The sequence below is a fragment of the Variovorax sp. Soil_C_17 genome (assembly GCF_057657265.1).
The window spans coordinates 494,707-549,126 of the sequence record NZ_JBDGIT010000004.1 but is presented as its reverse complement, the minus strand read 5'-3'; the positions used below and the strand labels follow the sequence as shown (position 1 = coordinate 549,126).

The following is a 54,420-nucleotide window of genomic DNA, read 5'->3' as shown; positions in this document are numbered from 1 at the left end:
ATGTCCTTGAGCTCCATGCCCGCCCCACATTCACGAAATCAATCTGCACTATTGCCCACATTCTATTGATCGATGAGAGGGGAATCGCGATGATCCCGAGTACCCCACGACGCGCGACAGCACACAGGAGACGAGACATGGATGACGCAACGGCCGTCTTTCCCAAGCAGATCCATTGGGAAGGCCAGGGCACCAGCCGCATACCGTTCATGGCCTACACCGAGGCCGATCAGCATCGCCGGGAGCTCGAGCGCTTCTTCTACCGCGGCCACTGGTGCTACGTCGGCCTGGAGGCCGAAATCCCGGACGCCGGCGACTTCAAGCGCACCGTGATCGGCGAGCGTTCCGTGATCATGGTGCGCGATGCCGAGGGCCGCATCAACGTCATCGAGAACGTCTGCGCCCATCGCGGCATGCAGTTCTGCCGCGAGCGGCACGGCAACCGCAAGGACGGCGGCTTCACCTGCCCGTACCACCAGTGGAACTACACCCTGCAGGGCGACCTGCAGGGGGTGCCCTTCCGCCGCGGCGTCAAGCAGGACGGCAAGGTCAACGGCGGGATGCCGGCGGACTTCAAGACGGCCGAGCACGGCCTCAACAAGCTGAAGGTGGCGACGCGCGGCGGCGTGGTCTTCGCGTCCTTCGACCCGGAGGTCGAGTCGCTCGAGGACTTCATGGGCCCGGCGATCCTCGGCTACTTCGATCGCCTGTTCAACGGCCGCAAGCTGAAGATCCTCGGCTACAACCGACAGCGCATCCCCGGCAACTGGAAGCTGATGCAGGAGAACATCAAGGACCCCTACCACCCGGGCCTGCTGCACACCTGGTTCGTGACCTTCGGACTCTGGCGCGCGGACAACAAGTCGCAGCTGAAGATGGACCGGCACCATCGGCACGCCGCCATGATCTCGACCCGCGGCACGAGCGGCAAGGCCGACCAGGTCACGCAGGTCTCGAGCTTCAAGGAGAGCATGCAGCTCAACGACGACCGCTTCCTGGACATCGTGCCGGAGCCCTGGTGGGGCGGCCCCACCGCGGTGATGATGACGCTGTTCCCGAGCGTGATCTTCCAGCAGCAGGTCAACAGCGTCTCGACCCGGCACATCCAGCCGAGCGGCCCGGGCCACTTCGACTTCGTCTGGACGCACTTCGGCTTCGAGGACGACGACGAGGCCATGACGCAGCGGCGCCTGCGCCAGGCCAACCTCTTCGGACCCGCGGGCTTCGTGTCGGCGGACGACGGCGAGGTGATCGAGCTGTCGCAGAAGGGCTTCGAGCAGAAGCCTTTCCATCGCACGCTGGCCGAGCTGGGTGGGCGCGAGGTCGGCGACACCGATCACATGGTCACCGAAACGCTCATCCGCGGCATGTACGAGTACTGGCGCAAGGTCATGGAGGCTTGAACGATGGACTTCCAGGACTACTTCGAGCTGAACCAGCTCTACGCCAACTACGCCGGCGCGGTCAGCTCCGGCGAGTGGGAGCTCTGGCCGGAATTCTTCACCGACGACTGCACCTACCGGCTGCAGCCGCGCGAAAACTTCGAGCGGGGATTTCCGCTGGCCACGCTGTCCTTCGAGAGCAAGGGCATGCTGAAGGACCGGGTGTACGGCATCCGCGAGACGCTGTTCCACGACCCCTACTACCAGCGCAACGTCACCGGTGCGCCGGTGGTGCGCAAGGCCGAAGCGGGCCGCTACGAATGCGAGGCCAACTACGCGGTGTTTCGCACCAAGCTCTCCGAACTGTCCTCGGTCTTCAACGTCGGGCGGTACATCGATGTCGTCGTGCGTACCGGGCAGGGACTCAAGTTCGCCTCTCGCCTGGTCATCTACGACAGCGAGATGATCCCCAACTCCGTCATCTATCCGATCTGAGGACCGTCATGAGCGATGTGCAATGGACCGATGCCGCGCCGGTCGACGATGTTCCGGCGGACGACGTGATCGGCATCGTCGTGGACGGCCACGACGTGGCGCTGTACAGCGTCGACGGCGAGATCTTCGCGACCGACAACATCTGCACGCACGGGCATGCGCGCCTGTGCGAGGGCTTCCTCGAAGGCCACGAGATCGAGTGCCCCCTGCACCAGGGCAGGTTCGACGTGCGCACCGGGCAGCCGAGCTGCGCGCCGGTGACCGAGGCGATCAAGTCGTATCCGGTCAGGATCGAAGCCGGCCGCGTGTTCCTCGCGCTGGACTGACCCCCTCTTCCTCAACGGCAACACCCGCGACCGCATCAGGTGTCGCCGCCGCATGCCCATCTAGAAATTCAGGAGACATCGATGCGCCAGATAGACGTGCACGCGCTTGCCGACAAGGCGCGCTTCAACCGCTTCCACGGCCTGGTGCTGTTCTGGAGCGCGCTGATCATCATCTTCGACGGCTACGACCTCGCGGTGGTCGGCATCGCCCTGCCGGCCATCATGCAGAGCATGAACGTCGCCCCCGCGAATGCGGGACTGATGGTGAGCTCGGCGCTGTTCGGCATGATGTTCGGCAACATCATCCTCGGGACGGTGGCCGACAGGATCGGAAGGCGCTGGGCCGTGGTGATCTGCGTCGCGCTGTTCAGCGTCTTCACGGCCGCCGCCGGGTTGACCAACGACCCGGTGGTGTTCAGCATCTTCCGCTTCATCGCAGGCATCGGCATCGGCGGCGTGATGCCCAACGTCGTGGCCCAGATGACCGAGTACTCGCCGCTGCGCATCCGCAGCATGATGGTCACGCTGATGTTCAGCGGCTACTCCGTCGGCGGCATGCTGGCGGCGCTGGTGGGCAAGGGCATGATCGAGCGCCTCGGCTGGCCCTCCGTCTTCATCGTGGCCGGCCTGCCGGTCCTGCTCATCCCTTTCATCTTCCGCTCCTTTCCCGAGTCCATGCCCTTTCTCATCAGGAAAGGACGCCTCGAGGAACTGCGGGACATCGCCTCGCGCCTGGAGCCGGGCTACAAGCCCGAAGCGAGCGACCGGTTTGCGGTGCCCCTGGAAGACAGGGCGGACAGCGCGCCGATCCGGCACCTCTTCCATGAAGGCCGCGGCTTCAGCACCTTCATGTTCTGGCTCTCCTTCCTGATGTGCCTCTTCATGGTGTACGCGCTCAGTTCGTGGCTCACCAAGCTGATGGCGAGCGCGGGCTACAGCCTGGGGTCGGCCTTGACCTTCGTGCTGGTGCTGAACTTCGGCGCCATGATCGGCGCGATCGGCGGCGGATGGCTGTCCGATCGCTTCCCCATCAAGCGCGTGCTGATCGGGATGTATGTGCTGGCCGCGATGTCCATCACGCTGCTGGGGCAGCCGCTGCCGACGCCCGTGCTGTTCCTCATGGTGGGCCTCGCCGGTGCGACGACCATCGGCACGCAGATCGTGAACCTGGCCTACGTTGGTCAGTTCTATCCGATGGCAGTGCGCAGCACGGGCATCGGCTGGGCCTTGGGCGTCGGGCGCATCGGTGCCTTGCTCGCGCCGATCGTGATCGGTACCCTGGTGGGCATGGCGCTTCCCCTGCAGCAGAACTTCGTCGCCATCGCCATCCCGGCCGTGATCGCCGCGCTGGCCACCCTCTTCATCGACCACCGCCGCTCGGCATCGTCGCCCCATGAGGATGGAGACGCGACGCTCGCGGGCGCGGTGCCCGCCAAATGAACACCGAAACCATCGTCATCGTGGGTGCCGGCCAGGCGGGCGGCTGGGCCGCACAGACGCTGCGCAGCGAAGGATTCAAGGGCAGGATCGTCCTCATCGGCGACGAGCCGCATCGCCCCTACGAGCGGCCGCCGCTGTCCAAGGCGGTGCTCGCGGGCGACGCGCATGCGGACAGCACGAGCCTGGTGAAGCCCGAAGCCTTCGACCTTCTCGGCATCGACTGGCGGCCGAAGGTCACCGCCACCCGCATCGACAGGGCGGCCAGGCTGCTTCACCTGACGCAGGGCGAGCCGTTGCATTACGACAAGCTGATCCTGTGCAGCGGCGGCCGGGCGCGCCGGCTGGATGTTCCGGGCGCGGACCTGCCCGGCGTCCACATGCTGCGCAGCATCGAGGATGCGGCGGCGCTGGGCGCGGCCCTGTCGGCCGGCAAGCACCTGCTGATCGTGGGCGGTGGGTGGATCGGTCTCGAGGTGGCCGCGACGGCGCGCAAGAAGGGCATGCAGGTGACGGTGGTCGAGGCCATGCCCCGGCTGTGCGAGCGCACCGTTCCGCCGCTGATCTCCGACTATTTGCTGCGGCTGCATCGCGCGCACGGCGTCGAGGTCGTGCTCGGCACCGGCGTCCGGCAGTTCGCACGCCTGCCCGCAGGGCGCTTGTGCGCCACGCTCGGCGACGGACGCGAGATCGCCTGCGATGCGGTGCTCGTCGGCATCGGCCTGGTCGCCAACGACGAGCTCGCGCGCGAAGCCGGGGTGGCATGCGAGGGCGGCGTGCTGGTCGACGCGCAGTGCCGCTCGTCCGACGCCGACATCCTGGCCGCCGGCGACGTCGCAGCCTGGCATTGCGAATGGGCCGGGCGCCGGATGCGGCTCGAGTCCTGGCAGAACGCCCAGGAACAAGGGATCGCCGCGGCCCGCGCCGCGCTCGGCATCGCGGTGAACCACCAGCCGCTGCCCTGGTTCTGGTCGGACCAGTACGACATCAACCTGCAGATCTTCGGCATGCCTGCGCCTTCGCACCGGATCGTGGTGCGGGGCGATCCGGACACCCACAGTTTCGTCGTCTTCTTCCTCGACGAGGACAAGGTCGTCGCGGCACTGGGGCCCAACTCCGCCAAGGACCTGCGCTTCGCCCGGCGCCTCATCGAGCGCCGCAGCAGCGTCGACCCGGAACGGCTCGCGGATCGCCAGGTGCCGCTCGCCAAACTTTGACGCCGGCTCGCAACGAACTGCCGGCAAGACCACATCAACCCACGCGGGTCTCCGGGAGCTTCGCGATCGCCTTGATTTCGAACTGGAAGCCGTAGAGCCACGTCACGCCGATGCCCGTCAGCGTCGGGTGCGGCGCGTCGCCCCAATACTCCGGCACCACCTTCCAGATCGTTTCGAAGGTCGATTCGGGATCGACCACAAAGACGGTCACGTCGACCACGTCGTCGAACGTGCAGCCTGCAGCCGCCAGGATCGCGTTGAGATTGTCGAATGCGAGCCGGACCTGCGCCTCCAGTTCGGGCTCGGGCGAACCGTCCGGGCGGCTGCCGACCTGCCCCGAAACGAACAGGAAGCCGTTGGATCGGATCGCCGGCGAATAGCGATTCTTCTCGTAGAGCGCCTGGCGGCCGACCGGAAAAACGACGTCACGCTTGGCCATGGAATTCCTTTTCATGCAGGGGCCGGCGTCCGACCCGGTGTTGACGATGCAGGGACTTTAGGAACGCTCGGCTTCGGGATCAACGAGCAAGGCGAACAATCACAATTTGCAGAACCCAAACAATCCTCGAGGCATCTGGAGAAGAGATGGACCGTTTCGATGCGATGCAGGCATTCGCCCGCGTGGTGGAAGCACGCAGCTTCACCAAGGCGGCGGATACGCTTCACATGAGCAAGACCAGCGTGACGCAGCTGGTGCAGCAGCTGGAAGCGCGGCTGCGCGTCAAGCTGCTCAACCGGACCACGCGCAAGGTCAACGTCACCGCCGATGGCGCGGCCTACTACGAGCGCGTGGTGCGTCTGCTGGCCGACATGGACGATGCCGAGACCAGCCTCTCGAGCGCATCGGCGTCGCCCAGAGGCCGGTTGCGGGTGGATGTGCCCAGCCCGCTGGCGCGCATGATCCTGGTGCCGGCATTGCCGGCCTTCCACGCGCGCCACCCGGACATCCAGCTCCACATGGGCGTGAGCGATCGCATGGTGGACCTGATCGGCGAGAACGTGGACTGCGTCGTGCGCGGCGGCGAGCTCACCGACGCCTCGCTGATGGCACGCCGCGTGGGCGACCTGCAGCTCGGCGTCTACGCGGCGCCGAGCTACCTGGCGCAAGCCGGCACCCCGACGCATCCATGGGAGCTGGAGGACACGCACCACCGCATCGTGGGCTTCCTGGGGTCGCGCACCGGCAAGGTCTTTCCATACCTCATGCAGCGCCACGGCGAGCGCATCGAAGGGCAAGGCCGCTACGCGTTCGCCGTCGATGACGGCAATGCCTATCTCGCGGCGGGCCTGGCCGGCCTGGGCATCCTCTGGCTGCCGGACTACATGGCCAAGCCGCACCTGACGTGCGGCGAGCTGGTGCCGCTGTTCGAGGGCTGGCGCCTCGATCCGATGCCGCTGTACGTGGCGTTTGCGCCGAACCGGCATGTGAGCGCCAAGCTGCGCGTGTTCATCGATTGGGTGGCCGAGCTGATGGCGCGGCACGCGCCTGTCGTCGTGCGGCGCGATGCGTGACGCCCCAGGCCAAAACGTGACAGGGACGACGCACTTCGCCTTGCGGCCTGGCTATCGCGCAACGCACGGCATCGCTCGACCTCGGATCGATGCCAGGACGATCAGGCGATCGTCATCAGACTGGCGTTGCCTCCTGCCGCCGCGCTGTTCGTGCTGACGGCGCGCTCGATCACCAAGGCCTCCAGCGGCAGTTCACCGCTGTCGGCGGCGAAGCGGCGAAGGCTGACGATGGGACCGTCGCGCTCGGCCAGGCGAGCCGACGCGGCCAGCAGGTCGTCCCGGCTGCCCTGGTGGAGAGCAACGTCGAATTCCACGCCGGGCGCCGCCCAGTCGCTGGCCAGCGCAATCGCCTCCTGCACGTCCAGCGGCAAGCTCGCGTGCAGGGCCCGTGTCCCGGGCCGCGACGGCCAGATCGCGCGGCAGCCCACGGCCAGCGCGCCGGCCGATTGCAGGAGCAGCGAATCGTCGGACTCGGCCAGGCACAAGGCCGCTTCGCGCGGGTGCAGCGAGTAGATGTTGCGTTCGCCCGTCGGGCCCGCCAGCAGCCGGGCGCTGCGAGGGCCGATCATCCGGGCCAGCCGCTGGCACTGCGCGGCGGCGCGACCATCGCGGTGCCGGGCCATCCACGACACGAGCGAGTCGAATGCGGGCGAAGGGGGTGCAGCGGCGCTCTCGGCCGAGGACCCCGGCAGGCCGAGCTCGACCGCACGCGCAAGCACGTCCTGCGGGCGCGCCGCAAGCAGCCGGTACATGTACAGCGGGCCGCCCGCCTTGGGCCCGGTACCGGACAGGCCCTCGCCGCCGAAAGGCTGCACGCCGACGACGGCGCCGACCATGTTGCGGTTGACGTAGACATTGCCGACGCGGGCGTGGGACAGCACCTTGTCGATGGTCTCGTCGATGCGGCTGTGCAGGCCCAGGGTCAGGCCGTAGCCGGTGGCATTGATCTGCGCCATCAGCGCCTCGAGCTCGCGGCGCTGGTAGCGCACCACGTGCAGCACAGGCCCGAAGACCTCGCGCTCGAGTTCCGAGATGCTCTCCAGTTCGATCAGCGTGGGCACGACGTAGGTGCCTGCCTCGATGGCGTCGTGCGCGCAACGGCCCAGGCGATGCACACGCCGGCCGCGTCCCTGCATCGCCTCGACGTGTGCCTCGATGGTGTCGCGGGCGCCCGCGTCGATCACCGGGCCCACATCCGTGCGCAGCGAAGCCGGGTTGCCCACGGTGGCCTCGGCCATCGCGCCGCGCAGCATGTGCAGCAGGCGGTCCGCCACGTCGTCCTGGACGCACAGGACCCGCAGCGCCGAGCAGCGCTGCCCCGCGCTGTCGAAGGCGGAGCCGACCACGTCGGCGACGACCTGTTCGAGCAGCGCCGACGAGTCGACGATCATCGCGTTCTGTCCGCCGGTCTCGGCGATCAGCGGCACCGGCGCGCCGGTGGGGCCGAGGCGCCCGGCCAGCGTGCGCTGCAGCAGCCGCGCGACCTCGGTCGAGCCGGTGAACATGACGGCCTGCACGCGCGCATCGGCGACCAGGCGCGCGCCGACGGTGGAGCCCCGCCCCGGAACCAACTGCACGGCGGCCGCCGGCACGCCGCCTTCGTGCAGAAGTCGGACCGCCTCCGCGGCAATCAGCGAAGTCTGTTCCGCAGGCTTGGCAAGCACCGGGTTCCCGGCCGCGAGCGCCGCAGAGACCTGGCCGACGAAGATGGCCAGCGGGAAGTTCCACGGGCTGATGCAGACCACCGGCCCCAGCGCCCGATGGGTGCTGCTGTCGAAATCGGCGCGGGCCTGGGCCGCATAGAAGCGCAGGAAATCGATCGCCTCGCGCACCTCGGCCACGCCATTGGCGCAGGTCTTGCCGGCCTCGCGCGCCAGCAGGCCGAGCAGTTGCGGCAGGCGCGCCTGCAGCAGGTCCGCCGCGCGCTCCAGCGCGCTCGCCCGCTGTGCCGCCGGCGTGCCGGCCCAGACCGGGGCGAATTCCGTCGCCGCGTGCAAGGCGGCCTCGATCTCCTCCTCGCCTGCCGCGCGAACCTGGCCCACCACGTCACGATGATCGGCCGGGTTGAGCGCCTGCTTCCAGGCCGTCGCCTGCGATGCGGGCGGCTGCGCCAGCAAGGGCTCGGCTGTCCATGCCAGATCCGCACCCTGAACCAGGACGGATTGCAGATCGCGCAGCGTCTGCTCGTTCGAAAGATCGATGCCCTGCGAATTGCGCCGCGCCTGGCCATAGAGCGCTGCGGGGTGTGCGATGGCCGGATGCGGCCGCCCCGGATCGCCCTCCTCCTTTGCCATGCGCTCGACCACGGCCACGGGGTCCTCCACCAGCGATGCGATGGAGATCGTGGGATCGGCGATGCGGTTGACGAAGGAGGTGTTGGCGCCGTTCTCCAGCAGCCGGCGCACCAGGTAGGCCAGCAGCGTCTCGTGCGTTCCCACGGGCGCGTAGATGCGGCAGGGTCGCCCGAGCTTGCCGTCCTCAGGGCGGCCGACCACCTGCTCGTACAGCGGCTCGCCCATGCCATGCAGGCACTGGAACTCGTACTGGCCGGGCCGGTAGGAGGCGGGCTGGGCGAGCGTGTAGATCGCCGCCATGGTGTGGGCGTTGTGCGTGGCGAACTGCGGATAGATCTCCGCCGGCGCCGCCAGCAGTTGGCGGGCGCAGGCCAGGTACGAGACATCGGTGTAGACCTTGCGCGTGTAGACGGGAAAGCCGTCCTGCCCGTCGACCTGGGCACGCTTGATCTCGCTGTCCCAGTAGGCGCCCTTGACCAGCCGGACCATCAAGCGATGGCGGCTGCGCCGGGCCAGGTCGATCAGGTAGTCGATCACATGCGGGCAGCGCTTCTGGTACGCCTGGACCACGAAGCCGATGCCGGACCAGCCGGCCAGCGCAGGCTCGAAGCACAGCTTTTCCAGCAGGTCCAGCGAGAGCTCGAGCCGGTCCGCTTCCTCGGCGTCGATGTTCAAGCCGATGTCGTGGCGGCGGGCCAGCAGCGCCAGGCCGCGCAGCACCGGATAGAGCTCGTCCATGACCCGGCCGTACTGCGCGCGGCTGTAGCGCGGGTGCAGCGCGGACAGCTTGATGGAGATGCCGGGACCCTCGTACACGCCGCGCCCGTCGGAGGCCTTGCCGATGGCATGGATCGCCTGCTCGTAGGACTGGCGGTAGCGGTCCGCGTCCTCGGCCGTCATGGCGGCCTCGCCCAGCATGTCGTAGGAGTAGCGGAAGCCCTGGGCCTCGAGCTGGCGCGCGTGCTCCAGGGCGCCCTGGATGGTCTCGCCGGTGACGAACTGCTCGCCCATCATCCGCATGGCCATGTCCACGCCCTTGCGGATCATCGGCTCGCCGCCCTTGGCGATCAGGCGCGAGAGCAGCGCCGACATCGACGATTCGCTGTGGGTCGACACCAGCTTGCCGGTCAGCAGCAGCCCCCAGGTCGCGGCGTTGACGAAGAGCGAGGGACTGCGGCCCGCGTGTTCCTGCCAGTGCCCGCGCGCGATCTTGTCGCGGATGAGCGCATCGCGGGTGGCGGTGTCGGGAATGCGCAGCAGGGCTTCGGCCAGGCACATCAAGGCCACGCCTTCCTGCGAGGACAGCGCGTATTCCTGCAAAAGGCCTTGCACCAGACCCGCACGCCCGGCGGAGTTCTTGCGCTCGCGCAGGCGCTGTGCGATCTGCAGCGCGAGCGCGTTGGCGCGGCTGCCGGTGTCGGCGTCCATCCGGGCCTGGGGCAGCAGCCCCGACAAGGCCTCAGGCTCGGGCAAGCGGTAAGCGCGCGAAATGCGCCGGCGAAGTTCGGAGGGTTCCGGGGGGCCTTCGGCAAAGCCGCCGAAGAGCGTGGCGGGGTCGATCGGTGTGCGCGTGGTCATGAGAGCTGGCTGCCTTGACTGGTGATATTGCGCATAATGCTCGTCTCACTTGCGAATTTCTGTTCTAAATTTGACCTAAATGCAGGATAAATCACTAGACCATGCCGCCGAGCTGCTGGGCCTGGATCGGCTGGACCTGCGCATCCTGTCGGCGCTGCAGGCGGATGGGCGCATCGCCAACCTGAAGCTGGCCGAAGCCATCGGCCTGTCGCCCACGGCCGTGCTGGCGCGGGTACAGCGCCTCACGCGCGACGGGTACATCCTGGGCTACGAGGCGCGCTTGAATCCCTTGAAGCTGGGCGCGGGCATGCTGGTGTTCGTGGAGGTCCTGCTCGACCGGACGACACCCAATGTCTTCGACGCGTTCAAGGCCGCGGTGCAGGTGCGGCCGGAGATCATGGAGTGCCACATGGTGGCCGGCGGCTTCGACTACCTGCTCAAGACCCGCAGCGCGGACATGAACGACTACCGGAACTTCGCGGGCACGGTGCTGTGGCAACTGCCGGGTGTGCGCGAAACGCGCACCTACGCGGTCATGGAAGAGGTCAAGAACTCCGCGCGGCTGGCACTGCCCGGCGTGTGACCTGCGGCTTGCCACACGAGCCATCCGCCAATCCGGCGCCTTTCCTGCCCGCGCGTTTCGCATCGGCGCGCAGTGATCCGACGCTTCGCGGTTGCACACGCGATGCCTCTCGAGTACAAGCTCCCCCACGACCGTGACGCCGGCGACCCGCCGGCCGCACGCGCCGCGGAGGCTCGACATGAACTCGGCAATGCAGCAACGGCGGCGCATCTTTCTCGGCGGCGGTCTCGCGGCATGCGGGCTGCTCGGGCTCGGCGGATGCGGCGGCGGCGGGAGCAGCGCAGGCCTGGCGGCCGAGCTCGCGCTTGCAGCGGAGCAGGCCAAGCTGCGGGCCGCCCTCGACCAGCTCGACGGGCTGGCCACCGCGTTGATGAAGCAGACCGGCGTACCGGGCCTGGCCGTCGCGGTGGTGCAGGGCGATCAGACGGTCTACGCGAAAGGCTTCGGAACGCGGGTCGCCGGAACGAACGCGCCGGTCGATGCCGACACGGTGTTCCAGCTGGCCTCGATGTCCAAGTCGCTGGGGGCCACGGTGGTGGCGCACCAGGTCGGGCTGGGGGCGGTGGCGTGGGACACCCCGGTGCGCAGGCACCTGCCGTGGTTCGAGCTCTCCGACCGCGTCGTGAGCGAACAGCTCACGATCGGCGACCTCTACGCGCATCGCTGCGGCTTGCCGGACCATGCCGGCGACCGGCTCGAGGACATGGGCTACGACCAGCAGCAGGTGCTGCAGCGCCTGCGCCATCTGCCGCTCGACAGCTTCCGCAAGTCCTACCACTACACCAACTTCGGGCTCACCGCGGCCGCTGCCGCGGTGGCCACGGCCTCCGGCACCGACTGGGCGACGCTGTCGGAGCAAACCCTCTACGGACCGCTGGGCATGCGCCGGACGAGTTCGCGCTTCGCCGATTTCCAGACGCGGAGCAACCGCGTGGTCGGGCACATGAAGATCGACGGCGCCTGGGTGCCGGGACCGGTGCGCATGCCCGACGCGCAGGCGCCTGCCGCGAGCATCAGCGCGTCGGTCAACGACGTGGCGCGATGGCTGTCGATGATGCTGGGCCGGGGACTCTTCCAGGGCACGCGCATCGTCGACGCCGCCGCGCTGGATTCCGCGGTGTCGCCGCAGGCCCTGAGCTCGCCGGCCAGCGGGGAACGGCCGGCGGGCCACTACGGCTACGGCTTCAACGTCGGCACCACGGCGGCCGGCCTGTCCTCCTTCGGCCACTCCGGCGGCTTTCTGCTGGGAACGGGGACGGCCTTCATGGTGGTGCCCGCAACCAACGTCGGCATCGTGGCGCTGACCAACGCGTCGCCGATCGGCGTCCCTGAGATCCTGGGGCAACAGTTCTTCGACCTGCTGCAGTTCGGCGCGATCCAGCGGCCCTGGGCGCAGATCATCATGCCGGCCTTCGAGGCGATGTCCGCCCCCGAGGGCTCGCTCATCGGCGCGGCACAGCCCAAGCCTGCCAGGCCGCCGCAGCCCCTGTCGGCGTATGCAGGGCGCTACGACAACGCGTACCACGGCCCGCTGCAGGTGGTCCTGCAATCAGGCGGGCTGGCGCTGGTGCTGGGGGCCGCGCCCCTGCGGCTGCCGCTCGCGCACTGGGATGGCGACGTCTTCACCTTCACGCTCTTCAACGAAAACGCCGCGCCGGGCACCCTCTCGAAGGCCAGCTTCATAGGCAACCGCGTGACACTGGAGTACTACGACCACGAGCAGCTCGGGACCTTCGTGCGCGCCGGGACATGAGCGTTGAAGCGGCGAGCGATCGGCGCGTTCCCGCGCGAACGCCCCCGTGGGAAGCCGTGCGGGCCATGCGGTTCGCGCGTGGCGCGTCCGTCTTCATTCCTTTGCCGCTGGCGGCAGCAGGCAGTCGCGCAGGAGCGCTGCGCATTCGCCGGCCGCGTCCAGCGGCCAATGGACCGTGACCGTCGCGCCCTCGCGCATCAGCTCGATGCGGATGTGGCGCGCGCAAGCCGGGTCGCCGCGACTGGAGAGCGAGGCCAGCAGGCGCGGCCACCAGCCCCGGGGCGCGGGCGGCCGCTGAACGAGTTCGCTCACCCTGGCGCCGTGCAACGGTCCCGGCATGGCTTGCGGCGCGGCACCGACCTCCGAGCTTGGTAGCGGCTCGGGCGCGATGGATGGCGCCGGCAGCTCGGCCGGCGGCGCGATCCGCTTCGACAGGTTCCGGCCGAACTCGTCCCACATGCGGTCGGCCTTGGTCTTCATCACGCTCAGGCCGAAGCTGCCCAGGCGCCCCAGCACATCCACCTTGACCTTCACGCGCAGCTCGGTGCCGCCATCGGCCTGCTCGGCGAGGAACATCTCGCTCTGCTGGCGCAGCGAACTGGCGACCGAGGCGTCCTCGCCCGTGCCCTCGCAGCGCAGGTAGAGTGGCGCGCGCTGCTCCAGGATGGTGGTCTTGAGCCTGAACTTCGCGCTCACGAAGGCGATCTTCACCGCGATCAGGGCCTTGTATTCGGTGGGGCTCAGCACCTCGACCGATTGCATGCCGGGAATGCAGGCGCCCATCACTTCGGGGTCCAGCAGCAGTTCCCACACCCGCGCGGGCGGCGCGGCGATGGTCAGGGTTTTTTCAATGTCCATTCAGTTTCTCCGCGGCGTCCAGAACGGACTCCACAATCTGGGTGTAGCCGGTGCAGCGGCAAAGGTTGCCGTTGAGGCCCTCGCGCACCTCGTGCTGCGTGGGTTGCGGGTGCTTCGCCAGCAGCGCGCACGAGGCCATCAGGAAACCCGGTGTGCAGTAGCCGCACTGCAGCCCCCCGCAACGCATGAAGGCATCCTGCAAGGGATGCAGGCGCTCGCCTTGCGCCAGGCCTTCGACGGTGGTGATCGCGCAGCCGTGCGCCTGCACGGCCAACGACAGGCAGGACTTCACCACCTCGCCATCGACCAGCACCGAGCAGGCGCCGCAGACGCCGGTCTCGCAGCCGCGCTTGGTGCCGGTCAGGTGCAGGTCATCGCGCAGGAAATCACTCAGCAGCCGGCGCGCGGGGACTTCCGCCTCGTGCTCTGCTCCGTTGACGGTCACGTTGATGTTGTGTTGGCTCATGTTGTTTCTCCCGACAGGCCGAAGAGGCCGGCGATCGTTCGCCGGCAGACCACCCGCACCATCTCGCGGCGGAATTCGACGGACCCGCGCGTGTCCGAGATCGGCGCGATGTCGGCCGCGACGATGTCGGCGGCCTCTGCGGCCACGCTGTCCGTGACGATCCTGCCGCGCAGGAATTCCTCGGCGCGCGTGACGCGGCCCGGGATGGCCACGGAGGCGCCCACGACCAGGCGCGCCTCGCGGCACAGCGCGCCGTCGCGGCGCGTCATCAGCGACACGTTCGCGAGCGGCCGATGCTCCGCCGCCGTGCGCAGGAAGCGCGTGTACCCGCCGCCGGCGTCGGCCTGCGGCGCCGGAACACGGATCTCCACCAGCAGTTCGTCCGGCTCCAGCGCGGTCACGTAGTAGTCCACCAGAAACTCCTCGACGGAAAGCACCCGCTGGCCGCACGCGCTGGCCAGGACCAGCTGCGCGCCGTGCGCCATCAGGCAGCCCGGCGGGTCGGTGGCGGGGTCCGCATAGCAAAGGTTGCCGCCCAGCGTGCCCTGGTTGCGCACCTGTGGATTGGCGACCTGCGCCGCCATGGCCGCGAGCACCGGGTAGTGCCGCTGGACGAGCTCGCAGCGCGCCAGCTCGGCATGCTTCACCAACGCGCCGATGCGCAGGCCCTCGCGCGGATCGAAGTCGATGCCGCGCAGCCCTTCGATCTGCAGGGCCGAGATCACGTGGGTCGGCGCCGCCATGCGCTGGCGCATCGCCAGCAGCAAGGCGGTGCCGCCGGCCATCACGCGGCACTCGTCGCCCAGGTCGGCCAGCATGCGGCTGGCCTCGAACAAGGAGCGCGGCTGCAGGAACTCGAACTCACGCATGGCGGGACTCCTCGCGCTGCCGCAAGGCCGCGAGCACCTTCTCGGGCGTGATCGGCAAGTCCCGGATGCGAACGCCGACCGCGTCGAACACGGCGTTGGCGATGGCGGCCGGACCTGGAAGGATCGCCGTTTCGCTGGCGCCCTTGGCGCCGTAGGGGCCGTTGGGATCGTTCGACTCGACGATGCCGCTGCGCAGCATGGGCAGCGCGTCGGGCGAGGGCATGGTGTAGTCCGCGAAGTTGCCGTTGACGATGCGGCCCGCGTCCAGCTGCAACTGCTCGTACAGCGTCCAGCCGACGGCCTGGGCGGCCGCGCCGTTGCTCTGGCCGTGCACCGCCTGGGGGTTGAGCGCCTTGCCGCAGTCGTCGGACACGAAGCTGTCGAGGAGCGTGACCTGGCCGGTCTCGGTGTCGACCTCGACCTCGACGGCCTGCGCCGCGAAGGAGTACGCCGGCGCGATGTTGCCCATGAGGGTGGTCTTGTCGAACATGTCGGTCCTGGCATCCCAGCTTCCGCTGACCTGGATGCCTTCGCCGCCGTGGCGCCAGAGGTGCGCGCGCGCCAGTTCGGCCAGCGTCAGGCTGCGCTCGGGCGCGTCCGCCGCGCACACGGCGCCACCAGCGCATGCCAGTGCCTCGGCAGGCAGCTGCAGCATCGACGCGGCCTGGTCGAGCAGCTTGGCGCGCGCGGCGCGCGCCGCCACGATGGCCGCGTTGCCGGCCGCCATGGTGACGCGCGACGCGAGCGAGCCGATGCACCACGGCGAGCTGTCGGTATCGGGTGCGACCACGTGGACGTGTTCGAGCGGGATGTCGAGCTCGTGTGCCACGACCTGCGACAACATGGTCATGGCCCCCTGGCCCATGTCCGCCTCGCTGCTGTGCAGGACGACGCGGCCGTCCTCGTTGATCTTCAGCATGACGGTGGAGCCGTCCCAGTCGCCGATGGTGCGGTTGCCGCTCACGTGCATGGCCGCGGCCAGGCCCAGGCCGCGGCGCTTCGCGCCAAGGCCGGCCTTGCGGCTGCGCCTGGCGCTCCAGCCGATCGCGTCCGCACACTGCCCGAGGCACTCGACCAGTCCGGTGCTGCCGATCTTCCAGCCGTGCACCGAGGTCGCGCCGCGCTCGATCGCGTTGAGCCTGTGAAGGTCCAGCGGATCGAGGTCCAGCTGGTGGGCCATGGCGTCGATATGGCTGTTGAGTGCGAACAGCATCTGCGTGCCGCCGAAGCCGCGGAAGGCGCCGTGCGGCGGCGTGTGCGTGTAGACCAGCGTGGCGTGCGAGCGCACGTTGCCGTTGCGGTGCATGTTGTCGCTGCGCATCGCGCTGACATGCATGACCTCGGCCGAGAGGCCGCTGTAAGCGCCGCAGTCGGCCACGATGCACACGTCCTTGGCAAGGATGCGCCCTTCCCGGTCCATGCCGAGCTTGAGCGTGATGCGCTCGGGCACGCTGGTGGCGCAGGCGAGGAAGTCCTCCAGCCGGTTGTTGACCAGCCGCACCGGTCTGCCGGTGCGCAGCGCCAGCAGGCCGGCGATCAGGCTGTTGGCGTCCTCGATGATCTTGCCGCCGAAGCCGCCGCCCGTGGTCGCCTGGATGACGCGCACCCGGGAGACCGGCAGTTCCAGCACGGCGGCCAGGCGGGCACGGACCAGGAAGGCGGACTGCGTCGAGGTCCACACCTGCAGCCGGCCGTCGGCGTCGATCGACGCCACCGAAGCCATCGGCTCCATGTAGCCGGGATACTGCGAGTGCGTGGTGTAGGTGGCCTCGTGAACCAGGTGGGCGCGCGCGAAGGCCGCGTCGACATCGCCGCGCTCGAAGCGGATCTGGTGCGCGATGTTGGCGTCGCGACCGGGATGAACGAGGGGCGCCTGCGCCTGCAGCGCCTGCTCGGGCGTGAGGATCGCGGGCAGCTCCTCGTACTCGATCTCGATCAGGTCGAGCGCGTCGCGCGCGATCTCTTCGCTGGTCGCCGCGACGGCCGCGACTTCCTCGCCGGCAAACCGCACCACGTCGCGCGCCAGGGTGAGCCGCTCCTTGTGATGCACGCCCCAAGGCACCTGCGGCCCGTCGGCACCCGTCACCACCGCCTTCACGCCCGGGAGCGCGAGCGCCTGCGTGGCGTCGATGCGCACGATGCGGGCATGCGGGTGGGGGCTGCGCAGCACCTTCCCGTGCAGCATGCCGGCGAGCTTGATGTCGCCTGCGTACTGCGCTCGCCCCAGCACCTTGGAGCGGGCATTGACCTGGGGCACCGACCTGCCCAGCGTGGATGCATTCATGGCAGCCGCCTCAGTCGGCCGTGATGGCCAGTTCCTTGATCAGCTTTCCCATCACCTGGTATTCGGTGGCATTGGTCTTCGCCAGCACCTCGGGCGCGCCGCCCACCGGCAGGGCGCCGAAGGTCGCGAGCTTGCTCACGACCTCGGGCGACTTGATGATCTCGTTCAGGTGGCCGTTGAGCAGCCGCACGACATCCGGCGGCGTGCCCTTGGGGGCGAAGAATCCGTTCCAGGCGCCGACCACGACGTCCTTGAAGCCCAGTTCGGTGAGCGTGGGGACGTCGGGTGCGAGCGGCGAGCGCGTGGCGTCGCCGATGGCCAGCGGGAGCAGCCGCTTCTGCTGGGTGTACTGGCTCACGACCCCGAGCGTGACCCAGGCCGTGTCAACGTGGCCGGCCACCACGTCGTTGACCGAGGGCGCGACGCCGCGGTAGGGCACGTGCGTGAACTTCACGCCGGCTGCGCGGTTGAGCCATTCGCCGACGATGTGCATCGGCGAGCCGGCGCCGGGCGTGGCATAGGTGAGCGACTTTCCGGAGCGGGCGAGCCCGACCAGCGCGGGGACCGACTTCGCGCCCACACCCGGATGCGCCACCAGCACCAGCGGCTGGGTGGCGATCTGGATGACCGGTTCGAAGCCGTGGAGCACGTCGTAGCTCGACGAGGGCGACAGCCTCAGGACCATCGGCGCGGTCGTGAACGGGTTGGGCGTGAACAGCAGCGTGTGGCCGTCGGGCGTGGCCCGGCCGGCGAAGGAGTTGCCGAGCGTGCCGCCCGCGCCGGGCTTGTTGTCCACGATCACCGCCTGGTTCAGGCGCTGCGACAGGCGCTCGCCCAGCATGCGAGCGATCGAGTCGGTGTCGCTGCCGGGCGGGTAGGACACGACGATGGAGATCGGCTTGGCAGGATAGGTCGGCTGGGCGTGCGCCGGTGCGAAGGCGAGGCCGCAGGCCAGCGCGAGGGCGCCGAGCGCCAGCTGTCGTCGATGGGGATGCATTGTTTGTCTCCTGGGCACGAGCCCTCAGGGAATGAATGAATGGAAGGAAGAGCGCGAGGGAAATTCTGCGATTCGCCTCGCGAGGCGGCCAGATAGAATTTCACTCCGTGAACCAATCCAGCCGCGATTCCTTTCGCAGTGCAGGGCCTGCACCCGGCGTGAAGTCGATCACCGCGCTACGCCGCGGACTCGATGTCCTGTGGTCCATCCAGCAGTCCTCCGCCGTTACCTTGGCGGACCTGCACCGCCAGACCTCGCTCTCGAAGGCCACGCTGCTGCGGATCCTGAGAACCCTGCAGGAGGCCGGCTGGATCGAGCGCAACGAAATCGAGAACCGCTATGTGCCGGCGGCCAGCGCCGGAGAGTCCGGGCTGGCCGTGGAATGGCGCGCGCGCCTGTCTGCGCTGGCGACGCAGCCGCGCGAGCAGTTGCAACGGCGCGTGCCCTGGCCGATCGATCTCGCCGTGCTCGACGGGCTGGCGATGCTCATCCTCGACACCCACCGGCCGATGAACGGCCTCGCGGTGAACTACCGGGTCCTCGGTTTTCGTCCGCGGCTGCTGCTGTCGTCGCTGGGGCGCTGCTATCTCGCCTTCTGCCCCGATGCGGAGCGTCGCCGCCTGCTGGAGGCGCTTGCACGTTCACCGTACGAAGTCGACCGCGCCGCGCTGAAGTCCCATGGGGCCCGCGACTGGGCCGCGCGCTACCGTGCCCAGGGCTACGCCTCGCGCGACCCCAGCCCCACGAGCATGGATTCGCCGGAGCGATTCGGCGCGATCTCGGTGCCCATCCAGGTCGACGATGCGGTGGTGGGCTGCATCAGCTGCGCCTGGCTGCCGGCCGTTGCCACCGAGCAGGACGTGGTGACGCGCCATCTCGACGATCTGAAGGCCGCCGCGCATTCGATCCGCAACCGGCTGGTGGCCGCGAAGTTTCCGCCCGTACCGCCGCGCTGAGCGCTTGCCGGCGTATCCCTAGTGGCGCGTTCCCCTCTGCGCTGCGGGTCTGCCCTGCCCCGCAGCGTCTTTCAGGCACGCCTCGACCCACGCGCGAATGTTGGCCTGCGAGGCGAGCGGAAGGCCGAACATCATCCGATAGACGATGGGCGCGACCACGCGGTCCATGAGCGTCTCCACCTCGGGCACCGGCTCGCCGCGCGCCTGGCCGCGCTCCACGACCGCGCCGAGCTGGCTCATCGCGAACTGCGCGCAAGGGCAGAGATCGCCCATGGCCTCCGCGCCCCTGGCGGAAACGACGTCGCGCACCATCGCACGCCCGAGCTCGGACGACATCTCGTCGCGGAACTGTTCGGCCCAGGCCAACAGGTCGCCCTCGATCGTGCCGGTGTCGAGCGGATCGCTGTCGGGTTTCAGGCGCTCGACGGCGACGTCGGCGAGCAAGTCCGCCAGGTCGCCCCAGCGCCTGTAGATCGTCGAAGGCGTGACGCCTGCGCGCGCCGCGATCATGGGCACGGTGAGGGCGGCGCGACCCTGCTCGTCCAGCAGCTGACGCGTCGCCTTGTGGACAGCGCCCTGGACACGTGCACTGCGTCCGCCGGGCCGGGGAATGGGGAGTGAGCTCATGAGACCATTTTAAAGCAAAGGATTTGCGTTAAGTATCGAATGGCCTCACAATCCGCAAACGCAATTTTTTTGCTTTTATGCAGTTGAAGGAGCTCCCATGCAGCCAGTCACGACCGCTCGCCCAGCCCTTGCCGCAAGCTGGCCGCACACGCGCCTGAGTCACGGCCGCGCGCTGTGGCTCAAGGCGTCCCTGCTGGTGAGCTTCCTGGCGGCGTCGACCGCCCCTTCGCCGCTGTATGCGCTCTACCGTGAAGCGTGGGGCTTTTCCGCGCTGACGCTGACGGTGGTCTTCTCGAGCTATGCGTTCGCCCTGCTCGCGGCACTGCTGGTGTTCGGCAGCCTGTCCGACCACCGCGGCCGGCGCGAGGTCATCCTTGCAGCGCTGGTCCTGGAGTTCGCAGCGACGCTGCTGTTCTGGCGCGCGGACTCGGTGGCGTGGCTGTTGTCGGCACGCGTCCTGCAGGGCATTGCCACCGGCATCGCGACCGGTGCGCTCAGCGCCGGCTTGCTCGATCTTCACCGCGAGCGCGGACCGCTCGTCAACGGCGTGGCGCCGATGGTCGGCATGGCGGCCGGCGCCTTCGGAACCAGCGTGCTGGTGCAGTTCGGCCCCGCGCCGACGCGCCTGGTGTTCGACTTGCTGATGCTCGTCTTTGCACTGCAGATGCTCGCCGTGCTGTACCTGCCGGAAACGGTGGAGCGCCGGCCCGGCGCCTGGCGCTCGCTCTGGCCCCGTATCGCGATTCCGCAGCAGGCTCGCGCGGTGCTGTGGCAGGTGCTGCCGGTCAACACGGCGCAATGGGCGCTCGGCGGCTTCTATCTCTCCCTCGGGCCGACCCTGGCGAAGATCGTCACCGGCAACGATGCGCCGATGGTGGGCGGCGTGCTGATCTCCGCATTGGTCCTCAGCAGTGCCGTCGCACTCCTGGCCGTGCGGCAGTGGCCGCCGCGCAGGGCGCTCGCCCTCGGTGCCGCTGCGCTGGCGCTGGGCCTGGCCGTCAGCCTTGCCGGGATCCTGCTGCACTCCACCGCCGCGTTCTTCATCGGCGCCGCGATCGCGGGCCTGGGCTTCGGCTCAGCCTTCAGCGGATCGTTGCGCAGCCTGGTGTCGCTGGCGCAACCGCAGGAGCGCGCCTCGCTGATGGCCGGCTTCTATGTGTTGAGCTACCTGGCTTTCAGCGTGCCGGCGATCGCGGCGGGGCTGAGCACGGGGCTTGTCGGACTGCCTGCCACGGCGCTGGGCCTGGGCGCCGTCTTGACGCTCATGGCCTCGGCGGCCTTGCTGATGATGGGCCGGCGAGTCACAGCCGCCGAATAGAGCGAGGGTCCGCCCGGCCCGGACTTCCGATGAGCGGCTGGGCATCGTTCAAGCGCCCGCCTTGATCGCCTCCGAGGACAGATCGACCGTGGGCCTGGCGCCCGCCGGCGTGGGTGGGCTCGAGCGCGCGCTCTCTGCGCTCTCTGCGCTCTCTGCGCCCTCTGCGCGCAATGCGTTCGGGTCGGTGCGCAGCTGCTGGGCGAGGTCGCGGAGTTCTTGAAGACGGTCTTCGTCCGGTTCGGGATAGGCCAGTCGCCAATCGGCCACCAGCTGCAAGACCTCGGGATCATCCAGCGCGCTCAAGCCTTGAAGCAGTTCCGACTGTTCGGCGGTGCGCCTGGCCTGCAGTTGCGCGCTGCGGTAGCTTTCCAGGCCCAGCAGAAAACATGCCGCGAAGACAAAAGCGATCAGGATTTTCAGCATGCCCCTTCCTCTACCCCGTGTGTGTCGTTTCCAAGCGATTGTGTCCTCGCGCCTCGGCATTCCCTGAGGTCATGCGGCGGAGCCGGCCTGTATCTCCATCGCGGCCTGGACGATCGGCCGCGCCCATTCGGGGATGGACTCCAGTACTTGCGTGTCGTCCTGGGCCGGGTAGCTCACTCGCCCCTCGATCATCTCGAGGACGAGCACCGGGTCCGGGATGTCCTGGCCGGGGGCGGCCTCGGTGCTGTTGTCGAAGACCTGCAGGCGGGACAGCTGCGGCATCAGCCGGATCAGGTTGATGCGGGAGCCCACCCAGCGCTCGCGGATCTTGTCCTGCGGGATGTCGTGGCCGCCGTTGGCAACACGCGCGCGCACGCGCTGGATGTGCATTTCCGGCGACCGCAGTCCGCAGAACAGCATCACGACGTCGTGCGTGGCCGCGGCCTCGGCAAGCAACGCCGGAATGGTCCTGCCGCCCAGCGTGGTCTCGAACGCGTAGTTCGTCCCGTTGGCGATCGCGGCCTCGAGCTGCGAGCGCCCGTACGTCCAGGCCCGGGCATTGGCTTCTTCGGCGGGCAGGCCCAGCTGCGACGCCAGTTCGCGTGCAAAGCTGTCAGGGTTGAACCACGCCAGGCCGTGCTCGGCCAGCATGGCGCCGCCCACCGAGCTCTTGCCGGCCCCATTGACGCCGGCCAGGACAAAGACGAAGGGCCGGGCCGCGGCGGCCGCAGGCATCAGAACGAGGCACCCGCCTTGGGTGGCCGGGCGAGCTTGCCTCGGGATTCGAACAGCGCCCTCGTCCGCTGCCGAGCGCCGGGCTCCTGCAGCACCGCCAGGCGGGCGTCGAAGCGGCCTGCCAAGTCGTCGAGGATCGATTGCTCGCGTGCCTTGATCGCCTCCAGGTCGCAGGTCAATTGCTGGTAGGTGGCGGCGTCGAGCAGCACCATTTCTACCGCCGAATGATTGGTGATCGCGACGCTGCCCGTTTGTCGCACCTGGCGCACGACCTCGCCCCACTTGTTCTTGACTTGGGACGCGTTCTGCCGCGGCAGGTCATCCAAGCTGAGCAGTTCGGGGATCATGGTGGCGGCTCCTGAGGTCAGGCAGCCATTATGGCAAAAATGGCCGGGCGCCGCTATTTTTAGAGCGGTGTGGCCAATTTGGCCCTGCGTCGCCAAGCCGCTGGGCAGCAGCTTTCCGTTGGCACGGCCGGCACCTTGCCGTCGCCGTCGCCTAGCCCGCAGCGCCCAAGCCGATCGGCGCAGGCACCGCGTTGACGATGCGCGTGAAGAGCTCTTTGTATTCCGCATCGGGCTCGCATCCGGTCAGCGGGTCCCGGTTCGTGCCGAAAGCCTTGTCGAGCTCGGCCCAGTCCTCTTCGGTCAGCACCCGTTCGGCCAGGGGCAGGATCTCCCGCTCTTCCATGGCCATGTGCGCGAGATAGAAGTCGACGTAGTGATCGACGGCCTGCTCGAAGGCCTTGCGCCGCGACTCGCCCATCATCTCGAAGGCAAGCAGGGCATGCTCCACGTTCCGGATCCGGCGCTCCCCGCGCGCATGATCGTCATCCAGTCGATCAAGCAGCTCGCGCGACAGCGGAGTTCGTGCGCGCAGCTTCGGAAAGAGCAGTTCGGTTTCCTTTCGGTGGTGCCGCTTTTCTGGAAACTCGTCGACATAGAACAGCATCGCGCGCAGTGCTCCGAAGTCGGGCAGCGTGCCCTGGCGACGATGCTGTGCCAGCAGCAGGATGATGGAGCGCAGCATGGCCGAGAGGGCCGAGTGCTCGTCGCGGATGATTCTGATCGTGGAATGCGTCATGCAGGTCCCCTTTGGAAAGGCTCTAGGCTCTCACGGCGGACCTGCGGCGACCTTGTTGCAGATCAAGGCAGTGCTTGGCCGCGAGCTGTGATCTTCAGCACCGCCACAGGTCCAAGCGTTCAACGCACCAGAAGGACCGGCACGGTGCACCGTGCCAGCACTTTCGTGGCGACCGAGCCGAGCACCAGATTCTTCAGAGCGCCGACGCCGTGCGATCCCATGATCACCAGATCGAAATTGCCGGCTTCCGCATACGAGGCGATCTCATCGGCGGGATGGCCCACCTTGTGGACGAAGGTCGCCTCGATGCCCTGTTCGCGCATGAAAGCCTGGATCGGCTCCAGCACGACGCGGGCATCGTCTTCGTAGTAGCCATGCACCATCTCGGGCCCCGCGAACGCAGCCGCGCGGTGCGGCACCGGCAGAACCACGTAGAGGACCGTACAGGCCTGAGCCGTGCCGAGGAAGTCCTTGTGCGTCGCCAGGTAGGACAGCATGCGCTTCGTGTAGTCGCTGCCATCGACCGCGAGAAGGGTCTTCATGATTTGTCTTTCGTTCAGATGAGGTTTCGGGTGCCCGATGTTCGCCGCCGGCTCGTCGGTCTCTCTTGCGCCAGATCAAATCGCGCGCAGTGGGGGTGCCGATACTGGCCGTATCTCAACTCAGCGGCAGGAGCAGGCGATGTATCAGCGAATCCTCGTTCCCATCGACGGCAGCGAGACCTCGAAACGCGGTCTCGAGGAGGCCATTCGACTTGCCAAGCTGACGCACGGAAAGCTGCGGCTCTTTCATGTCATCGACGAACTCTCGTTCGCCCTCGCAATGGATGCCTACGCGGGCTATGCCGGCGACTGGCTCGACGTGCTCCGCGAGAACGGCAAGCGCATCCTCGATGAAGCCAGGGCCACCGCCCAGGCCGCCGGCGTCGAGGCCGAGGCCGAGCTCTGCGACAGCTTTTCGGGGTCGGTCCACCAAATGGTGAATGCCGAAGCGGCCAAGTGGCCCGCGGACCTGATCGTTATCGGCACGCACGGTCGCCGCGGAGTCGGCCGCGTCGTCATGGGCAGCAGCGCGGAACACGTCCTGCGATATGCCTCGGTGCCGGTCCTGCTGGTGCGGGCGCCGGAAGCCGCGACCCAGGCCGAAGCGGCGGCGACGGCAACGGCGACGCACGTCAGCCTGCCCACGGGTGCCCTGGCCTTCGAGTAGCGCACCCTGCCCCCGGCGTGCGGCTCGCTTCAGTGCGAGCGCGCGAGCCAGCGGGCGCCGAGCGAGGCCACATCCACGGGATCATCCGTCGCGACGTCCAGCGCGAAGGCGCACTCGTCCTGGCCGAGCGGCTCGTGGGTGGCGAGCTGCCGCTCGAGCACGGCCAGGGTCGCCTCGGACGCATCGCTGCCCTCGGCATCGCGTGCCGCCACGCGGCGGCGCAGCTGGGCCTCGGCAGCGCGGCAACGGAGGATCGAGAACGGCACGCGCAGCTCGGCCGCCAGGGCGCGGAACGCCAGCCGTTCGTCCCGGCGCAGAAAGGCGGCATCGACGATCACGGGATATCCGGCTTGCAGGGCCGTGCGCGCGCACTCGGCCAGCCGCGCGAAAGTGCCTCGGGTCGCTTCCTGGCTGTAGATCTCGGCCTGGCGATCGGCTGAACGCTGCTGCGCCCCCAGCCCGAAAAGACGCTTGCGCTCGACATCCGAGCGGATGCGGATCGCACCCGCGGGGGCCAGAAGCGCGGCAGCCATGGTCGACTTCCCCGATCCGGACAATCCGTGCGTGATCATCAGACGTGGCGTGCCGCCCGCGGTGCGCGCAAGTTGGGCTGCGCAGGCGAGGTAGTCCGGCTCGCCGGGCAGGCAGGCGTCCGCGCCGGTCCGCTCGCGCAGGCGGCAGACCAGTGCCCGCACCATCGCCCTGTACACCTCGTAGAAGCGCAGAACCGGCACGCCGGCGTAGTCGCCGCTGTGCTGAAGATACGCATCCAGAAAACGGAACCCGAGATCCGCTCGGCCATGCGCCTTCAGGTCCATGGTGAGAAAGGCGACGTCGCTCATGACGTCGATCCAGCGCAACATGGGATCGAATTCGATGCAGTCGAAGGCCGTCAGCCGGCCCTCGAGCAGCACCACATTGGCCAAGTGGAGATCGCCATGGCATTCGCGCACTGCGCCGTGCCGCTGCCGTTGCAGCCATGCCGTGCGCAAGGCCTTCTTCTGCTCGAACACCCAGGCCTGCAGGTCACGCGGGTACCGCGCGCCACCACCGGCTCGCAGACGGGCCAATGCATCGACGACCGGGCGGCCGACCTGGGCCGGGGCGCCGAATGGGGAGTCCGGCTCGGCCCGCTGCGCTTCGTCATGAAACACGGCCAGACGCTGCGCGAACTGCTCGAGCTGCCCCTCCTGCAAGCGTCCTGCCGGCAACAGGCTGCACAGCAGGGCTTCCTCGGGAAACCGGCGCATGCAGACGGCGAAGTCGATGGGCTCGCCGTCGCCGAGCTGCGGCGCCTGCGTCGTGCCGCCAATGGGAACGACGCCGACATAGAGCGAGGGCGCGAGCCGCCGATTGAGGCGCACCTCCTCCTCGCAGAAATGCTTGCGCGCCGCCAGCGACCGGAAGTCGACGAAGCCCAGGGCAACGGGCTTTTTCAGCTTGTAGACCAGCGTCGACGTCAGCAGCAGCCAGGAGATGTGGGTCTCCACCAGCGAGACGGGCTGGCCCGTGTCCGAGCGAAGGCGCTCGTGCAACGCCGTCACCAGCGTGCGATCCACGGCAACGGCGGCCGGTCTGTGCAGCTTCATGTCGACAGTGTGCGTGATGGCGACCGGCCGTTCCAGGTGCCGAGGACAAAGGGGTCAGACCGGCTTGCACTCATTTGCGCTCGCCCCTCGCCGCTTGCGCGGACCCGTGTGCCGATCGGCGCAGCCACTTCTCCGCCTCGACCGTCGCGAAGACCACGGCCGCGCATGCCAGGCACAGCGCCAGCTCGCCGGGTGCCAGGGCCTCGGTGCGAAACACCTTCTGCAGCGGCGGAACATAGATCACCGCCAGCTGAAGCACGAAGGTCGAGAGCACGGCACCGGCCAAGGGCCAGTTGCTGCCGATTCCCAGCGTGAAGAGCGATTCGCGCTCCGAACGGATGGCCAGCACATAGGCCATCTGCGAGAGCGTGAGAACCGTGAACACCATGGTCTGCCAATGCATCCCCGTCCTCAGGGCCCAGGCCTGAATGCCCAGGCACATCGCCGCGATGAGGAGACCGACCCACAGCACGTGCTGCCAGAGGCCGCCGGCGAACAGGCTTTCTCCGGGCGGGCGCGGCGGCCGCTGCATCACGCCCCGTTCGGCCGGCTCCACGGCGAGCGCCAGGCCCGGCAGTCCGTCGGTGACCAGGTTCACCCACAGGATATGCAGGGGCAGCAGCGGAATCGGCAGGCCCATGAGCGGCGCAAGCACCAGGGTCCAGGTCTCCGCCGAATTGCCGGTGATGGCGTAGCGGACGAACTTGCGGACGTTGTCGAAGATGCGCCGGCCTTCCCGCACCGCAGCCACGATGCTGGCGAAGTTGTCGTCGAGCAGCACCAGGCTCGCCGCTTCGCGCGCGACATCGGTCCCGCCGCGGCCCATGGCCACGCCGATGTCGGCCTGCTTGAGCGCCGGCGCGTCGTTGACGCCGTCCCCCGTCATCGCGACGAACCGGCCCTGGGACTGCAGCGCACGCACGATGCGGATCTTCTGGGCCGGGTCGACCCGGGCGTACACGCGCACATCGCCGGCCAGCCGTTGCAGTGCGATGTCGTCCAGCGCAGCGAGTTGCGGGCCGGTCAGGACCGTCGAGCCGGCCTCGGCGATGCCGAGTTCGCGCGCGATCGCCAGCGCGGTCGCCGGATGGTCGCCCGTGATCATCACCGGCGTGATGCCGGCGCTTCGGCAGTCCGCGACGGCGGCCTTCGCCTCGGGCCGCGGCGGGTCCGCCAGCCCGACGAGCCCGAGCAAGGCCAGGTCGGCTTCGACCGCCTCCGAAGGCTGCCCGCTCGGGTCCTGCGCAAAGGAACGCCGGGCCAGTGCGAGGACGCGCAGGCCCTGCTCGGCCATCGCCGCTGCCACGCCCAGGGCCTGAGCCACGTCGAGCGGGGCTTCCTGCTGCCCCGCCGCAACGCGGGTGCAGCGCGGCAGCAAGGTCTCCGGCGCGCCCTTGACGACAACAACCCAGCCTTGGCCCTCCCGGTGCAAGGTGCTCATCCGCTTGCGCGCGGAGTCGAATGGCCATTCGTACAGACGAGGCTGCGCGGAGCGCACGGCACGGGGGTCCGCGCCGCCGGCCTGGGCCGCTTCGACCAGCGCCGTCTCGGTCGGCTCGCCCACCCACGCGCCGCTGGCGTCCGCAGCGGCGTCATTGCACAGCACGGCCGCGGCCCACAGTGCCTGCGGCGTCCCGCCGCCCGGATACTCGACGGCCTGGACCCGCATGCGGTTCTGCGTCAAGGTACCGGTCTTGTCCGAGCAGATCACGCTGACCGATCCCAGCGTCTCCACCGAGGGCAGGCGCCGCACCAGCGCGTTCACCTTCACCATGCGGCGAGCGCCCAGGGCGAGCAGGACGGTCACGACTGCGGGCAGCGCCTCAGGAATCGCCGCCACCGCCAGGCTGACGGCCGTGAGCGCCATCAGCAGCACCGGCTCGCCACTCAGAACGCCAACGCCGAAAAGCAGCCCGCAGATGCACAGAACCACGAGCGACAGGCGCCTGCCGAAATCAGCCAGGCGCAGTTGCAAGGGGGTGCTTCGCGCACCGGTGTCCCGCAACAAGCCGGCGATGCGCCCCAGTTCGGTCCTCGAGCCCGTGGCGACCACCAGGCCTTCCGCACGGCCGTGGCTGACCAGCGTTCCCTTGAAGGCCATGTTGAGCCGGTCGCCGACCGGATGGTCGCCCGCGGGAAGGTGTGCGATGTGCTTCTCCACCGCGACGGACTCCCCGGTCAGCATGGACTCGTCCACGCGCAATTGCGCCGCCTCGTGCAGCCGCAGGTCGGCGGGCACGAGATTGCCTGCCTCCAGCAGCACCACGTCGCCCGGCACCAGGTGCGCCGGATCGACGGCCAGCGAGCAGCCATCGCGCCGCACGGTCGCATGGGCGCCGGCCAGCCGCTTCAAAGCGACGAGCGCCCGCTCCGCGCGCCACTCCTGCGCGAGGCCGATTGCCGCGTTGAGCAGCACGATGACCGCGATGGCCACGGTGTCCGCCACATCTCCGATGAAACCCGAAAGCAGCGCAGCCGCGATCAGCACGAGCACCATGAAGTCGCTCAGCTGGTCCCACACCCGCCGCGTCAGGCTGCGCGGGGCCGCCTCGGGCAGCCGGTTTTCGCCGTAGAGACCCTGCCGATGTTTCGCCTGCTCGGAAGTCAGGCCGCGCTGCGGGTCGACCTCCAGCCGGGCTGCAAGCGCCTTCGCGGGGTGCAGATGCGCTTCGGCGGCCAGCAGGGCCCCATCAGGCCCGACGAGGTCCGCGGGCCGACCCTGTCTCACGCTTCGGCGGCGACCGGCGGCGCCGCCGTACCGCTGGCTTGTCCGACGCGCTCGTGGGCATTCACGAGCAGCACGGGGACCGGCGCCATGCGCAGCACCTGCTCGGCATCGCTGCCCAACAATGCGCGCGCAACACCGTGGCGGCCGTGCGTCCCGATCACGATGAGGTCGGCCTTCCAGGTCCCTGCCTGCTCGACCACGATCTCCGAGACGCGGCCCGCGAGCGAGGTGAAGAGCACGCTTTCCGCCTCGATGCCGGCAGACTGCGCGCGCTCCCTCCCCTGTTGGAGGATCTGCCTGCCTGCTCGCGCCATCAGTGGCACCACATCGCCGCTGTAGGTGGCGAAGGTCTCGAAGCCGGTCACGTATTTCAGCTCGTCCACCACGTGGACGAGCCGGAGCCTTGCGCCGGTGAGCTTGGCAAGGCGAATCGCCTCGTCCAGGCCTCGCAGCGCGGTGGCGCTGCCGTCGATGGGGACAAGAATGCGTTGGTACATGGCTGGCTCCTCGAATCAGGAAAGAATCGGCTGCCAGTGTCGACCCCTGGACGCGCGCCGGGCTTGACGGGCATCAATGCAAACGCCGCTGCGGCTGCCCAATGCGGGTTCGGGCCGGATGAGCCGCTGCGTTCATTGATCCAGCGCAAGAAGCTCCGCTGCGCCATGGGGGACCATCGGCGCATCGACAGAGCGGAGAGCGCGATGAGCAAGGTGTTGGTGGTCGTCTATTCCTATACGCGCACTTCCCGCCGGGTGGCGCGGCTGCTGAGCCAGCAGCAAGGCTGGCAGTTGGGCGAAATCACGGAGGTCCGGCCGCGCAGCGGCGTCCTGGGCGCGCTGCGCTGCCGGCTCGACTCCCTGCTGCGACGGTGCCCGGAAATTCGCTACCACGGGCCGTCGCCCCGGCAGTTCGATGCCGTGGTGCTGGTATCGCCCATCTGGGCGCAGCGGCTCGCCGGCCCCATGCGCAGCTTCGTGGCGCAGCGGCGCGATGACCTGCCCGACGTGGCCGTGGTGTCGGTCATGGGCGATCACGGCGCGCCCAAGGCTGTGGCCGAGATCGGCCGCATCCTCGGTCGTGCGCCTTTCTCGAGCACCGCGTTCACGACGCGCGAGGTCGACGACCTCGGCTTCGCCGTGCGCCTGCAGCCCTTGGGCAAGGCCCTGGGCAGCGCGAGGCAACCGCAAGCGGTCGCGCGCCCCGCCGTCCTGTCGCCTCAACCCGCATGATGTGCGGCATCGGACCCGACCTGAATCCGGGAGCGACGGACCACCATGCAGAAGCTGCCTTGGACCGCACGCTGCACGCCCAGCTGGCCGAACTGACGAAAGGCATTTCTCCCGCGGCGCTGATGCAGGCCTGGTCGGACTGGGCCATCCACTTGGCGGCGCAGCCCGCCCTGGGTGCGCAGCTGCTGATCGCCCGCCCGCTGATGCGAGCGACGAAAGCCGCGCTCCAGGCGCTTCAGCCCGTGCCTTCCCATGGCCCCGAGACCTCCGATCCGCACGAAGACGACCCCCGCCTCGCCGATCCGCTCTGGGACGCATGGCCGTTCAGCGTCTACAGGCAGGCGTTCCGTGCCGGCGGGCAGTGGCTGCGGGAAATGACCGAAGGCGTGCCCGGCGTCGAGCGCCATCACGAGCAGGTCGTGTCGTTCTCGGCCCGGCAACTGCACGCGATGTGCTCGCCGGCGAACTCGCCCGCCACGCATCCGCTGGTGCTGCAGCGAACGCTCGTCTCCGGCGGAACGAACCTGTTGCAAGGCGCGTGCAACTGGATCGAGGACGTCCAGCGCAGCCGTGACCACCTGCCGCCCAAAGGCGCCGAGGCCTTCCTGCCCGGACGCGAGGTGGCGCTCACGCCCGGCAAGGTCGTCCTGCGCAATCACCTGATGGAGCTGATCCAGTACGCGCCCACGACGGCCACGGTCCACCCCGAGCCGGTGCTCATGGTCAGCGCGTGGATCATGAAGTACTACATCCTCGACCTGTCGCCGCGCAATTCGCTGATCCGCTACCTGGTCGACCAGGGCCACACCGTCTTCGCCATCTCGTGGAAGAACCCGGATGCGGAAGACCGCGACCTCGGCATGAACGACTACCTGGCGCAGGGGCTGATGGCCAGCCTCGATGCCGTTTCGGACATCGCGGGCGGGCAGCGCGTGCATGCACTGGGCTATTGCCTGGGCGGGACGCTGCTCGCCATCGGGGCGGCGGCGATGGCGCGCGACCATGACGATCGCCTGGCCACGGTCACCTTGCTGGCTGCGCAGACCGACTTCACCGAGCCGGGCGAGCTCGGCCTCTTCATGGACGAAAGCCAGCTCTGTTTCATCGAAGACATGATGGCCCGGCAAGGCTTCCTGAGGGCGGATCAGATGGCCGGCGCCTTCAACATCCTGCGTGCCGTCGACCGCATCTGGTCGCCCATGGTGCAGAACTACCTGCTCGGCGAGCGTGCGCCGTTCACCGACCTGATGGCGTGGAACGCCGATGGCACGCGCATGCCCTACCGCATGCATGCGGACTATCTGCGCAGCCTGTTCCACGACAACGAACTGGCGCGCGGGCGCTATTGCGTGAACGGACAACCGGTCTCCCTGCGCGACATCGAAGTGCCGATGTTCGCCGTGGGAACCTGGACGGACAATGTCGCGCCCTGGCGCTCGGTGTACAAGCTGAACCTGCTTTGCGACACCGAGATCTGCTTCGTTCTGACGGACGGCGGCCACAACGGCGGCATCCTCAGCGAGCCGGGACACGCGCATCGCCACTACCGCATCCTGCAGCGCGCCGGGGATGCCGCCTATATGCCGCCCGATGCCTACGTGGCACGTGCCGAGCGGGTCGAAGGCTCGTGGTGGCCTGCACTGCAGCGCTGGCTGGCAGACCGCTCCGGGCCTCGTCGCAAGCCACCCCGCATGGGCCATGCCCAGCGGGGCTACCTGCCGATCTGCGACGCGCCGGGCACCTATGTCCTGGTGCGATGAACGCGCCATGCAGGTCCTTGATCCAGCGCAATGCCTTGGCCCGGTGCGCTTCCTACAGTGCCGTCAGGGCCGACCGGCTCGCGAAAGGTCTCTCATGAAATCCGATGTCCCACCGACAACCGACGTCCACAAGCTGCGCTTGGAGGCCTGAGCCATGCGCGTCGCCTTGGTCACCGGCGGAACCGCCGGCATCGGAGCAGCCACCGCCGAAGCCCTGCAGGCCGCCGGCTATCGGGTCGCCGTCAACTACGGCACCAACGAGGCGGTCGCACAGGCCTTTTCCAGCCGCACGGGCATCCCCGCCTTCGCCTGGAACGTGGCCGACCCGGTTGCATGCCGCGAAGGCGCGGCCCGCGTGCAAGCCGAGATCGGGCCAATCGAGGTTCTCATAAACAATGCCGGGATCACGCGCGACGCCATGCTGCACAAGATGAGCTTCGAGCAATGGCGCGAAGTGCTCGAGGTCAACCTGGGCGGGTGCTTCAACATGTGCCGCGCCGTGATCGAGGGCATGCGCGAGCGGCGCTTCGGACGCATCGTCAACATGGGCTCCGTCAACGGGCTCTCGGGCCAGGCGGGGCAGTGCAACTACGCCGCAACCAAGGCCGGCCTCATCGGCTTCACCAAGTCGCTTGCGCTCGAGGGTGCCTCGCGCAACATCACCGTCAACCTGGTCGCGCCCGGATACACCGAAACGGCCATGGTCGGTGCAGTGCCTCCGGACGTGCTGGCTCAAATCCTCAAGTCGGTCCCTGCGGGCCGGCTGGCGACGCCGGGCGAGATCGCCCGCGGCGTCGTCTTTCTCGTCGCGGACGAAGCCGCCTTCATCACCGGCATCACGCTGCCGATCAACGGCGGCAAGTACATGGCCTGAGGTCGTGATACGCCTGACGGACGAGGCGTCGCAGCAAACCACAAAGAAGGGCTCCACATGAAACACCTCACCACCGCCGATCGCGAGGCACTGGCCGCTCGGCTCCAGGGCATCAAGCACAGCGTCCTGGAAGAACTTCGCGGGACTGCCGCCGACGGGACCTCACGAGATCCTCAGGACCACGAGGTTCGCAGCCACGCCGACGAGGCCGAGGCGTTCCGGCTCGAAGGCCTGCACTGCGCCGAGATCGAGATCGACCGCGCCAGGCTCAAGGACGTCGAAGAGGCGCAACAGCGCATGGCCGAAGGCCGCTACGGCATCTGCGCCGATTGCGGCGAGGATATTCCGCGCGAACGACTGGTGGCGCAACCTGTCGCCGTCCGCTGCGCTGCATGCCAGGCCGCGTTCGAGGCCGGGCGCCGCCGCTGAGGCCGGCGCTCAGCGTCGAGCGGCCCGCCGCGGCCCGCACTGCAGGCCATTCCCACGGGCATTCTGGATTTGTCCACGACGGGCTAACATTGCCCGGGTGACTACTCCTACCCATCTCGCCGTACTCGACGATGAAATCGAGATCACCACCCTGCTGGCGGGCTATCTGCAGGGACATGGGTTCCGCGTCAGCCAGCTGCATTCCGGCGGATCGCTTCTGGAACTCATGGCCAGCGACGCACCGGCGCTCGTCCTGCTGGACCTGGGCCTGCCCGGCGAGGACGGCTTTGCCATCGCGCGCCAGTTGCGCGAACACTGGCGCTGCGGGCTGGTGATCGTCACCGGCCGCGGGGATGCGGTCGACAAGGTGGTCGGCCTGGAGGTCGGGGCCGACGACTATGTAACAAAACCTTTCGATCTGCGCGAACTGCTGGCGCGGATCAAGGCTGTGCTGCGCCGGCTCGCTCCGTCAGAAGCCGGAGAGGCCAGGCCGGACGCCGAAGCGGCGACGCACCTGCTGCGCTTTGCCGAGTGGGAACTGGACACGGCCGCGCGCCGCCTGCTGGACCCGAACGGCAGGGAGGTGGCGCTCACCACGGGCGAATTCGACCTGCTCAACACCCTGGCCACTCACCCGGGCCGCGTGCTGTCGCGCGACTTCCTTCTCGAGGCCACCCGGGGCCGCGACGGCGGCCCTTTCGACCGCACCATCGATGTCCAGATCGGGCGCCTGCGCCGCAAACTGGAAGACGACCCCAACCATCCCCAGATCATCAAGTCGGTCCGTGGGGCAGGCTACATGCTGGTTCCCAAGGTCGAGACGGGGAGAGGCTGAGTCATGGCCCGCCCCAACGCTCCGGGTGTCGACGACGGCGCGGTGTTCCGTTCCCTCTTCGCCGCGTACCCGGATGCACTGCTGCTGGTCGATCTGCAGGGTGTCATCGTTCTGGCAAACCCGGCTGCGCTCGAACTGTTCGGCTATTCGGCCGACGAACTGGTCGGCCTGACGGTCGACGCGCTGGTGCCCGACGCCATCCGGCCGCGCCACGCCGCGTATCGCAAGGCCTACGCCGACCAGCCGCGCACGCGGCCGATGGGCATGCAGATGGACCTGGTGGCCAAGCGGCGCGACGGCAGCGAAGTCAGGGTCGAGATCGCCCTGAGCCCCTTGAAGGACCACGACCCCCCCTACGTGGTCGCCGCGATCCGCGGGGTCGACGCCTACCCGCGCGTGAAGCAGGCCCTGGAGCGGGCGCGCTATGCGGAATGCCTGGCGCAGTTCGGGCGCCTTGCCGTGGATGCGCGCGAGTCGCAGCGACTGCTCGAACTCGTTCCGGCCATCGCCGCCGAAGCCTTGCAGGTCGAGATGGCGAGCATCCTCCTGCTCGAGCCGAGCGGGCTCGAGTTCCGCGTCGCGGCCGGCGTGGGCCTCGTGCCCGAGGAGGCGATCGGCCATCGGCTGCCCAACGAGCCCGGCCTGCCCTCGGGCACCGTCGTGGCCGAAGGCAAGCCGGTGCTGGTGAACGGCGATGCGCAGGATCGGCGTTTCGAGGTCCCGCCGCTCTATGCCCGGGCCGGCATGGTGTGCGAACTCTCCGTTCCCCTGGCGGACCGCGGCCGCATCATCGGAACCCTGGTCGTTCGCTCCCGAACGTCACGGCGCTTCGGGGAGGACGAGATCCGCTTCCTGGACTCCCTGTCCAGCATGCTGGCCACCGTCCTGCAGCGCACGAGCAGCGAAGAAGCGCTCAACCATGCGCAGCGCCTGGAGAGCGTCGGCCAGCTGACCGGCGGCGTCGCGCACGACTTCAACAACCTGCTCACGGTCATCTCGGGCAACCTGCAGGTGCTGGAGGACACGCCTGCCTACGCCGGCGACCCCTTTGTCCAGCAGCTGGTCGGCGCCGCGGCACGCGCCACCCGGCGCGGTGCGGAACTGACGGGCAAGCTGCTCGCGTTTTCCCGACGGCAGGTGCTGCAGCCCACCGTGGTCGACACCACCGCGCTGCTGAATTCGCTGACCGACATGCTGCGTCGCACGCTGGACCAGCGCATCGTCATCACGCTGGATGCCGAGGACGTGCTTTGCATGGCGGACCCGGGGCAGCTGGAATCCGCCCTGTTGAACGTGGCGATCAATGCCCGCGACGCCATGCCCCAGGGCGGCAAGCTCAGCTTCACTTGCCGCGCGATGGCGCGGCTGCCGATGGAACTCGACGTCGAACCCGGGCCGGGCGAAGCGACGGGCTACGTGGCGATCTCGATCGCCGACACCGGCGAAGGCATGTCCGAGGCCGTGAAGGAACGTGCCTTCGAACCCTTCTTCACCACCAAGGAAAGCGGCCGCGGCACGGGGCTCGGCCTGTCCACCGTCTACGGCTTCGCCAGGCAGTCGCATGGCGCCGTCGCACTCCGCAGCGCGCCCGGTGCCGGCACCACGATCACGTTGTATCTGCCGCGCATCGACGCAGGCGCCGACGACGAATACGAGGCCAACGAGCCGCAGAGCGTGCCGCCCGGGCTGCGCGTGCTGCTGGTCGAGGACGATCCCGAGGTTCGTAGCGTGGTGCAGAAGTTTCTCGCCTCGATGGGTTGCGAGGTCGTCGCCTGCACCCGCGCCGAGGAAGCCTTGGACGTGCTCGCCTCCGATGCGGGCATCGGGCTTCTGCTCACCGACATCCTGCTGGGCACCGGCATGCGCGGCACCGCGCTGGCGGCGGCGGCGCAAACGCGCCGGCCCGGCCTTCCTGTGTTGCTGATGTCGGGCTATTCGAGCGGACTGCTGGCCGAGCCCCAGCCCTGGGAGCTGCTGCGCAAGCCCTACACGCGTGCCGAACTCGAGCGTGCCATGGCGAAGGTCCTGAACGCGGCTCAGTGAAGGGCGGCCGCCGCCATCGGCGGCGCCGTCAGGTGCTGGATGAAGCTGGTCAGCGCCTCCACCTTCGGGATGCGGATGTCGCGCCGACCCTTCTCGATGAAGTGGATCACGTCGCAACGCGCCAGCCTGGACAGCGCGCGGCTTACGGACTCCAGGGTCATGCCGAGGTAGTTGCCGATCTCGGCGCGGGTCATGTGCAGGGTGATCTGGTCGGTGCGCAGGCCGCGCTGCGCGAGCGCCTCGGTCCAGTAGCGCAGGAAGCCGGCCACGCGCGCGTCGGCGGGCAGGTTGCACAGCGAGAGCAGGCAGTCGTGGTCGCGCACGAGTTCGCGGCTCATGGCCTCGTGCAGTGCAGTCAGCAGGGCCGGGGCGCCGAGGGCGGCCTTGAGCAGGGCGTCGTAGCGGATGGCCCAGACTTCGCCGGTGTCCATCGCGACCGCATCGCAGCCGTGGTGTCCTTGCGCAATGCCGTCGAGGCCCAGCCAGTCGCCCTTGAAATGCAGGCCGACCACCTGCTCCCGTCCCTCGTCGGACAGGTTGACCATCTTGAAGAAGCCCGAATTGACGACGTAGAGGCACCCGAATGCCTGCCCTGCCTGGTAGACCGAGTCGCCGGCACGCACGATCCGTCGCTGGATCGGCAGGGTGTCCTGCAGAAGCCGCAGCATGTCCGCGATGCGTTGGACGCCCGACGGCGCAGACTTGGGAAGGCGGATCGTTTCAGTCATTTCTTTGCCCCTGGTGGATCGATAGGGGGAGCTTAGAAAGCCACTGCAACACGAGCGCCAATGCGATGAAGGCTTCGGTAACACTGGGTGAATGCTTGGTGTCAGGACGGTATCGGCGCTCGCGACATGACGAATTGTTGATGTCGCTCAAGGCCCGGATCCCGGAAGGTCCTACCTTCGCGTTGTGACATTCAGCATCTCCAAATCCCCTCGCCTCGACCCGCCGGCCACGGCGAACATCCTGGCGACCCTGGCCGCGGCCGAGCGCCTGCGCGCACTTGCACGCGCCGGCACCGCCGGCCAGCCCTTGCGCGGAAAGAACCTGGCGCTGCTGCTCGGGCCAACGCCCTGCGCCGGCATCGCGACGCTGCGACGCGCCGCGCAGGACCTGGGCGCGCGCGTGGCCGAGGTCAGGTTCACCGAGCCGACCACGCCGGCATCGGGACGGGACGATGTTCGGGTCCTGGCGCGGATGCTGGGCCGCATGTACGACGCTGTCGATTGCGAGGCACTGGCACCGGCGACGGCGCGCCGGATCGAGCAGGACGCCGGCGTGCCGGTGTACCACGGCCTGTGCCTGGACGAGCATCCGGCCCGCGCCCTGGCGGATCTCATGACCCTGCGCGAGCATCGATCGCCCCCCGGCGCGTCGATCCTGTTTCTCGGCGATCCGAAGGCACCCCACGGCAGCCATTTCGTTTCGGCCGCCCGCTGCGCCGGCTTCGACGTGCTTGTCGGGAGCGAGCAGCCCGCATCGAACGACGCGACCTTCCTGGTCGACGCCAGGCACTCCGCGGGCTGGTCACTGCTGGCATCGGGGCAACCGGTCGACGAGGCCCAGCGCACGGAGAACCACCGCTTCGCGATGCAGGCCGTGCTGTTGGACACCCTCGTCAAGACTTGACCGACAGGGCGTAGCACCCTGTTCGGCGAACGGCGCTCAGCCGCACCAGATCCGTATCTGCCGGCTCAGGTCCATCCAGACGGCCTGCAGCGCCACCACGGCGAGCAACCCGCCTGCGAGCCGGGTGCCCCATTCCTGCCGGACCATGCCGGCGCCCCTGCCCAGGCGCTGCCACAGCCACGGGGCCAGCACCAGCGACACGCCGCTGCCTGCGGCGAAGAGCGCCATCACCCCTGCGCCCTGCACGGGCCCGTTTGCCAGGCCGGCGAGCATCAGGGCCGAATAGAGCAGGCCACAGGGCATGGCCACCCACAGCGCGCCGACCGCGAGCAGGCCGCGCAGCGAGCCCGTCGCAGGCCGCAGGCGCGCCGCGAGCGACCGCCCGAGCCGGCGCGCCCAGAGCGGCTGGCGTCCCAGCGCCGCGAGCATCAGGGCCCAGGTCAGCACGAACACATGCAGCAGCACCCACAGGGGGCGCAATGCCGCGACCTGTTCGCTGGCGAAGGCGAGGCTCTCCACCGCGGCCGCGGCCACGGCGCCGGCTGCCGCATAGCCGGCCACTCGCCCGGCATGGAAGACCCAGGATGCGGCGCCGTCCCGCACCCCTGACGCAAGGGTGGCGACGCCGCCGCCTTCCGGCGCACGCACGATGCGGATCACGCCGGCGCAGGCAGCGCCGCACATGGCAACGCAATGGGGTCCGCCGACCAGGCCCATCAGCAGCGCGGTACCCGCGAGCGCCGTCTGCATGGTCAGGCGATGCGCGAGAAGCGCAGGACCGGAGAGGGAGCGTCGTTGGCGACAGCCGGGAGTGAGTTCATCGCAGCAGCGAGAGGCAGGCAATGAGCCACTATGCCGCCGGGCGGCCCGGTCGACCTTGATGTGCATCAAGCCTCCCGTGCGCGCGGCGGCCCAGAATGGCCCCAACAAACCGTTGCCTCCCATGAAAGTCCAGAACATCAAGGTGGCCTGCTCGAGTTGCAGCCTGCGCGAGCTCTGCATGCCCGCCGGGCTGGAGCCGAGCGAGCTGAAGCGCATCGACGAGCTGGTCTCCACCCGTCGAAAGGTGAAGCGGCGCGAGACCCTGTTTCGCAACGGCGAGCCCTTCACCTCCCTCTACGCCATCCGCACCGGCTTCTTCAAGACCCGCGTGGCCAGCGAGGACGGCCGCGACCAGGTCACGGGATTCCAGATGGCGGGCGAGATCATCGGCCTGGACGGCATCGTCAACGATCAGCACACCTGCGATGCGGTCGCCATCGAGGATGCCGAGGTCTGCGTGATGCCCTTCCAGCGTCTGGAGGCGCTGTCGCGCGAAGTCACGGCACTGCAGCGCCACGTCCACCAGATCATGAGCCGCGAGATCGTGCGCGAGCACGGCGTGATGCTGCTGCTGGGCAGCATGCGGGCCGAGGAGCGGCTCGCCGCCTTCCTGCTGAACCTGGTGCAGCGCCTGCACGCACGCGGCTTCTCGCAATCCGAGTTCATCCTGCGGATGACGCGCGAGGAGATCGGCAGCTACCTCGGCCTCACACTCGAAACGGTAAGCCGCACGCTCTCGAAGTTCATGGGCGACGGCATCGTCGAGATCGACCAGCGCAAGGTGCGCATCGTCGATCCCGAGGGCCTGCGGCGCATCGTCAATCCTCCGGGTTGTTGATCTTCCTCGCCGGTACCGTCAGGAGCAGCGTCAGCGCGCTCGCGCCTGCCGCCAGCAGCCAGAACACGAAGAAGCCGGCCGTGTAGACCGCCTGGCGCGACAGTGCGAGCGCCTCGCCGCGCCAGTGGAGATCGGCAGGATCGACCAGCGCGAACACCAGGAGTTCGGTCGCGCTGGCCAGCAGGAAGGCCGGCCAGAGAATCGACATCCACGTCTGCATCTTCATGACCGTCAGCGCCGGGGAGCAGGCACGTCGGCGTCCGGCGTCGCTGCATGGTTGCGGCCGGCGAGCGCCGGCATCAGCTTCTTGTCGGCCAGCGTCCGGTTGATCTCGATCCCGCGGCGGTAGTAGTCCGCAGCAACCACCGGGTCCGGCGTTCGCAGGGCAAGCCAGAGTGTCACGAAGCTGGCAATGACGACCAGGGCAGGCCCGGCCATCACCATCCAGACCCATGGGAAGCGCCACCAGGGCTCGCTCTGCCGCAGGGTCGTCGTGTGATCGTCCATCTGTTCTCCTTCCGAATTCAACGAGGCACCATGAAGGCGGCCTTCTCCGACACCTGCGCGCTGCCGTCCAGCGAGCGAATGTCGAAGTGCACGGCGTGGGAGCCGGCAGGCGCACTGCCATACGGAAGCTGCAGCCGCACCGCCACCCAGCGTGACTGTGCCGGCCCCACTTCGACCGGCTCGGCCGGCGACACGCCCAGGCCTTCGAGCCCGCGCGCCTCGATGCGATAGCGCTGCGGCCGCTCGGACGCGTTCATGATCTGCAGCCGGTAGACGTTCTCGAGCTGGCCGCCCTCGACGATGCGCGCCAGCGAGGCCCGGTCGCGCACCACGTCGACCTTGAGCGGCATGCGCACGACCAGGCTCGCGAGCAGGCCGACCGTCAATGCCATCAGCACGCCGGCATAGATCAGCACCCGCGGGCGCAGCACCCGGCGCAGCACCTGGCTGCGCGTCCAATGGCCGGCCATCCCGTTCTGGGTGGCGTACCGGATCAGGCCGCGCGGGGACGCCATCTTGTCCATCACGGTGTCGCAGGCGTCCACGCACAGCCCGCAGCCGATGCATTCGTACTGCAGCCCCTTGCGGATGTCGATGCCGGTCGGGCAGACCTGTACGCACAGCGTGCAGTCGATGCAGTCGCCGATGCCCAGCGCACGGGCATCGCTGCCCTTGGACCGCACGCCGCGGGGCTCGCCGCGCTCCCTGTCGTAGCTCACGATCAGGGTGTCGCGATCGAACATGGCGCTCTGGAAGCGGGCGTAGGGGCACATGTACATGCAGACCTGCTCGCGCATGAAGCCGGCGTTGCCGTAGGTCGCGAACCCGTAGAACAGGGCCCAGAAGACCTCCCACGAGCCCATGCGCGTCTGCAGGAAGGCCAGCCCCAGCTCGTGGATCGGCGTGAAATAGCCGACGAAGGTGAAGCCGGTCCACAGCGCGATGCCCAGCCAGACGACGTGCTTGAACCATTTCTTGACGAGCTTCTCGAGCGAGAACTCGCCCTCGTCCAGGCGCATGCGGGCGATCCGGTTGCCTTCGATCTTGTGCTCGACCCACAGGAAGATCTCGCTGTAGACGGTCTGAGGGCAGGCATAGCCGCACCACAGCCGCCCCGCCACCGCGGTGAACAGGAACAGGGAGAGCGCCGAGATCACCAGCAGCCCGGTCAGGTAGATCAGGTCCTGGGGGTACAGCACCAGGCCGAAGATGTAGAAGCGCCGCGCACCCAGGTCGAACAGCACGGCCTGGCGTTCTCCCCATTCGAGCCAGGGCAGGCCGTAGAACACCAGCTGCGTCAGGAACACCATCGTCCAGCGCCAGCGCGCAAAGACGCCGCGCACGGCGCGGGGATAGATCTTCTTGTGCGCGGCGAAGAGTCCCCCGCCCTCCTCCTTCGCGGCGGCGATCGGGATCACCCGGCGCGCGGGCCGGGTCGGTGCCGAGGCGGTGTCTTCCACGGCGCGCCTACGGGGCCACGACGGCCTTGTTCGACAAGCCCCAGACGTAGGAGGCCAGCACATGGATCTGTGCCTCCGTCAGGCGGCCCTGCTGCGCGGGCATCTGGTTGGTCTTGCCGGTGTTGATGATCGCGATGATCGCCTCCTGCCCGTAGCCGTGCAGCCAGACCTTGTCGGCAAGGTTGGGCGCTCCCATCGCAGGGTTGCCGACACCGCCGATACCGTGGCAGGCCGCGCAGGCGCTGAACTTGCTCTTGCCCAGGCCGGCACGCACCGAATCGTGAGGGCTGCCCGACAAGCTCAGAACGTAGTTGGCGACGTTCTTCACGTCCTCGGGGGTTCCCACGGCGGCGGCCATCGGCGGCATCACGCCCGTGCGCCCGCCGACGATCGATTCCTTGATCTTGTCGGGCGTGCCGCCGTGCAGCCAGTCGCTGTCGGCCAGGTTCGGGAAGCCCTTGCTGCCGCGCGCGTCCGAGCCATGGCACTGCGCGCAGTTGTTGAGGAACAGGCGTTCGCCGATGGCCATGGCCGCCGGCTCGCCGGCCACGCGCTCGGCAGGCATGGCCACATAGGCGGCGTAGACCGGTTCGAGCTCGCGCCTGGCGCGGGCCTGGTCCTTCGCGTACTCGTCCGCGGTGCTCCACGCGAGCTCGCCCTTGTAGCTGCCGAGGCCAGGATAGGCCACCAGGTAGGCCAGGCCGAAGACGATGGTGATCACGAAAAGCCCGATCCACCAGCGCGGCATCGGATTGTTGGCCTCGCGCAGGTCCTCGTCCCACACATGGCCGGTCGTGTTGTCCGCACCGGAGGGCGCCGAGGAGCGGGCCACCACCCACAGCAGCAGGGCGCACAGCAGGATGCTGCCCAGCGTGGCGAGGGCGACGTAGTTCGACCAGAAGTCGTTGAAGAAATCGCTCATGGGATCCTCTCAGTCCTGCTCGAAGGGCAAACGGCCCGCGTCCTCGAAGGCCTTCGCACGGCGGCGCGAGAAGGCCCACGCGAGAATGGCGATGAAGGTGGCGAAAGAGGCCAGCGTGGCCAGGATGCGCAAGGTGGTGATGTCCATTCGTCTGCTCCCTACTTCAGCGCGAGGCCGAGCGACTGGAGATAGGCCACCAGCGCATCCATCTCGGTCTTGCCCTTGACCTCGGCCGGCGCCGCGGCGATCTGTGCATCGGTGAAGGGCACGCCGACACGGCGCAGCGCCTTCATGTGGGTCGCCGCCTGCGCGCCGTCCAGCTGCGCGTTCTCGAGCCAGGGGTAGGCCGGCATGTTCGACTCGGGCACCAGGTCGCGCGGGTTGACCAGGTGGATGCGATGCCACTCGTCGCTGTACTTGCCGCCGACACGCTGCAGGTCGGGGCCGGTGCGCTTGCTGCCCCACTGGAAGGGATGGTCGTAGACGAACTCGCCGGCCACGGAGTAGTGGCCGTAGCGCAGGGTCTCCGCCCTGAAGGGCCGGATCATCTGCGAATGGCAGTTGTAGCAACCCTCGCGCACATAGACATCGCGGCCCAGCACCTGGAGCGAACTCGGCGGCTGCATGCCGGCGACGGCCTCGGTGGTGGACTTCTGGAAGAACAGCGGCACGATCTCGACGAGGCCGCCGATGGCGACGACCAGCAGGATCAGCACCACCATCAGGAAGTTGTTGGTCTCGATCTTCTCGTGCGAGAAGCCGGATTGGGGAGTGTTCGAACTCATCGTTTCTTCCTCAGGCATGCGCGGCGGCGGGCAACGGAATGACGGCGCGCTCCGAGCGCCCCATGACCACGGTCATCCCGCAGTTCCAGGCCATCACCAGCATGCCGCCCAGGTAGAGCACGCCGCCGAGCACCCGCACCACGTAGTACGGATAGGTGGCCTTGACGCTCTCGACGAAGGTGTAGGTGAGCGTGCCGTCGGGATTGATCGATCGCCACATCAGGCCCTGCATCACGCCGGCGATCCACATGGCGGCGATGTAGAGCACGATGCCGACGGTGGACATCCAGAAGTGCAGCTCGATCGCCTTGACGCTGTACATCTCCTGGCGGCCATACATCCTCGGGATCAGGTAGTAGAGCGATCCCATCGAGATCAGTCCGACCCAGCCGAGCGCGCCGCTGTGCACGTGGCCCACCGTCCAGTCCGTGTAGTGGGACAGCGCGTTCACCGTCTTGACCGACATCATCGGCCCCTCGAACGTCGACATGCCGTAGAAGGAGAGCGACACGATCAGGAAGCGCAGGATCGGGTCGGTGCGCAGCTTGTGCCAGGCGCCCGAGAGCGTCATGACGCCGTTGATCATCCCGCCCCAGCTCGGCGCCAGCAGGATCAGCGAGAACACCATGCCGATCGACTGGGTCCAGTCGGGCAGCGCGGTGTAGTGCAGGTGGTGCGGGCCCGCCCACATGTACGTGAAGATGAGCGCCCAGAAGTGCACGATCGAGAGCCGGTACGAGTACACCGGCCGGCCGGCCTGCTTGGGGATGTAGTAGTACATCATCCCCAGGAAGCCCGCGGTGAGGAAGAAGCCGACGGCGTTGTGGCCGTACCACCACTGCACCATCGCGTCCTGCACGCCGGCGTAGGCCGAGTAGCTCTTCATCCAGCCGGCCGGCATGGCCACGCTGTTGACGATGTGCAGCAGCGCCACCGCGAGGATGAAGGCGCCGTAGAACCAGTTGGCCACGTAGATGTGCCGGACCTTGCGCGTTCCGATGGTGCCGAAGAACACGATGGCATAGGCCACCCAGACCAGCGCGATCAGGACGTCGATCGGCCATTCGAGTTCGGCGTACTCCTTGCCGCTGGTGTAGCCCATGGGCAGGCTGATGGCGGCGGCCACGATCACCGCCTGCCAGCCCCAGAAGACGAAGGAGGCGAGCGCCGGCGCGAACAGGCGGACCTGGCAGGTGCGCTGCACCACGTGGAAGCTCGTGGCCATCAGCGCGCAGCCGCCGAAGGCGAAGATCACCGCGTTGGTATGCAGCGGGCGCAGCCGTCCGTAGCTGAGCCAGGGGATGCCGAGGTTGAGCTCGGGCCACGCCAGCTGCGACGCGATGATCACGCCGACCAGCATGCCGACGACGCCCCAGACCACCGACATGAGGGCAAACTGCCGCACGACGGTGTCGCTGTAGACGGCTGTGGAGGGATTCGATGGGTTCATCTTCGGGCCTTCTCGTGGATGACGGCAAGTGTCCCGGCGCCGCAGGGGCGGCGCTTTGATGCAGATCAATCGCCGCGCAGAATGCGCTCCCCTTCGCCCTCGACATCCTCGAACTGGCCACGCTCGACCGCCCACCAGAGTCCGCCCAGGATCACCAGCACGAGCACGACCGAGAACGGGATCAGCAGGAAAAGGATGTCCATCAGCGCTCCCCTGCAGGAGGTCCGGCCAGGCGGGCTGCGTTGAGCACGACGACCAGCGAACTCGCCGCCATGCCCAGTCCCGCCAGCCATGCCGGAAGCCATCCGGCGAGCGCCAGCGGCACGCACAGCGCGTTGTAGCCGGCGGCCCACCACAGGTTCTGGCGCACGATGCGCAGCGTGCGGCGCGCCTGCGCAATGGCCTGCGGAATGGCCGCCAGCAGATCGCCCAGCACCACGAAATCGGCGCGCGCCTGGGCCAGCGGGACCGCGTTGCCGAAGGCGAAGGAGGCATGGGCATGCGCGAGCACCGGGCCGTCGTTGAGCCCGTCGCCCACCATCGCGACGCGCAGGCCCCGGGCCTGGAGTTCCTGCAGGACCCGCAGCTTCTCCTCCGGCGTGCAGTCGCCACGGACCTCGTGGATTCCGGCACGCTGGGCAATCTCGTGCGCCGCAGCCGCGCGGTCGCCGGACAGCAGGTGCAGGGCCAGCCCCTGTGCGTCCAGGGTCCGCACCGTCGCGGCGGCATCCGCGCGCAGCTCCTCGGCCAGCACGAAGCTCGCGATCCAGCCCTGGGGTTCGCTCAGATGCACCTGCGCCGCATCGACCGGCAGCGCGTCGACGCCGCAGAAGTCCGCCGAGCCCAGGCGCAGGCGGCGCACGGCGCTGCGCGTGTCGCCTGGACGGCGCAGGCGGCCCTCGAGTCCCATGCCGCCATGCTCCGTCAGCTGAACGAGCTCCCACGCCGGGGGCGAGCGGAACTGCGCGCGCCATGCGCCGACCAGCGCGCGTGCGGCCGGGTGCAAGGTCTGGGCGCCGAGCGCGGCGGCGAGTTCGACGGCGTCGCCGGGCCGCATGCCCTGCCGGCAATAGACGCGCTCGAGGCGGGGCGTGTCGCACGTGAGCGTGCCGGTCTTGTCGAACACCACCGTGTCGACGGCTGCCAGCGCCTCCAGCGCCTGGAGGTTTCGCACCATCAGGCCGCGGCGGGCCAGGAAGCCGGCACTCGCGAGCATGGCCGCCGGCGTGGCCAGCGACAGCGCGCAGGGGCAGGTCACGATCAGCACGGCGACCGCCACCATCAGCGCCTTGCCCGGATCGACCGGCCACCAGAACGCAGCGGCCAGCGCGGCGGCGGCCAGCACCGCCAGCAGGAAGGGCCGCGCGGCACGATCCGCCACCTGCGCGAGCCGTGGCTTCTGCATCGAGGCGCTCTCCATCAACGCGACGATCTGCGCAAAGCGCGTGGCCGGCCCCAGCGATTCGACCTGCACCTGCACGGCCGACGACAGGTTGTGGCTGCCGGCCAGCACGCGCGCGCCGCAGGGACGCGGCACCGGGCGCGATTCGCCGGTCAACAAGGCCTCGTCCGCCGTCGTGTCGCCGGCGATGACGACGCCGTCCGCCGGAAAGGCCTCGCCCGGCAGGATGCGCACCACGTCGCCGGGCGCGAGCCGCCGGACCGCGACGCGCGCGAAGGCGCCATCGGCACCGAGCCGCTCGACGCTGTCGGGCAGCCGGTTCATCAGGGCTTCGAGAGCCCCGGCGGTGCGGTCCCGCAATCGGGTCTCCAGCCAGCGCCCGGTGAGCAGGAAGAACACGAACATCGTGAGCGAGTCGAAGTACACCTCGTGCCCCAGCGGCCCCGCGGGGTCGAAGGTGGCCGCGGTGCTGACCGCGAAGGTCACCGCGATGCCGAGCGCAACCGGCAGGTCCATGCCGACGCGCCCCAGGCGCAGATCGCGCAGCGCGCTGCGAAAGAAGGGCCCGCACGAGAACAGCATCACCGGCAAGGTGAGCACCCAGGAGGCCCAGCGCAGCAGTTGCGCGGCATCGGCCGTCATGTCGCCCGGCTGGGCGATGTACGCGGGGTACGCATACATCATCACCTGCATCATGCAGAAGCCGGCGACCAGCCAGCGCCAGAGCGCCAGACGCGCCTCGCGCGAGCGCCGCGCGCGCATGGCCATGTCTGCGGCAGGCACCAGCCGGTAGCCCGCGGCAGCGCAGGCGCCGAACCAGTGCGACGGCTTCACGGCCGCGGGCGACCAGACCACGCGCGCGCGCCGGGTCGCAGCGTTGACGTCGGCCTTGTGCACGCCCGGCACCTGGGCGAGCGCCGCCTCGACCGCGAAGGCGCAGGCCGCGCAGTGCATGCCCTCCACCGCCACCTGCGATTCCCAGCGCCCCCTCTCGGCATCGCCGTCGAGCGGGCGGCCGAAGGCCGGCCATTCGGCCGGATCGTCGAGCAGCGCCCAGCCGGCCTGGGTCTCGGCATCCGGGCAGGGTGGATCGGCGCGGGTCGACGAACCCGCCGGAAGTGCAGCTTGCATACCGCGAGGCTAGGGGCAGGCACGTGCTGCGGCCTTGATCTGAATCAAGCCCCGGGCGCGCCGACAGGCCTACGCTTGCGCCATTCACCTCAAACCGGAGACACCATGTTCAAGCGCATCCTCGTCGCCACGGACGGCTCGACGCTTTCGAAGAAGGCCGTCGCCAGCGCCATCTCGCTGGCGGCGCAGCACGATGCCGACCTCATCGCGCTCACCGTCGTGCCCCGCTATCCCACCAGTTACCTCGACGGCGCGATGACGCTGTCGCATGAGGATGTGGCACGCGTCGAGAAGCAGTGGACCGAGCGGGCCCAAGGCCTGCTCGACGCGGTCAGCGCGCGATGCCGATCCGCCGGAGTGCGGATCAAGACCTCCGCCGTCTCCTCGGACCTGGTGGCCAACGCCATCATCGCGGCGGCGAAGAAGCACAAGGCCGACTTGATCGTGATGGCGTCGCATGGCCGCAAGGGAATCAAGCGGCTGCTGTTGGGCAGCGAGACGCAGCACGTGCTGACCCAGACGGTACTGCCGGTCCTGGTGCTGCGATAGCCCTGACTCCCATCGCGCCGCAGGCACGACCCTTCAACCATTGCGCAGGATCTAGTCCCATGACCACGAAACGAACCGGAGTGCTGCAAGCGTTGGCATTCGTTCTTGCGACCCTGGGAGCCACCGCGTTGCTGGTGGCCGCGGGTCTTGCCGAAGCGCAGCAGCCGCCGTCGGCGGCCACCGCCTGCCATGGATGTCCGGCGCCGGGCCCGGGCGATACGCAATAGGCTACACAGAGTGCCGATGCCGATGCCGATGGTCCAGCCAGTCCAGCAGCGTCGTGACGATCAGGCAGGCAAACGACGCAAGGTCCGCAACCAGCGCGATGACGACGGCCAGCAGCTGCGGATCGGGCAGATCGAACTCGAGAAGATCCAGCAGTGAGCGCTCCGGGGGAGGCGCCAGGGGCGGGGGCGGAAAGAGCAGCTCGAGCCCCACCAGACTGAACAGCGAGATCGACGCAAGCAGGAACATCCAGGCAAAAAACCGTTGAAGTCTCTTGCGCACCCCCGCCGGTGACCCCATGTCGCTGTGTCCTTTCCCCTCCGCAGTTCCGATCTCCTGGCTCGCCGCTCTCATCGGATCGGACCCAAGGGCGATGACCGTTGGATCGGAGAATACGCGCTTGGCATGCACCGGCCAATAGGCGCTTTGTCACGACGCCCATGGCCGCAATGCACTGGACGCGTTGGACGCGTCGCCCAACCCTCAATGCGCCTCAGTGCGCCTCCGACAGCTGATCCAGGATGGCCGGATTTTCCAGGGTCGACGTGTCCTGCGTGATGGCTTCGCCCTTCGCCACGGAGCGCAGCAAGCGCCGCATGATCTTCCCGCTGCGCGTCTTCGGCAGGTTGTCCGCGAAGCGGATGTCCTTCGGCTTGGCGATCGGCCCGATCTCCTTGCCGATCCAGTTGCGCAGCTCGGCGGCCAGCTTGCCGGCCTCCTCGCCGGTCGGCCGGGAGCGCTTGAGCACGACGAAGGCGCAGATCGCCTCGCCGCTGGTCTCGTCCGGCCGGCCGACCACTGCCGCCTCGGCGACGAGATCGGTGCACGCCACCAGCGCGGACTCGATCTCCATCGTTCCCATGCGGTGCCCGCTCACGTTCAGCACGTCGTCGATGCGCCCGCCGATGGTGAAGTAACCCGTTTCCGGATCGCGCGCCGCCCCGTCGCCGGCCAGGTAGTAGCCGCGCAGTTCGGGCGGGTAGTAGCTCGACCGGTAGCGGGCATCGTCGCCCCAGATCGTCCGGATCATTCCGGGCCATGGCTTCTTGATGACCAGGATGCCGCTCTGCCCGTTCGGCAGGTCGCCGCCGGTCTCGTCGACGATCGCGGCCATGATGCCCGGGAACGGCAAGGTGCAGGAGCCGGGCACCAGCGTCGTCGCGCCCGGCAGCGGCGTGATCATGTGGCCGCCGGTCTCGGTCTGCCACCAGGTGTCGACGATCGGGCAGCGGCCGCCCCCCACGTGCGCGTGGTACCACTCCCAGGCAGCCGGGTTGATCGGCTCGCCGACCGAACCCAGGATGCGCAGGCTGCTCAGGTCGAAGTTCCGCGGATGCACGGCGGCATGCCCCTCTGCTGCCTTGATCAATGAACGGATGGCGGTGGGTGCGGTGTAGAACACCGTCACCTTGTGCCGCTCGATCATCTTCCAGAAGCGCGCCGCATCGGGATAGGTGGGAACGCCTTCGAACACCACCTCGGTCGTGCCCAAGGCCAGCGGGCCGTAGGCGATGTAGCTGTGGCCGGTGACCCAGCCGATATCGGCCGTGCACCAGAAGACGTCGTCGTCATGCAGGTCGAAGGTCCACTTGGCGGTCACGGCGGCCTGCACCAGGTAGCCCCCGCTGCTGTGCTGCACGCCCTTGGGCTTGCCGGTGGAGCCGGAGGTGTAGAGCAGGAACAGCGGATGCTCGGCGCTCACCCATTCGGGCTCGCAGACCTCGGGCTGGGCCTGCATGAGCTCGTGCAGCCAGCGGTCGCGCGACTGCCAGGCGATGGCGCCGCCGGTCCGGCGGTAGACGATGACGTTGCGCACGGCCTCGCAGCCGCCCAGTGCCAGCGCCTCGTCGACCAGCGCCTTCAGCGGCAGGGTCTTGCCGCCGCGCACCTGCTCGTCGGCGGTGATGACGGCGACCGCGCCGGTGTCGGCGATCCGGTCGCGCAGCGAGTGCGCCGAGAAGCCGCCGAAGACGACCGAGTGCACGGCGCCGAGACGCGCACAGGCCTGCATCGCCGCCACGGCTTCGACCGACATCGACATGTAGATCGCCACGCGATCGCCCTTGCCGACGCCCAGCGCCTTCAGCGCATTGGCCATGCGGCAGGTTTGCGCGAGCAGTTGCGCATAGGTGGTGTGCGTCACCTTGCCGTCGTCGGCCTCGAAGATGATCGCAACCTTGTCACCCCGGCCGGCGGCGACCTGCCGGTCCAGGCAGTTGTAGGAGACGTTCAGGGTGCCGTCCTCGAACCACGTGTACCTGGGTGCGTGTTCGGTGCCGAGCGCCTTCTCGAACGGGGTCTTCCATGCCACGAACTCGCGCGCGAGGCGGGCCCAATAGCCCTCGTAGTCGGCCTCGGCCTCGGCCGCCAGGGCGTCGTAGGCGGCACGTCCGGCGACGTGCGCCGAGCGCGTCAAGGCTGGCGGTGGAAGGTATTGCTTGGCTGTCTGCGCGTTGTCCGCTGATGTCATGCGTTTGGCTCCTGTGTTGTCCCCGATGGTCTGCGACTTGACCTCGACGAACCTTGCGCTGGCGCAAATGTTGTGCCCGCAGGCGGACTCCGGTGCGAGGCTGCTCAGCGTGGCGGGGACGCGCGCAAGCCTTCGGCGGCCGCGCAACGCCGATCCGGCCCGTGGGCGCTGTCCCGTTTTGCAGCAGGTGCTCAACGGCGGCACAGCGCCTGCTGGAGCAGCGATGCCGCGCCCGCGCCTGCGCGTGATGAAAAACTCAAGTCCAACAAGGGCTTGCACCCTTCGCACCGGTGCGCTCCGCGACATGGCCCGTGCTTTGCAGAAGTGGCGGGGCGGGACGCGTCGTCCCGTCAGCACCTTTTTCAACCACCTGACTGGAGACGATTCATGGACATGGCAGAAATGACTCACCTCGGCATCGAGAACCCGTACAAGAAGCAGTACGGAAACTACATCGGCGGAGCGTGGGTCGCGCCGATCGACGGCCAATACTTCGACAACCTCACCCCCGTCACGGGCCAGGCCTTCACCAGCATCCCGCGTTCCAACGCGAAGGACATCGAGGCCGCCCTCGATGCCGCGCACAAGGCCAGGGCCGCCTGGGGGTCGACCTCGCCCACCGAGCGCGCCAACGTCCTGCTGAAGATCGCCGATCGCATGGAGCAGAACCTGCAGAAGCTCGCCGTGGCCGAGACCCTCGACAACGGCAAGCCGCTGCGCGAGACGATGGCCGCCGACCTGCCGCTGGCCATCGACCACTTCCGCTACTTCGCCGCCTGCATCCGGGCGCAGGAAGGCGGCATCAGCGAGATCGATCACGACACCTACGCCTACCACTTCCACGAGCCCCTGGGCGTCGTCGGCCAGATCATTCCGTGGAACTTTCCGATCCTGATGGCGGTGTGGAAGCTGGCGCCGGCGCTGGCTGCCGGCAACTGCGTGGTACTCAAGCCCGCCGAGCAGACGCCGGCCTCGATCCTGGTGCTGATGGAACTGGTGGGCGACCTGCTGCCGCCGGGCGTACTCAACGTGGTCAACGGCTTCGGTCTGGAGGCGGGCAAGCCGCTGGCTTCGAGCAGCCGCATCGCCAAGATCGCGTTCACGGGCGAGACCACCACCGGCCGGCTGATCATGCAGTACGCCGCACAGAACATCATTCCGGTGACGCTGGAGCTGGGCGGCAAGTCGCCCAACATCTTCTTCGAGGACGTGATGTCGGCCGACGACGCCTTCTTCGACAAGGCGCTCGAGGGCTTCGCGATGTTCGCGCTCAACCAGGGCGAGGTCTGCACCTGCCCGAGCCGGGCGCTGGTGCAGGAGTCGATCTACGAGCGCTTCATGGAGCGTGCGATCAGGCGGGTCGAGGCCATCAAGCAGGGCCATCCGCTGGACCCGTCCACCATGATCGGCGCACAAGCCTCGCAGGAGCAGATGGAGAAGATCCTCTCGTACATCGATCTCGGCAAGCAGGAGGGTGCCCAGTGCCTGACCGGCGGCGAACGCAACCTGCAAAGCGGCGAGCTCGCGGCCGGCTACTACGTCAAGCCCACGGTCTTCAAGGGTCACAACAAGATGCGCATCTTCCAGGAGGAGATCTTCGGCCCGGTGGTGTCGGTCACGACCTTCAAGACCGAAGAGGAAGCCCTGGAGATTGCCAACGACACGCTCTACGGCCTGGGCGCCGGCGTGTGGACCCGCGACGGCGCGCGCGCCTTCCGCATGGGCCGCGGCATCCAGGCGGGACGCGTGTGGACCAACTGCTACCACGCCTACCCGGCCCATGCGGCCTTCGGCGGCTACAAGCAGTCGGGCATCGGCCGCGAAACGCACAAGATGATGCTCGACCACTACCAGCAGACCAAGAACCTGCTGGTGAGCTACAGCCAGAACAAGCTGGGCTTCTTCTGAAGCGAAGCCTCATGCCGTCCGACCCGGGGGCGCGCGAGGCGCCCTGCGGCATCGTCCGCCGCGTGTCCGCCACGCCGGCCGCGCAGGCGCTCATCGAGCGCCTGCGTGCCGTGCATGGGCCGCTGATGTTCCACCAGTCCGGCGGCTGCTGCGACGGCAGCGCGCCGATGTGCTTCGCGCTCGGGGAATTCCAGACCGGGGACGCCGACGTGTGCCTGGGCGAGATTGCCGGCGCGCCCTTCTACATGAGCCGCGCCCAGTTCGAATACTGGGAGCACACCCACCTGATCATCGATGCGGTGGCGGGCAACGGCGGCATGTTCTCGCTCGAGCGGCCCACCGGCCTGCGCTTCATCACCCGCTCGCGCCGTACGACGACGAGGAGTGGAAGCGGCTCGAAGCCCATCGAAATCGCCGTTGAAGCGAAGGGCAAAGAGGAAGCTCAGGGCGGTGAATGAAACGCTGAAAAGCGGACACTCAACCTCGAGCTGAATCCAAGGTTGGGCGACAGCTTTCAAACTCGCGGCTGCTTCAGGCGCTGCGAGGGCCAGAAACGAAGCACAACCAACTCGCTGCCTTGAACTCGGTAGTACACGTGGTGGTGGACGCGGTCCAGGTGAATCCGACGAACACCGGAGAGGCGAGCGTTGCCGACTCGCTGACCAATGCCAGGCTGAAGTATGAGGAGCTTCAGGGTGCGCTCAAGATCTTGGCGGATCGCCTCGCTCGCCGACAAGCGGTTTTCGCGCCACCATGCATCGGCGCGTTCAATCTCGTCCGCGGCGCGGACAGCGATACGAAGCTTCAGGCTCACTGCTTCGCGCGCTTGTTCATGCGGGCGAACAGTTCCTCCGGCGCGATGGTCTCACCACGCTCGGCCTCGGCGATGGCTTCGATCAGTGCAGCTTCATCCTCGGCATCGAGGAACACTTCGCCGGTGGAGTCGGGCGTGAGCACGGTGACGACCGCCCCTTCGGGCAGCGCCACACCCTCGAGTTGCACCTTGCCGGCAACGACGGTTCCAGTTGCAATTCCCATGAGCGAATCGTACACCTGCCAAGGCCCTCCCCTTCCCGCTCGAAACATCAGTCGAATTCGCCTTTCACGAAGGCACGACTGCCGCGGGATCCGAAGGAACGATGCCCCTCAGGCCCCCCGCCACTCCACGTTGCCGCGCTCGAAGATCCGGCCCAGCCGGCCGCTCGCCGCCAGCTCGTTCACGGCACGCTGCAACGCCTGCGCCAACTCGGTGGAAGCGCGCTTGACCGCCATCCCCACTGCCCAGCCGTCGCGCGGCGCGCGCGGCGAAGGCAGCGGTGCGATCTCGAAGCGCGCGTCGCCGCGCAGCACGGTTTCCAGCTCGGAGGCCAGGCCGGCCGCGGCCACGACCTCCTCGCGCAACAACGCGCGCGCGGCCTCGGTGCCGTCCTTCCATTGCGTGATCAGCTGCTTTCGATAAGCGCCGCCGTCCGCGCCGATCAGCAGCCAGCCCGCGAGCGACTGCCCCGGCACCGCCACCCGGCCGTCGGCCAGCTGCGACAGCGTGTCCAGCCGGGGCACGCGGTCGAGCCGCCTGGCGATCGCCACGCGGTCGCGGCAGTAGGGCGCCAGGATGGCGACCTGCGGATTGGCGTCCATCAGCGGCCGATCGACCGGCACGTGCAGCAGCACGTCGGCCGGCCCGTAGCCGAGGTAATGCCCGCGCCACACCATGTGGCGCAGGTCGTCGGCCATGTTCTCGTCCGCATGGAAGGGCAGCAGCGACAGCCGCACGCCCAGCGATTCGGCGAGGGCTTGCGCCAGCTCGACGTCGATGCCCTTGCCGCCCGCATGAAAGGGCGGCATGTCCTGGTAGATGCCGACGGTCAGCGCGCCACGCTCGCGCACGCGCTCCAGCGGTGTGGCCGCCGCGCGCAGCGGCAGGCCCGCCATGCCTGCGGCGACGCCGGCGGCGCCCAGCCGGCGCAGCCAGTCGCGGCGATTCGCTCCGATGCTTTTCATGGCTGCCTGCGCTCAGAAGGGCTTCTCGCGGCGCGTCTCGAGGTACGCCTTGATCGACCAGACGGCTTCCTGGCTCATGACGCCTTCGAAGGGCGGCATGTACACCGCGCCGTTGCGGCTGCGGCCGGTGCGCACGGTCGAGACGAAGAAGTCGTCGATCTCCTTGACGCAGACAGCCCGGCGCCCGGCGTCCTTCATCGTCGCGCACTCGCCATCGAGCTTGCGCAAGTCGGGCGCCATGCCGCCGGAGATGGCCTCCAGGCCGTGGCAGCGGGCGCAGTTCTGGTTGTAGGCCGAGGTTCCGATCTTCACTGCGGCCTCATTGCCGCGGAAGGGATTTTCCTCGCGCCACTGCGCGCCGAGCTTGGGCAGCGCCGAGGTGTCGACCGCCTGGGGCGTCACGTCGCCGTGCGCCCAGGCCAGGGGGGC

General features: G+C 68.6%; 55 protein-coding genes and 2 pseudogenes (2 of these 57 cut by a window edge). 23 read left to right on the top strand and 34 right to left on the bottom strand.

What is annotated here, in order from left to right; all coding sequences use genetic code 11:
• Positions 1 to 17, bottom strand: partial view of a LysR family transcriptional regulator gene (locus AC3A6Y_RS22735; protein WP_487870480.1) — the 5' portion only. It extends 898 nt beyond the left edge of the window; the window shows 17 of its 915 coding nt (coding positions 1-17); the start codon lies at positions 15 to 17; its stop codon lies beyond the left edge, outside the window.
• 120 nt (positions 18 to 137) lie between these two features.
• Here AC3A6Y_RS22735 and AC3A6Y_RS22730 point away from each other — a divergent pair, with 120 nt between their 5' ends.
• The 5 genes from AC3A6Y_RS22730 (at position 138) to AC3A6Y_RS22710 (ending at position 4,857) form a co-directional block, all read left to right on the top strand.
• The gene (locus AC3A6Y_RS22730; protein ID WP_487870479.1) at positions 138 to 1,403 is read left to right on the top strand and encodes an aromatic ring-hydroxylating dioxygenase subunit alpha; all 1,266 of its coding nucleotides are present in this window, start codon (positions 138 to 140) and stop codon (positions 1,401 to 1,403) included.
• A gap of 3 nt (positions 1,404 to 1,406) precedes the next feature.
• Entirely contained in the window at positions 1,407 to 1,877 is a 471-nt protein-coding gene (locus AC3A6Y_RS22725; RefSeq protein WP_487870478.1) for an aromatic-ring-hydroxylating dioxygenase subunit beta, read from the top strand.
• 8 nt (positions 1,878 to 1,885) lie between these two features.
• A complete protein-coding gene (locus AC3A6Y_RS22720) occupies positions 1,886 to 2,203 on the top strand; it encodes a non-heme iron oxygenase ferredoxin subunit (protein ID WP_487870477.1) in 318 nt (105 codons plus the stop codon).
• Positions 2,204 to 2,284: 81 nt separating this feature from the next.
• Positions 2,285 to 3,643, top strand: coding sequence for an MFS transporter (locus AC3A6Y_RS22715; RefSeq protein ID WP_487870476.1), 1,359 nt, complete (start codon positions 2,285 to 2,287; stop codon positions 3,641 to 3,643).
• The gene (locus AC3A6Y_RS22710) at positions 3,640 to 4,857 is read left to right on the top strand and encodes an NAD(P)/FAD-dependent oxidoreductase (protein ID WP_487870475.1); all 1,218 of its coding nucleotides are present in this window, start codon (positions 3,640 to 3,642) and stop codon (positions 4,855 to 4,857) included. Before AC3A6Y_RS22715 ends, AC3A6Y_RS22710 begins: the two co-directional genes overlap by 4 nt.
• A gap of 34 nt (positions 4,858 to 4,891) precedes the next feature.
• Here the strand turns inward: AC3A6Y_RS22710 and AC3A6Y_RS22705 are convergent, their stop codons facing one another.
• Positions 4,892 to 5,296: a Rid family hydrolase gene (locus AC3A6Y_RS22705; RefSeq protein ID WP_487870474.1), complete on the bottom strand. Its 405-nt coding sequence runs from the start codon at positions 5,294 to 5,296 to the stop codon at positions 4,892 to 4,894.
• 146 nt (positions 5,297 to 5,442) lie between these two features.
• Between AC3A6Y_RS22705 and AC3A6Y_RS22700 the strand changes: the two genes are divergently transcribed.
• The gene (locus AC3A6Y_RS22700) at positions 5,443 to 6,369 is read left to right on the top strand and encodes a LysR family transcriptional regulator (RefSeq protein WP_487870473.1); all 927 of its coding nucleotides are present in this window, start codon (positions 5,443 to 5,445) and stop codon (positions 6,367 to 6,369) included.
• Positions 6,370 to 6,470: 101 nt separating this feature from the next.
• On the opposite strand, the gene putA is transcribed toward AC3A6Y_RS22700, so the two are convergent.
• Positions 6,471 to 10,241, bottom strand: coding sequence for a trifunctional transcriptional regulator/proline dehydrogenase/L-glutamate gamma-semialdehyde dehydrogenase (gene putA, locus AC3A6Y_RS22695; RefSeq protein ID WP_487870472.1), 3,771 nt, complete (start codon positions 10,239 to 10,241; stop codon positions 6,471 to 6,473).
• Between the two features lie 79 nt (positions 10,242 to 10,320).
• On the opposite strand from putA, the gene AC3A6Y_RS22690 reads away from it, so the two are divergent.
• On the top strand, positions 10,321 to 10,824 hold the full coding sequence (locus AC3A6Y_RS22690; protein WP_487870471.1) for an Lrp/AsnC ligand binding domain-containing protein: 504 nt from the start codon (positions 10,321 to 10,323) through the stop codon (positions 10,822 to 10,824).
• 178 nt (positions 10,825 to 11,002) lie between these two features.
• The gene (locus tag AC3A6Y_RS22685; RefSeq protein ID WP_487870470.1) at positions 11,003 to 12,577 is read left to right on the top strand and encodes a serine hydrolase; all 1,575 of its coding nucleotides are present in this window, start codon (positions 11,003 to 11,005) and stop codon (positions 12,575 to 12,577) included.
• A gap of 93 nt (positions 12,578 to 12,670) precedes the next feature.
• Here the strand turns inward: AC3A6Y_RS22685 and AC3A6Y_RS22680 are convergent, their stop codons facing one another.
• From AC3A6Y_RS22680 to AC3A6Y_RS22660, 5 genes are read right to left on the bottom strand one after another with little or no spacing between them, the layout of a single operon-like run.
• Entirely contained in the window at positions 12,671 to 13,435 is a 765-nt protein-coding gene (locus AC3A6Y_RS22680; protein WP_487870469.1) for an SRPBCC family protein, read from the bottom strand.
• Positions 13,425 to 13,901: a (2Fe-2S)-binding protein gene (locus tag AC3A6Y_RS22675; RefSeq protein ID WP_487870468.1), complete on the bottom strand. Its 477-nt coding sequence runs from the start codon at positions 13,899 to 13,901 to the stop codon at positions 13,425 to 13,427. Before AC3A6Y_RS22675 ends, AC3A6Y_RS22680 begins: the two co-directional genes overlap by 11 nt.
• A complete protein-coding gene (locus AC3A6Y_RS22670; protein ID WP_487870467.1) occupies positions 13,898 to 14,770 on the bottom strand; it encodes an FAD binding domain-containing protein in 873 nt (290 codons plus the stop codon). The genes AC3A6Y_RS22675 and AC3A6Y_RS22670 overlap by 4 nt, the downstream gene beginning before the upstream one ends.
• A complete protein-coding gene (locus AC3A6Y_RS22665; protein WP_487870466.1) occupies positions 14,763 to 17,054 on the bottom strand; it encodes a xanthine dehydrogenase family protein molybdopterin-binding subunit in 2,292 nt (763 codons plus the stop codon). The genes AC3A6Y_RS22670 and AC3A6Y_RS22665 overlap by 8 nt, the downstream gene beginning before the upstream one ends.
• A gap of 10 nt (positions 17,055 to 17,064) precedes the next feature.
• A complete protein-coding gene (locus tag AC3A6Y_RS22660; RefSeq protein ID WP_487870465.1) occupies positions 17,065 to 18,051 on the bottom strand; it encodes a Bug family tripartite tricarboxylate transporter substrate binding protein in 987 nt (328 codons plus the stop codon).
• Positions 18,052 to 18,158: 107 nt separating this feature from the next.
• Between AC3A6Y_RS22660 and AC3A6Y_RS22655 the strand changes: the two genes are divergently transcribed.
• Positions 18,159 to 19,007 carry a helix-turn-helix domain-containing protein gene (locus AC3A6Y_RS22655; RefSeq protein WP_487870464.1) on the top strand — a complete coding sequence of 283 codons (849 nt, stop codon included), beginning with the start codon at positions 18,159 to 18,161 and terminating at the stop codon, positions 19,005 to 19,007.
• Positions 19,008 to 19,025: 18 nt separating this feature from the next.
• Here the strand turns inward: AC3A6Y_RS22655 and AC3A6Y_RS22650 are convergent, their stop codons facing one another.
• The gene (locus tag AC3A6Y_RS22650; protein ID WP_487870463.1) at positions 19,026 to 19,634 is read right to left on the bottom strand and encodes a TetR/AcrR family transcriptional regulator; all 609 of its coding nucleotides are present in this window, start codon (positions 19,632 to 19,634) and stop codon (positions 19,026 to 19,028) included.
• 97 nt (positions 19,635 to 19,731) lie between these two features.
• Between AC3A6Y_RS22650 and AC3A6Y_RS22645 the strand changes: the two genes are divergently transcribed.
• Positions 19,732 to 20,952: an MFS transporter gene (locus tag AC3A6Y_RS22645; protein ID WP_487870462.1), complete on the top strand. Its 1,221-nt coding sequence runs from the start codon at positions 19,732 to 19,734 to the stop codon at positions 20,950 to 20,952.
• Positions 20,953 to 21,000: 48 nt separating this feature from the next.
• On the opposite strand, the gene AC3A6Y_RS22640 is transcribed toward AC3A6Y_RS22645, so the two are convergent.
• From AC3A6Y_RS22640 to AC3A6Y_RS22620, 5 genes are all read right to left on the bottom strand, one after another.
• Positions 21,001 to 21,375 (bottom strand): hypothetical protein, encoded by a 375-nt coding sequence (locus AC3A6Y_RS22640; protein WP_487870461.1) that lies wholly within the window; start codon positions 21,373 to 21,375, stop codon positions 21,001 to 21,003.
• Between the two features lie 69 nt (positions 21,376 to 21,444).
• Entirely contained in the window at positions 21,445 to 22,110 is a 666-nt protein-coding gene (locus AC3A6Y_RS22635) for an ATPase (protein ID WP_487870460.1), read from the bottom strand.
• On the bottom strand, positions 22,110 to 22,457 hold the full coding sequence (locus tag AC3A6Y_RS22630; RefSeq protein WP_487870459.1) for a type II toxin-antitoxin system prevent-host-death family antitoxin: 348 nt from the start codon (positions 22,455 to 22,457) through the stop codon (positions 22,110 to 22,112). The genes AC3A6Y_RS22635 and AC3A6Y_RS22630 overlap by 1 nt, the downstream gene beginning before the upstream one ends.
• Before the next feature lie 151 nt (positions 22,458 to 22,608).
• Positions 22,609 to 23,193 (bottom strand): hemerythrin domain-containing protein, encoded by a 585-nt coding sequence (locus AC3A6Y_RS22625; protein WP_487870458.1) that lies wholly within the window; start codon positions 23,191 to 23,193, stop codon positions 22,609 to 22,611.
• 119 nt (positions 23,194 to 23,312) lie between these two features.
• Complete coding sequence (locus tag AC3A6Y_RS22620) at positions 23,313 to 23,735, bottom strand: universal stress protein (RefSeq protein WP_487870457.1); 423 nt, start codon at positions 23,733 to 23,735, stop codon at positions 23,313 to 23,315.
• A 37-nt stretch (positions 23,736 to 23,772) separates the two neighbouring features.
• Between AC3A6Y_RS22620 and AC3A6Y_RS22615 the strand changes: the two genes are divergently transcribed.
• Positions 23,773 to 24,402 (top strand): universal stress protein, encoded by a 630-nt coding sequence (locus AC3A6Y_RS22615; RefSeq protein WP_487870456.1) that lies wholly within the window; start codon positions 23,773 to 23,775, stop codon positions 24,400 to 24,402.
• A gap of 29 nt (positions 24,403 to 24,431) precedes the next feature.
• On the opposite strand, the gene AC3A6Y_RS22610 is transcribed toward AC3A6Y_RS22615, so the two are convergent.
• From AC3A6Y_RS22610 to AC3A6Y_RS22600, 3 genes are all read right to left on the bottom strand, one after another.
• Entirely contained in the window at positions 24,432 to 25,991 is a 1,560-nt protein-coding gene (locus tag AC3A6Y_RS22610) for a bifunctional aminoglycoside phosphotransferase/ATP-binding protein (RefSeq protein ID WP_487870455.1), read from the bottom strand.
• Between the two features lie 70 nt (positions 25,992 to 26,061).
• Positions 26,062 to 28,719, bottom strand: coding sequence for a cation-translocating P-type ATPase (locus AC3A6Y_RS22605; protein WP_487870454.1), 2,658 nt, complete (start codon positions 28,717 to 28,719; stop codon positions 26,062 to 26,064).
• On the bottom strand, positions 28,716 to 29,216 hold the full coding sequence (locus AC3A6Y_RS22600; RefSeq protein WP_487870453.1) for a universal stress protein: 501 nt from the start codon (positions 29,214 to 29,216) through the stop codon (positions 28,716 to 28,718). The genes AC3A6Y_RS22605 and AC3A6Y_RS22600 overlap by 4 nt, the downstream gene beginning before the upstream one ends.
• Positions 29,217 to 29,279: 63 nt before the next feature.
• Between AC3A6Y_RS22600 and AC3A6Y_RS22595 the strand changes: the two genes are divergently transcribed.
• The 6 genes from AC3A6Y_RS22595 to AC3A6Y_RS22570 all read left to right on the top strand — a co-directional run bounded on the left by AC3A6Y_RS22595 (position 29,280) and on the right by AC3A6Y_RS22570 (position 35,889).
• Positions 29,280 to 29,948: a flavodoxin family protein gene (locus AC3A6Y_RS22595; RefSeq protein ID WP_487870452.1), complete on the top strand. Its 669-nt coding sequence runs from the start codon at positions 29,280 to 29,282 to the stop codon at positions 29,946 to 29,948.
• Between the two features lie 59 nt (positions 29,949 to 30,007).
• Positions 30,008 to 31,708, top strand: coding sequence for a PHA/PHB synthase family protein (locus AC3A6Y_RS22590; RefSeq protein WP_487870451.1), 1,701 nt, complete (start codon positions 30,008 to 30,010; stop codon positions 31,706 to 31,708).
• 154 nt (positions 31,709 to 31,862) lie between these two features.
• Positions 31,863 to 32,582 carry an acetoacetyl-CoA reductase gene (phbB, locus tag AC3A6Y_RS22585; protein WP_487870450.1) on the top strand — a complete coding sequence of 240 codons (720 nt, stop codon included), beginning with the start codon at positions 31,863 to 31,865 and terminating at the stop codon, positions 32,580 to 32,582.
• A gap of 57 nt (positions 32,583 to 32,639) precedes the next feature.
• A complete protein-coding gene (locus tag AC3A6Y_RS22580; protein WP_487870449.1) occupies positions 32,640 to 33,011 on the top strand; it encodes a TraR/DksA family transcriptional regulator in 372 nt (123 codons plus the stop codon).
• Between the two features lie 97 nt (positions 33,012 to 33,108).
• The gene (locus tag AC3A6Y_RS22575; RefSeq protein WP_487870448.1) at positions 33,109 to 33,846 is read left to right on the top strand and encodes a winged helix-turn-helix domain-containing protein; all 738 of its coding nucleotides are present in this window, start codon (positions 33,109 to 33,111) and stop codon (positions 33,844 to 33,846) included.
• 3 nt (positions 33,847 to 33,849) lie between these two features.
• A complete protein-coding gene (locus tag AC3A6Y_RS22570) occupies positions 33,850 to 35,889 on the top strand; it encodes a PAS domain S-box protein (RefSeq protein WP_487870447.1) in 2,040 nt (679 codons plus the stop codon).
• On the opposite strand, the gene AC3A6Y_RS22565 is transcribed toward AC3A6Y_RS22570, so the two are convergent.
• Positions 35,883 to 36,617 carry a Crp/Fnr family transcriptional regulator gene (locus AC3A6Y_RS22565; protein WP_487870446.1) on the bottom strand — a complete coding sequence of 245 codons (735 nt, stop codon included), beginning with the start codon at positions 36,615 to 36,617 and terminating at the stop codon, positions 35,883 to 35,885. The genes AC3A6Y_RS22570 and AC3A6Y_RS22565 overlap by 7 nt on opposite strands.
• Before the next feature lie 184 nt (positions 36,618 to 36,801).
• Between AC3A6Y_RS22565 and AC3A6Y_RS22560 the strand changes: the two are divergent.
• Positions 36,802 to 37,233, top strand: a pseudogene (locus AC3A6Y_RS22560) (ornithine carbamoyltransferase); the annotation flags it as partial.
• 324 nt (positions 37,234 to 37,557) lie between these two features.
• Here the strand turns inward: AC3A6Y_RS22560 and AC3A6Y_RS22555 are convergent.
• Complete coding sequence (locus tag AC3A6Y_RS22555) at positions 37,558 to 38,271, bottom strand: sulfite exporter TauE/SafE family protein (protein ID WP_487870445.1); 714 nt, start codon at positions 38,269 to 38,271, stop codon at positions 37,558 to 37,560.
• Between the two features lie 193 nt (positions 38,272 to 38,464).
• Here AC3A6Y_RS22555 and fnr point away from each other — a divergent pair, with 193 nt between their 5' ends.
• Positions 38,465 to 39,181 (top strand): fumarate/nitrate reduction transcriptional regulator Fnr, encoded by a 717-nt coding sequence (gene fnr / locus AC3A6Y_RS22550; protein WP_487870444.1) that lies wholly within the window; start codon positions 38,465 to 38,467, stop codon positions 39,179 to 39,181.
• Here fnr and AC3A6Y_RS22545 read toward each other — a convergent pair.
• From AC3A6Y_RS22545 to AC3A6Y_RS22505, 9 genes are all read right to left on the bottom strand, one after another.
• Positions 39,162 to 39,407 carry a hypothetical protein gene (locus AC3A6Y_RS22545; protein ID WP_487870443.1) on the bottom strand — a complete coding sequence of 82 codons (246 nt, stop codon included), beginning with the start codon at positions 39,405 to 39,407 and terminating at the stop codon, positions 39,162 to 39,164. The two genes, fnr and AC3A6Y_RS22545, sit on opposite strands and share 20 nt — an antisense overlap.
• Positions 39,408 to 39,412: 5 nt before the next feature.
• Positions 39,413 to 39,688 (bottom strand): FixH family protein, encoded by a 276-nt coding sequence (locus AC3A6Y_RS22540; RefSeq protein ID WP_487870442.1) that lies wholly within the window; start codon positions 39,686 to 39,688, stop codon positions 39,413 to 39,415.
• Between the two features lie 17 nt (positions 39,689 to 39,705).
• The gene (gene ccoG / locus AC3A6Y_RS22535; protein ID WP_487870441.1) at positions 39,706 to 41,211 is read right to left on the bottom strand and encodes a cytochrome c oxidase accessory protein CcoG; all 1,506 of its coding nucleotides are present in this window, start codon (positions 41,209 to 41,211) and stop codon (positions 39,706 to 39,708) included.
• The gene (gene ccoP / locus AC3A6Y_RS22530; protein ID WP_487870440.1) at positions 41,156 to 42,070 is read right to left on the bottom strand and encodes a cytochrome-c oxidase, cbb3-type subunit III; all 915 of its coding nucleotides are present in this window, start codon (positions 42,068 to 42,070) and stop codon (positions 41,156 to 41,158) included. Before ccoP ends, ccoG begins: the two co-directional genes overlap by 56 nt.
• Positions 42,071 to 42,079: 9 nt before the next feature.
• Positions 42,080 to 42,217: a cbb3-type cytochrome oxidase subunit 3 gene (locus AC3A6Y_RS22525; protein WP_487870439.1), complete on the bottom strand. Its 138-nt coding sequence runs from the start codon at positions 42,215 to 42,217 to the stop codon at positions 42,080 to 42,082.
• A gap of 11 nt (positions 42,218 to 42,228) precedes the next feature.
• A complete protein-coding gene (gene ccoO, locus AC3A6Y_RS22520) occupies positions 42,229 to 42,855 on the bottom strand; it encodes a cytochrome-c oxidase, cbb3-type subunit II (protein ID WP_487870438.1) in 627 nt (208 codons plus the stop codon).
• A 10-nt stretch (positions 42,856 to 42,865) separates the two neighbouring features.
• Positions 42,866 to 44,305, bottom strand: a complete 1,440-nt coding sequence (gene ccoN / locus AC3A6Y_RS22515; RefSeq protein WP_487870437.1) for a cytochrome-c oxidase, cbb3-type subunit I — start codon at positions 44,303 to 44,305, stop codon at positions 42,866 to 42,868.
• Between the two features lie 65 nt (positions 44,306 to 44,370).
• Positions 44,371 to 44,508: a cbb3-type cytochrome oxidase assembly protein CcoS gene (gene ccoS / locus AC3A6Y_RS22510; RefSeq protein WP_487870436.1), complete on the bottom strand. Its 138-nt coding sequence runs from the start codon at positions 44,506 to 44,508 to the stop codon at positions 44,371 to 44,373.
• Entirely contained in the window at positions 44,508 to 46,838 is a 2,331-nt protein-coding gene (locus AC3A6Y_RS22505; RefSeq protein ID WP_487870435.1) for a heavy metal translocating P-type ATPase, read from the bottom strand. Before AC3A6Y_RS22505 ends, ccoS begins: the two co-directional genes overlap by 1 nt.
• 105 nt (positions 46,839 to 46,943) lie before the next feature.
• Between AC3A6Y_RS22505 and AC3A6Y_RS22500 the strand changes: the two genes are divergently transcribed.
• Both AC3A6Y_RS22500 and AC3A6Y_RS22495 read left to right on the top strand, forming a co-directional pair.
• Entirely contained in the window at positions 46,944 to 47,387 is a 444-nt protein-coding gene (locus tag AC3A6Y_RS22500) for a universal stress protein (RefSeq protein ID WP_487870434.1), read from the top strand.
• A gap of 59 nt (positions 47,388 to 47,446) precedes the next feature.
• Positions 47,447 to 47,614, top strand: a complete 168-nt coding sequence (locus AC3A6Y_RS22495) for a hypothetical protein (protein WP_487870433.1) — start codon at positions 47,447 to 47,449, stop codon at positions 47,612 to 47,614.
• Position 47,615: 1 nt separating this feature from the next.
• Here AC3A6Y_RS22495 and AC3A6Y_RS22490 read toward each other — a convergent pair whose 3' ends face one another.
• Both AC3A6Y_RS22490 and acs read right to left on the bottom strand, forming a co-directional pair.
• Complete coding sequence (locus tag AC3A6Y_RS22490; protein WP_487870432.1) at positions 47,616 to 48,023, bottom strand: hypothetical protein; 408 nt, start codon at positions 48,021 to 48,023, stop codon at positions 47,616 to 47,618.
• An 82-nt stretch (positions 48,024 to 48,105) separates the two neighbouring features.
• Positions 48,106 to 50,082, bottom strand: coding sequence for an acetate--CoA ligase (gene acs, locus AC3A6Y_RS22485; protein WP_487870431.1), 1,977 nt, complete (start codon positions 50,080 to 50,082; stop codon positions 48,106 to 48,108).
• A gap of 387 nt (positions 50,083 to 50,469) precedes the next feature.
• Here acs and adh point away from each other — a divergent pair, with 387 nt between their 5' ends.
• Positions 50,470 to 51,990 carry an aldehyde dehydrogenase gene (gene adh, locus AC3A6Y_RS22480; protein WP_487870430.1) on the top strand — a complete coding sequence of 507 codons (1,521 nt, stop codon included), beginning with the start codon at positions 50,470 to 50,472 and terminating at the stop codon, positions 51,988 to 51,990.
• Positions 51,991 to 52,001: 11 nt separating this feature from the next.
• A pseudogene (locus AC3A6Y_RS22475) lies at positions 52,002 to 52,411 on the top strand (DUF779 domain-containing protein).
• Positions 52,412 to 52,504: 93 nt separating this feature from the next.
• On the opposite strand, the gene AC3A6Y_RS22470 reads toward AC3A6Y_RS22475, so the two are convergent.
• The 4 genes from AC3A6Y_RS22470 to pedF form a co-directional block, all read right to left on the bottom strand.
• The gene (locus AC3A6Y_RS22470; protein ID WP_487870429.1) at positions 52,505 to 52,804 is read right to left on the bottom strand and encodes a type II toxin-antitoxin system RelE/ParE family toxin; all 300 of its coding nucleotides are present in this window, start codon (positions 52,802 to 52,804) and stop codon (positions 52,505 to 52,507) included.
• Positions 52,801 to 53,028 (bottom strand): hypothetical protein, encoded by a 228-nt coding sequence (locus AC3A6Y_RS22465; protein WP_487870428.1) that lies wholly within the window; start codon positions 53,026 to 53,028, stop codon positions 52,801 to 52,803. Before AC3A6Y_RS22465 ends, AC3A6Y_RS22470 begins: the two co-directional genes overlap by 4 nt.
• 108 nt (positions 53,029 to 53,136) lie before the next feature.
• Positions 53,137 to 53,991: a substrate-binding periplasmic protein gene (locus AC3A6Y_RS22460; RefSeq protein WP_487870427.1), complete on the bottom strand. Its 855-nt coding sequence runs from the start codon at positions 53,989 to 53,991 to the stop codon at positions 53,137 to 53,139.
• 12 nt (positions 53,992 to 54,003) lie between these two features.
• Positions 54,004 to 54,420 carry the 3' portion of a cytochrome c-550 PedF gene (pedF, locus tag AC3A6Y_RS22455; RefSeq protein ID WP_487870426.1) on the bottom strand. It continues 99 nt past the right edge of the window, so only the last 417 of its 516 coding nucleotides appear in the window; the start codon falls outside the window, past its right edge; it ends in the stop codon at positions 54,004 to 54,006.

Coding starts and splice junctions, on each gene's coding strand:
- ccoS (WP_487870436.1), bottom strand. CDS start 44,508: ATGGACATCCTTTTCCTGCTGATCCCGTTCTCGGTCGTGCTCGTGCTG.
- AC3A6Y_RS22505 (WP_487870435.1), bottom strand. CDS start 46,838: ATGCAAGCTGCACTTCCGGCGGGTTCGTCGACCCGCGCCGATCCACCC.
- AC3A6Y_RS22570 (WP_487870447.1), top strand. CDS start 33,850: ATGGCCCGCCCCAACGCTCCGGGTGTCGACGACGGCGCGGTGTTCCGT.
- AC3A6Y_RS22720 (WP_487870477.1), top strand. CDS start 1,886: ATGAGCGATGTGCAATGGACCGATGCCGCGCCGGTCGACGATGTTCCG.
- phbB (WP_487870450.1), top strand. CDS start 31,863: ATGCGCGTCGCCTTGGTCACCGGCGGAACCGCCGGCATCGGAGCAGCC.
- AC3A6Y_RS22500 (WP_487870434.1), top strand. CDS start 46,944: ATGTTCAAGCGCATCCTCGTCGCCACGGACGGCTCGACGCTTTCGAAG.
- AC3A6Y_RS22725 (WP_487870478.1), top strand. CDS start 1,407: ATGGACTTCCAGGACTACTTCGAGCTGAACCAGCTCTACGCCAACTAC.
- AC3A6Y_RS22705 (WP_487870474.1), bottom strand. CDS start 5,296: ATGGCCAAGCGTGACGTCGTTTTTCCGGTCGGCCGCCAGGCGCTCTAC.
- AC3A6Y_RS22685 (WP_487870470.1), top strand. CDS start 11,003: ATGAACTCGGCAATGCAGCAACGGCGGCGCATCTTTCTCGGCGGCGGT.
- adh (WP_487870430.1), top strand. CDS start 50,470: ATGGACATGGCAGAAATGACTCACCTCGGCATCGAGAACCCGTACAAG.
- AC3A6Y_RS22645 (WP_487870462.1), top strand. CDS start 19,732: ATGCAGCCAGTCACGACCGCTCGCCCAGCCCTTGCCGCAAGCTGGCCG.
- AC3A6Y_RS22465 (WP_487870428.1), bottom strand. CDS start 53,028: ATGGGAATTGCAACTGGAACCGTCGTTGCCGGCAAGGTGCAACTCGAG.
- fnr (WP_487870444.1), top strand. CDS start 38,465: ATGAAAGTCCAGAACATCAAGGTGGCCTGCTCGAGTTGCAGCCTGCGC.
- AC3A6Y_RS22700 (WP_487870473.1), top strand. CDS start 5,443: ATGGACCGTTTCGATGCGATGCAGGCATTCGCCCGCGTGGTGGAAGCA.
- ccoO (WP_487870438.1), bottom strand. CDS start 42,855: ATGAGTTCGAACACTCCCCAATCCGGCTTCTCGCACGAGAAGATCGAG.
- AC3A6Y_RS22580 (WP_487870449.1), top strand. CDS start 32,640: ATGAAACACCTCACCACCGCCGATCGCGAGGCACTGGCCGCTCGGCTC.
- AC3A6Y_RS22660 (WP_487870465.1), bottom strand. CDS start 18,051: ATGCATCCCCATCGACGACAGCTGGCGCTCGGCGCCCTCGCGCTGGCC.
- AC3A6Y_RS22620 (WP_487870457.1), bottom strand. CDS start 23,735: ATGAAGACCCTTCTCGCGGTCGATGGCAGCGACTACACGAAGCGCATG.
- AC3A6Y_RS22555 (WP_487870445.1), bottom strand. CDS start 38,271: ATGCAGACGGCGCTCGCGGGTACCGCGCTGCTGATGGGCCTGGTCGGC.
- acs (WP_487870431.1), bottom strand. CDS start 50,082: ATGACATCAGCGGACAACGCGCAGACAGCCAAGCAATACCTTCCACCG.
- AC3A6Y_RS22545 (WP_487870443.1), bottom strand. CDS start 39,407: ATGAAGATGCAGACGTGGATGTCGATTCTCTGGCCGGCCTTCCTGCTG.
- AC3A6Y_RS22460 (WP_487870427.1), bottom strand. CDS start 53,991: ATGAAAAGCATCGGAGCGAATCGCCGCGACTGGCTGCGCCGGCTGGGC.
- ccoP (WP_487870440.1), bottom strand. CDS start 42,070: ATGAGCGATTTCTTCAACGACTTCTGGTCGAACTACGTCGCCCTCGCC.
- AC3A6Y_RS22690 (WP_487870471.1), top strand. CDS start 10,321: ATGCAGGATAAATCACTAGACCATGCCGCCGAGCTGCTGGGCCTGGAT.
- AC3A6Y_RS22565 (WP_487870446.1), bottom strand. CDS start 36,617: ATGACTGAAACGATCCGCCTTCCCAAGTCTGCGCCGTCGGGCGTCCAA.
- AC3A6Y_RS22680 (WP_487870469.1), bottom strand. CDS start 13,435: ATGGACATTGAAAAAACCCTGACCATCGCCGCGCCGCCCGCGCGGGTG.
- AC3A6Y_RS22715 (WP_487870476.1), top strand. CDS start 2,285: ATGCGCCAGATAGACGTGCACGCGCTTGCCGACAAGGCGCGCTTCAAC.
- AC3A6Y_RS22640 (WP_487870461.1), bottom strand. CDS start 21,375: ATGCTGAAAATCCTGATCGCTTTTGTCTTCGCGGCATGTTTTCTGCTG.
- AC3A6Y_RS22610 (WP_487870455.1), bottom strand. CDS start 25,991: ATGAAGCTGCACAGACCGGCCGCCGTTGCCGTGGATCGCACGCTGGTG.
- AC3A6Y_RS22650 (WP_487870463.1), bottom strand. CDS start 19,634: ATGAGCTCACTCCCCATTCCCCGGCCCGGCGGACGCAGTGCACGTGTC.
- AC3A6Y_RS22675 (WP_487870468.1), bottom strand. CDS start 13,901: ATGAGCCAACACAACATCAACGTGACCGTCAACGGAGCAGAGCACGAG.
- AC3A6Y_RS22525 (WP_487870439.1), bottom strand. CDS start 42,217: ATGGACATCACCACCTTGCGCATCCTGGCCACGCTGGCCTCTTTCGCC.
- AC3A6Y_RS22710 (WP_487870475.1), top strand. CDS start 3,640: ATGAACACCGAAACCATCGTCATCGTGGGTGCCGGCCAGGCGGGCGGC.
- AC3A6Y_RS22665 (WP_487870466.1), bottom strand. CDS start 17,054: ATGAATGCATCCACGCTGGGCAGGTCGGTGCCCCAGGTCAATGCCCGC.
- AC3A6Y_RS22600 (WP_487870453.1), bottom strand. CDS start 29,216: ATGTACCAACGCATTCTTGTCCCCATCGACGGCAGCGCCACCGCGCTG.
- putA (WP_487870472.1), bottom strand. CDS start 10,241: ATGACCACGCGCACACCGATCGACCCCGCCACGCTCTTCGGCGGCTTT.
- AC3A6Y_RS22625 (WP_487870458.1), bottom strand. CDS start 23,193: ATGACGCATTCCACGATCAGAATCATCCGCGACGAGCACTCGGCCCTC.
- AC3A6Y_RS22635 (WP_487870460.1), bottom strand. CDS start 22,110: ATGCCTGCGGCCGCCGCGGCCCGGCCCTTCGTCTTTGTCCTGGCCGGC.
- AC3A6Y_RS22630 (WP_487870459.1), bottom strand. CDS start 22,457: ATGATCCCCGAACTGCTCAGCTTGGATGACCTGCCGCGGCAGAACGCG.
- AC3A6Y_RS22670 (WP_487870467.1), bottom strand. CDS start 14,770: ATGCGTGAGTTCGAGTTCCTGCAGCCGCGCTCCTTGTTCGAGGCCAGC.
- ccoG (WP_487870441.1), bottom strand. CDS start 41,211: ATGTGCTGGCCTCCTACGTCTGGGGCTTGTCGAACAAGGCCGTCGTGG.
- AC3A6Y_RS22730 (WP_487870479.1), top strand. CDS start 138: ATGGATGACGCAACGGCCGTCTTTCCCAAGCAGATCCATTGGGAAGGC.
- AC3A6Y_RS22540 (WP_487870442.1), bottom strand. CDS start 39,688: ATGGACGATCACACGACGACCCTGCGGCAGAGCGAGCCCTGGTGGCGC.
- AC3A6Y_RS22495 (WP_487870433.1), top strand. CDS start 47,447: ATGACCACGAAACGAACCGGAGTGCTGCAAGCGTTGGCATTCGTTCTT.
- ccoN (WP_487870437.1), bottom strand. CDS start 44,305: ATGAACCCATCGAATCCCTCCACAGCCGTCTACAGCGACACCGTCGTG.
- AC3A6Y_RS22615 (WP_487870456.1), top strand. CDS start 23,773: ATGTTCGCCGCCGGCTCGTCGGTCTCTCTTGCGCCAGATCAAATCGCG.